The following is a 53,636-nucleotide window of genomic DNA, read 5'->3' on the forward strand; positions in this document are numbered from 1 at the left end:
CCGCCGTTTTATTCAGGCGAAAGCTGAAAGACAGAAGGAGTTCATTCGAAAGAGTGGACTCCTTTTTTTATTCTTCCGGCTTTTTATAATAATGTATCTTTTTTCCCGTTCTAATATACGTTGAGCATGAATTTTAGATTATGAGCAGTATATATGATTCCCGACAACGGTTAAAGTATCTTTTCATTTTAATTGCCACATTGATTGCAATCGTTTCAGTGTTTGTTTCTGATAAACTTGTGAAGAGTTTGGCGCAGGAAGAACGACAGAAAGTCGAGATCTGGGCGGAAGCACAGCGTATGATCGCTTCTGAGACGAACGGATCGAATATGGCTCTTATCCTGAAAATTTTGGAGAGCAATACGACTATCCCTGTTCTGTGGTGTAATGAAAAGGACAGCGTCATCGCTGAGAAGAATATCGAACTTCCGGAAAAAGAGGTCGACCAGTTTCTGAAGAACAAAGTCCGTGAACTAAAGAGTAAGAATCCCCCTATATTGATCGATATGCAGGACGGAACTTTCCAGTACCTGTATTATGATGATTCAATTATTCTGAAAAGGCTTCTCATCTATCCTTATGCCCAGCTGACGGTTGTGTTTATATTTATCCTGATCGCTTTCCTGGCTCTTGCCAGCACGAAGAAAGCCGAACAGAATAAAGTATGGGTCGGATTATCCAAGGAAACGGCCCATCAGCTCGGAACCCCTATCTCTTCACTGATCGCTTGGGTGGAATATCTCCGTACCAAAGAAATAGATCCTTCCCTGCTTAGTGAGATGGAAAAAGACGTAAAGCGTTTGGAGATGATTGCAGAGCGTTTCTCGAAAATCGGATCCAATCCGGACCCGATACCTGTCAATATCAGCGATTCGATCCGTACGGCTTTAAATTATATGGAAACGCGTATCTCTTCCAAGGTAAAGATATATACTCATCTTCCTGAAAATCCGGTACTGGTCTTAATGAACGACTCCTTATTTGCCTGGGTGATTGAAAACCTGACAAAAAATGCTGTGGATGCGATGGAAGGGCAGGGTGAAATTACTTTTCAGGTAGAAGAGAGGGATAAGACAGTCCGTATCGATATTACGGATTCAGGCAAAGGTATTCCTAAGTCAAAATACAAGACGGTTTTCAATCCGGGGTATACAACCAAGAAGCGCGGATGGGGACTCGGTTTGTCTTTGGTAAAGCGTATTATCGAGTCTTATCACGGCGGTAAGATATTCGTAAAGAGCTCAGAAGTCGGAAAAGGCACGACATTTCGCATAGAGCTTCGAAAATATAGAGGCTAAATCATTCAATAATAAAAAATAACTGTAAAGTTATTGCATTTGTGTTTAGTTTTTTCGTACCTTTGCAAGGTTTTTACACTAAAAGGCTTTGGGAAAATTTAAATTATATAATGTAGATTTGAAAAATCTCGCTCCAGGAGTGCACGAATTCGAGTATTTACTGGAGAACAAGTTTTTTGTGGACATTGACGGAGATGAAGTCCAGAAGGGCAAAGTCAAGGTTCACCTGACGGTGAAACGTACGTCAGTGGCTTATGAAATGAACTTTCAGATTGAAGGTGTAGCAATCGTTCCGTGCGACAGATGTTTGGACGACATGGAGATTCCGGTTGATACCCATAATCGCTTGGTAGTGAAATTCGGCAAAGAATATGCCGAAGAGAGCGACGAGGTGGTAGTAATACCCGAAGAGGAAGGTGCCATTAATTTGGCATGGTTCCTTTATGAGTTTATTGCATTGGCAGTACCGATGAAGCATGTACATGCTCCGGGCAAATGCAATAAGACCATGTCGACGAAGCTGAAGAAGCACACTGCTAAAAGTACAGATGACGGAGATGATGATTACGAAGAAGAAGTGGACGATATTTCCATGGATGATGACGTAAGCGGTAATTCTGATCCTCGCTGGGATGCCCTGAAAGGTTTGATGGAGAATGATAACAATTAAATAAATTAAAACATGGCACATCCTAAAAGAAGACAAGGTAAGACAAGAACAGCCAAGAGAAGAACTCATGACAAGGCTGTCACTCCAACAATGGCTATTTGCCCGAACTGCGGCGCATGGCATATTTATCACACTGTATGCGGCGAATGCGGCTATTACAGAGGTAAGTTAGCTATCGTAAAAGAAGCAGCTGTGTAAGTTTGTCATAATCACATAGATTTTGATAAACGAAAGAAATAGCCCTAAAAGTATTTTTAGGGCTAATTTTTTAATTGGGATATAGTCTCATTATTTTTAAAGTTATGGATAAATTGAACGCGGTTATAACAGGTGTAGGCGGATACGTTCCTGAAGATGTATTGACAAACGAGGACATCTCGAAACTGGTCGATACGACAGATGAATGGATCATGACACGTGTTGGTATCAAAGAACGCCGAATTTTGAAAGGAGAGGGCATGGGTACCTCTTACATGGGCATACGTGCTGTGAAGCAACTGCTCGAAAAAACGAATGTGAACCCGGAAGAGATAGAAGTGATCCTGACTGCTACGACGACAGCGGATCATCATTTCCCTACTACCTCTTCGATCATCGCTCACCATACCGGATGTAAGAATGCAATGACTTTCGATTTGCAGGGGGCTTGTGCAGGTTTCCTGTATGGGCTGGAAACAGGTGCAAACTATATTCGTTCGGGACGTTATAAGAAAGTAATTGTTGTTGCCGGTGATAAGATGACAGCCATTACCGATTATCAGGACCGTTCGACTTGTCCTCTGTTTGGCGATGCCTGTGGTGCAGTGTTACTGGAACCGACGACGGAAGATGTTGGTATTATCGATACGATCCTGCGTACGGAAGGTACCGGTTATTCTCACTTGATCATGAAATCTGGTGGTTCAGCCTATCCTCCCAGCCACGAGACTGTTGATAATCGCGAACATTTCGTTTTTCAGGATGGTAAATATGTATTTAAGTATGCTGTTTCTTATATGGCCGATGTGGCTGCAGAAATAGCAGAGAAAAATAATCTGACTCACGACGATATTACATGGATTGTTCCCCACCAGGCCAACCTGCGCATCATCGATGCAACAGCCAAACGTCTGGGTGTGGATATGGACAAAGTCATGATCAATATCCAGAAATACGGTAATACAAGTGCCGGAACAATTCCTATCTGTCTTTGGGAGTGGGAAGACAAGCTGAAGAAAGGGGATAACCTGATTCTGGCTGCATTCGGTGCCGGTTTTACCTGGGGTGCAATTTATCTTAAATGGGGTTATAATGGAAAACAAGCATAAGTCCGGCTTTGTTAATATTGTCGGTAATCCTAATGTAGGGAAGTCTACGCTGATGAACCGTTTGGTGGGAGAGCGCATCTCCATCATCACGTCGAAGGCGCAGACCACCCGTCATCGTATCATGGGGATTGTGAATACCGACGATATGCAGATCGTGTATTCAGACACGCCGGGAGTACTGCATCCGAACTATAAGTTGCAGGAATCTATGCTGAATTTTTCGGAGTCGGCATTAGGCGATGCCGACGTGTTGCTCTATGTGACCGATGTCGTTGAGACAATCGATAAAAATGAAGAATTTCTTCAGCGGGTTAAAACGGTAGAATGTCCCGTCCTGTTGCTGATCAACAAGATCGATACAAGTAACCAGGGGGAACTGGAAAAACTGGTTGCCCACTGGAACGAGATACTGCCGAAAGCGGAAATCATTCCGATCTCGGCGCTTTCGAACTTCAACATTGATTATGTAAAACAACGGGTGGAGACTTTGATGCCCGAATCTCCCCCTTATTTTGAAAAAGACGCGCTTACCGATAAACCGGCCCGCTTCTTTGTGACGGAGATCATTCGCGAGAAGATACTCCTGTACTATCAGAAGGAGATACCGTATGCGGTGGAAGTCGTTGTAGAGCTGTTTAAGGAAGAAGAAGAAATGATTCACATCAAGGCGCTCATCATTGTGGAACGGGATTCCCAGAAAGGGATTATCATCGGGCATAAGGGACAGGCACTGAAAAAAGTAGGAGCCATGGCCCGCAAGGATATTGAACGTTTCTTTGATAAGAAGGTATTTCTGGAAATGTTTGTCAAGGTAGAAAAAGACTGGCGTAACAGGGATAACATTCTGAAGAATTTTGGTTATCAGCTGGATTAATAACAGCGTACAGAAAGGAAATTTATGGGAAATATTGTAGCAATTGTTGGTAGGCCCAACGTAGGAAAGTCCACCCTGTTCAACCGTCTGACCCAATCGCGTCAGGCCATCGTGAACGATGAAGCAGGGACTACCCGCGACCGTCAATACGGTAAAGTGGACTGGACCGGTAAAGAGTTTTCGCTGATCGATACAGGCGGATGGGTAATTAATTCGGATGACGTTTTTGAAGAAGAGATAAACAAACAGGTACAGGTCGCGCTCGACGAGGCGGATGTGATCTTGTTTGTCGTAGATGTTTTGAACGGTATTACTGATTTGGATATCGAAGTGGCTAAGATCCTGCGCCGCAACAAGAAGCCGGTTATCGTAGTCGCCAATAAAGCCGATAACTTTGAAATGCACGCTGCTTCGGCGGAGTTCTATTCGTTCGGTCTGGGCGATCCTTTCTGCGTATCAGCCATCAACGGTTCCAACTCGGGTGACCTGCTGGATAAGATCGTTGAGACGCTTCCGGAGGATCAGTCTGAAACATTGGAAGAAGAGCTGCCCCGTATTGCCATCATCGGCCGTCCGAATGCCGGAAAATCTTCTCTGATCAATGCGTTTATCGGTGAAGAGCGTCATATCGTGACGGATATTGCCGGTACGACCCGCGATTCGATCTACACAAAATACAATAAATTCGGCCTGAATTTCTATCTGGTGGATACAGCCGGTATCCGTAAGAAAGGAAAGGTGAACGAAGACCTGGAATATTATTCCGTGATCCGTTCGATCCGTGCCATTGAAAACTCTGATGTCTGTATCTTGATGGTGGATGCCACCCGTGGTATCGAGAGCCAGGATCTGAATATATTCTCTTTGGTGCAGAAGAATAAAAAGGGTTTGGTGGTTTGTGTAAACAAATGGGACCTGGTGGAAGACAAGAGCCAGCAGGTGATCGACAGTTATACGAATGCCATTCGCGAACGTTTGGCACCGTTTACCGATTTCCCTATCCTGTTTATTTCGGCACTGACCAAGCAGCGTATCCTGAAAGTGCTGGAAACGGCCAAGGAAGTCTACGACAACCGTCAGAAACGTATCCCTACAGCGAAACTGAACGAGATCATGCTGCCGATCATCGAGAACTATCCGCCTCCAGCATGGAAAGGAAAGTATATCAAGATCAAATACATCACTCAGTTGCCGGCCGGACAGGTTCCGTCGTTCGTATTCTTTGCCAACCTGCCGCAATGGATCAAGGATCCCTACAAACGCTTCCTGGAAAACAAGATCCGTGATAACTGGGATTTCACAGGGACACCGATCAATATTTTCATTCGCGAGAAATAAGAAACAAAAAAGAGATGCTGTTACAGTATCTCTTTTTTTATAGGTTTTCTTTTTTATAGATTTTATTCGGAAAAGAATATCTATCTTTATCGCATTCTAATTAATAACAATTACAACTATGACAAAAATTAATCATTTTTCATCAGATTCGGACTTATCAACTCAAAAAGATAAGTCTTGTGCATGTCGGAATTCCGATAAATGGAATCCGAATGTTCCGCTTCAAACTTCCCAAGAAGAATTTTGGGAACATATCCATGAGATAGAACGGGGAAGGTTTACTCCTTTAGACGAAGGTTTCCAAAAATTTGAGCAATGGAAAACGGCGCTCCTAAAAAGCCGGTTGTAGTTAGTGACCGATTTTGGGAAAGTTATAATTCCGTATACGAACAAGGCCTTGACTTATTTGGGTATTTTCAAGCAGAAGCATATGCTGCTTCAAGCATAAATCGAATCAAACAAACGCGGAAAATACAGATAGAATAGTTTCGTTGTAAAAGAAAGAGAGTGTGCCATAGTGTGATTTTTGACACACTCTCTTTGTTCTTTATCCTTTTTACTGTCGGGCTTATCACATGATTGGGCGGTCGTCGTCCTTGTCGGAATCATTGATACATATATGATAAAAGGGAAGGAACTGTTTGGATAAGACGGTTTCTGTCGGGGGAAAGGATAATGCGCCGAAAAGATCTCGGTTTCCGTGTCGGAACGGGAGATATTTTTCGGCGCACTATTTATTTTTTGCGTTATCTTTTTATCAGAACGAATTTAGCACCTTATTCAGTTCATTGACCATCTCGTCAGCCGACTTCTGTGTCTCTGCCAGCCCTTCCGGTGTAAACATGGCAACCGTCTTGTTCAGCTTCGTCAGTTTGCTGCCTTTCAGTTCTTCGCGGAGGATACGGATCTTTTCGGCATCCTGAAGACCTTCCACCAAACGTTCGAAACGGATGGAGCTACGAGGACCCGGATAGATACTATACGTATCGCCGGCAGCCCAGGTACGGAAACGGGAGTCGCGCAACGGGTCTGCCGTCCAGCTGTTGACAGCCCAACGCAGGTAGCCGTCATAGCCACCGGCTACGGCATGAACGATTGTCCACGGAGCTTCTGCCGGATCGGAGAAGGTAAATGTGTTCGGGAAAGCTTCTGTGCAGCAAGTGTAAACGGTGCTGATCTGACCTTTGCGGTCGCGTTCAGCCTTTACATCTTCCGGGAATTTGTTTCCGTACGGGATACTCAGGTAATAAAGGTCGCCTTGTATCTCTTTGTGATAGTTACCTGCCAGCGTGATTTTAAATTCAGGATCGGCAGCTTTGATCACCTTGATGGCTTCCTGCATCGCTTCCATAGGACGTTCGTCCATGGAAATGGCAGTCTTTTCGAACCAGCCTTTTGTACGGAGGTGACGGGAGAAATCTTTCAGGAAAGAACCCCAGTAATCTGCATAGGCAGCATCACCCGGTTTAGCTTCGATAAACTGAACGCGGTTGGTTGCCTGGTCGAAATAGTCGAAGCTGAGTGCCCACGGGATCATTGTGTAGCAACTGATCAGGTCGTTGATGCCCACATCGTTCATCATGAAATCCACCCATTTGTCGAAGACGGTATAATCGAATGCCCATGTGCCGTCGATCTTCTTCATGCGGAATACCATGCTGTCGAAATGATCTTCCGTCTGTCCCGCCCAGGGTTTGTGCATGATACTGGTGGTGATGGCACGTTGTCCGGCATTCGCCAACATCTTCATGATCGGGCGCATAGCGTCGAAATGTTCCTTGCTCCAAAGCGGCACATCGTAATAGCGGGCCACGGAGTACGGGTTCTGCCATAAATCCAAATGGAATTTCCAGTCTTTCGGTTCCGGCAGGGTACGGTTCAGGACATCTATCTCCACCTGCAGGTTCATCGGCTGGAAGTTTTTGCCTGAAACAGTCAGTGTTCCCTTGTATTTTCCGGTACGTGCATCCGACGGTACCCATACATTCATCCAGATAGGCTGGGTGGTACGTGCCTTGACGTCGTGCATCTTTACAATGTCCAATACGTCGGCAACAACGGAAGAATCCCATTCCGCCTTGTTTTCACGATGTCCGCAACCGCCTTTACGGTCTTTGTTCAGTTCGTCTGTCATGACGTAACGAACGAAGTTGGTGGTTATGGCAGAAGAAGGGATCACGGATGAGCCGTTTTTCAAATCGGTCACTGTGATAGTGGCATCCGACAAATCGGCGGTAGTCCATAATACAGCCTGCGCGTTGACACGTTCCCCTTTCCAGGCTTTTGCCTGCCAGCGGGAGTTTTTGGTTATTTTAGGAATACTGAGTTTCGGATAACGAACGTCCGTGCTTGCCCAGCTCAGTTGGGTCGGCGTTGTTATTTTATTCCAAATAGCCTCACTGTCGTGTGGCTTAGTGTCGGTCAGTTCGGTGTAATCGGTACAGATTTTTGAATCCGATTGCTGCGCGTAACAAACCGGGCCTAGCGTTAGCAGGGCACAAAGGATAAGCGAGTTTTTCATGTATAAATGCTTTAGAAGTTTATTCGGGGGATAAAGATAGAAAAAAGATGGAATATATAATTCATTTGATCCTGTTATAATGACAGAACAGCAGATTGCCGTCGTCGTCATACAGGTGCATGCCGTTCCCCTCGCAGTACCGGTACATTTTACAGTCGGCACATTGTCCTTTGCGGGTCCATTCCCGGTTGCGATAGGGTTTGAACTCATTATTCCATACGTCGATGAATTTATCTTTATAGATATTCCCCTGATGGAAGTTGGCACGGATACTCGGACAACCGGAGATGGAGCCGTCGGCTAATACCGAAGCCGTATTGACCCCGGCATTACACTGGAAGATCGAGTCTCGTACTTCGGCTTCGTAGTTACCCAGGAATCCTTCACATCCATAGCTGACATGTATAAGTCCTTCCTTCCGGCAATAACGGATGAAGTTGAGCATCCAGGTGAACTGTTCGTTACTGAGTTGCAGTTCCGGTACTTCGGCAGCGCGTCCGACGGGAAAGATGGTGAACAGACGCCACCGTTTTACCCCCATCTCCACGAGAAAATCCTTGAATAGTTTCAGGTCCTTGAAATTTTGCTGGTTTACACAAGTGACGACATCCCAGACAATCTCTTTCTCTTCGGCCAACATGCAGATGGCATTGACTGCGTTTTCGAAACTCTTCGGATGGCGGCGCAACCAATTGTGTGCTTCCTCGAAGCCGTCGAGACTGATCGTTGCCGAGTGCAGCCCGGAAGCCAATAGGGAGTCCAGCCGTTCGCGGGTAAGTAACAGGCCGTTCGAGACAATCCCCCAGGGATAGCCCCGGTTGTATAATTCCAGTCCGCAGGTTTCAATATCTTTGCGAACGAGGGCTTCTCCTCCGGTAAATATAACCAGTACTTTATTGGGGTCGACATGAGGAGTAATATCGTCTATTACTTTCAGAAAATCTTCCATCGGCATGTCCTTCATGCCGGCCGATACGTGGCAATCGCTGCCGCAATGACGGCAGGAAGCGTTGCAACGAAGCGTACATTCCCAAAAGAGTGTGCGTAGTTCGTGTAGCTTGGCTTTGTTTCTCCTGATACTTCGGGCGAGTTCCAAAGCGATGCGCTTACGAAATCCGGGGCGTTTATCCATCCTTGTCTTTTTTAGTTTTTATTTCCTTTTCAGAGTGAAGTTTACTTCTTTCGATCCTTTTCCGATCAGCATCCCTTTTCCTCCTGATAGTTCTATCTCTGCAAAGTTAATCATTTCTGATTTCATTTCATAGGGATTGGAATTCCAGTATCCTTTTAAAAGTTCAGTTTCGATTGGATATTCTTCTATCGTCTCCAGGTCGCACGTGAAACTGTACATTCCATTCCCGTTCGTAATGGCAAGGTAATCGGATATCTTGTCCGGAACATTCGACAGCAGGGAAGGGCTACTGCTGATGACTATACCCGCTATCGGATAGCCGTCTTCGCCTGTAACTTGTCCGTGAATCGTATAAAGGGCATGGGGAACTTTGTGGGTATCGACGTATGGCGTGAGTGTTATTTTGGTTTCCATCGTGGCTGCTCCTTCATACCAGGTGCCTCCTCCTTTAAAGTCTGCATTCCTGAATGAGACATATGAGTTGTTGGTAGCGAATTTCCCGCCATTTTCTTCTTCATCGATATCCCTGGATATCAACTGGTAAGTCATTCCTGGAAAATCTCCTTTTTTCCACAGAAATTCTCCGTTGGAATCGCTGTAGACCGTATCACTGTGTGCCCAGGCACTTTCCGGAATAGAATCTCTGATCTCTATCTGTATGTCCGGGATCGGGTTGCCCAGGTTATTCACTACCTTTCCTTTGATCGTGTAATCGGCATGGGGGCATCCGTATTCTACTGTTCCTATTTTGTCACAAGCAGCCAGCGAGAAACCCAGGAGGCTCAATAATCCGGCCAACATTTTGTTTGTGAAGGTCAGAAAGAAATGATTTGTTTTATTCATATCCGTATGGTTTTATTTGTATTAACATCCATATCTAATAGATGCAAAGATAACTATAAACGTTGCACCACCTGTTTTTTATGAGTAACTTGCGCGCCAAATCCAATCGACTAAATAAACATGAAAGATTTTCTACTGGTACTGAAACGGTTCGTACCCCCTTACAAGAAATATCTGGTTCTGACAATCCTGTTGAATATCTTGTCAGCGATCCTGAATGTATTTTCTTTTACTTTGCTGATACCTATTCTTCAGATATTGTTCAAGCTGGATAATAAGGTATACGAGTATATCCCCTGGGGAGCGGAAAGTGTAAGTCTGAAAGATATAGCCATCAATAATTTCTATTATTTCGTTACGGACCTGATCTCTTACTACGGGGCGAGCCTGACACTGCTTATACTGGGACTGTTCCTGGCGTTTATGACGATGCTGAAGACCGGCTCTTATTTTCTATCGTCGGCAACGATGATTCCGATCCGTACCGGTGTGGTTCGTGATATCCGGAACCAGCTTTATAAAAAGATATTAGACCTTCCGCTGGGATTCTTTTCGGAAGAGCGTAAAGGGGATATCCTGGCGCGTATAAGCGGCGATGTACAGGAAATCGAAAGTTCGATCATGAGTTCGTTGGATATGTTGTTCAAGAACCCGATCCTGATCCTTATTTATTTCGGAACGTTGATTGCCGTGAGTTGGCAGTTGACACTTTTCACGTTGATCGTCCTGCCGTTGATGGGCTGGGTGATGGGTACGGTCGGTAAAAAGCTGAAACGGAAATCGATGGAAGCCCAGAACCAATGGAGCGACCTAATGTCGCAGGTGGAAGAAACACTGGGCGGTCTGCGCATCATCAAGGCTTTTAATGCAGAGAAGAAGATGGACGAGCGTTTTATCAATGCCGACAATATCTACCGGAATACGATCAGCCGCGTGAACACCCGTCAGCAGCTGGCACACCCGATGAGTGAATTTTTGGGAACGATCCTGATCGTGATCGTCCTTTGGTTCGGCGGAACGTTGATCCTGAATAACAACTCCAGTATCGATGCCCCTTCCTTTATCTTTTATCTGGTGATGCTGTACAGTCTGATCAATCCGCTGAAAGAATTTTCAAAAGCCAGTTATAATATCCCTAAAGGATTGGCATCCATGGAACGTGTGGATAAGATATTGCAGACGGTGAGTACAATACAGAACCCTGCCACTCCGAAACCGATCAGTCTGAATAAATCGATCCGTTATAACGATGTCTGGTTTAAATATCAGAATGAGTGGGTATTGAAAAACGTGAACCTGGAAATCCCCAAAGGGAAGACTGTTGCCCTGGTCGGCCAGTCCGGTTCCGGTAAAAGTACGCTGGTGGACTTGTTACCCCGTTTTTATGATGTGGAGAAAGGCAGCATTACCATTGACGATACGGATGTCCGTGATGCCTCCCTCTACGACTTGCGGGGATTGATGGGAAATGTGAACCAAGAAGCGATCCTCTTCAACGATACTTTCTTCAATAACATCTCTTTCGGTGTGGAAGGTGCGACACTGGAGCAGGTACAGGAAGCTGCCCGTATCGCAAATGCCCATGAGTTTATTATGGCTAGCGAAGAAGGGTATGACACGAATATCGGTGACCGTGGCGGCAAACTGTCAGGCGGACAGCGGCAGCGTATCAGTATTGCCCGTGCAATTCTGAAGAACCCGCCGATCCTGATCCTCGACGAAGCCACTTCTGCATTGGATACGGAGTCGGAACGTCTGGTTCAGGAAGCGTTGGAAAACTTGATGCGTAACCGTACGACCATCGTTATTGCCCATCGTCTTTCCACGATCCGCAATGCGGATGAGATATGCGTAATGCATGAAGGAGAGATCGTGGAACGGGGCCGCCATGAAGAACTGCTCGAACTGAATGGCTATTACAAGCGGTTGTGCGATATGCAGAGTTTCTGATACTGATTATTATTTTTTATTTATAATACTATGAACTCAATTCGATTAAAGGAGATAGGGCGGAAAATCATTCGTCCTTCTGTTGCCGTCTTATTGGTTATTTTGACAGCCTGCGATATGCCGGAAATGAAAACAACTAACAAGATCGCTTATCATTTCGATGAACCTGCCCGTATGTGGGAGGAGACATTACCCTTGGGAAACGGCCGTCTGGGAATGATGCCTGACGGAGGAATCGACCGGGAGAACATTCTGCTGAATGAGATATCCATGTGGTCGGGAAGTAAACAGGATACGGATAACCCGCAGGCTGTTTGGTCGCTGGCGAATATACGCCGTCTGCTTTTCGAAGGAAAGAACGACGAAGCACAGGATCTGATGTACAAAACCTTTGTTTGTAAAGGAGCCGGCAGTGGTCAGGGGCAAGGTGCCAATGTACCGTATGGAAGTTATCAGCTGCTGGGAAATCTCGTGCTGGATTATATCTATGCTGGAAATGCAGATTCTGTGTCAGCTTACCGGCGGGAACTGAATCTGAACGATGCGATCGCCTCAACCTCTTTCCGCAAGGGAAAAGTGAATTACAGCCGTGAATCTTTTACCTCTTTCTCCGGTGACCTGGGCGTAGTTCATCTGGTGGCAGACGCTGATAAAGCGTTAAACTTCAACATAGGTATGAATCGCCCCGAACATTATGCCTTATCCGTCGATGGCAAAGACCTGCTGATGAAAGGTCAGTTGCCTGACGGTGTGGATACTTTGGAGATGAAAGGAACCAGATATGCGGCACGTGTACGCGTTCTCCTGCCGAAAGGGGGCTCTCTGATTCCGGGGGACAGTTCGCTGACCGTCCAAAATGCTTCCGAAGCTATTCTCCTGGTGAGCATGGCTACCAGCTATAAGAATGAAGGATTCGAAGATCAGTTGTTTTCTTTGCTGGCTGAATCGGAACGGAAAGATTATCCTACTCTGAGAAGAGAGCATGTGAATGCTTACCGGTCTCTGTTTGACCGTGTCGATCTGGACCTGGGCCGTACCGAGCGGGATGAACTGCCGATCGACGAACGTTTGGCTGCATTCCAGCAGGATAAGAACGACCCGTCACTGGGAGCTCTCTACTTCCAGTTCGGACGTTATTTGCTGATCTCATCGACCCGTGTCGGTTCATTGCCTCCCAATCTTCAGGGATTGTGGTGTAACACGATCAATACGCCCTGGAATGGTGATTATCATCTGAATATCAATTTTCAGATGAATCATTGGCCGGCTGAAGTGACCAACCTGTCCGAGTTGCATTTGCCGATGACGGAATGGATCAAACAGCAGGTGGAGAGCGGCGAACGTACGGCGAAAGTCTTTTATAATGCCCGTGGCTGGGTGACCCATATCCTGGGAAATGTCTGGGAGTTTACTGCTCCGGGAGAGCATCCTTCGTGGGGAGCTACCAATACTTCTGCCGCGTGGCTTTGCGAACATCTGTTTACTCATTATCAATATACGCAAGATAAGGAATATCTGAAAGAGGTCTATCCGGTGATGAAAGGCGCAGCCCTGTTCTTTACGGATATGCTGGTGCGCGACCCACGGAATAATTACCTGGTAACGGCTCCCACGACTTCTCCTGAGAATGCTTTCCGTATGCCGAATGGCAAGGTGATACATATCTGTGCCGGTTCGACTATGGATAACCAGATCGTCCGTGAACTGTTTACCAATACGATAGCGGCAGCCAATATTCTCGGTGTGGATTCAGCTTTTTGCCGCGAACTGGCTGATAAGCGTTCCCGCCTGATGCCGACAACGATCGGTAAAGACGGACGTATCATGGAATGGCTCGAACAATACGAAGAAGTGGAACCGCATCATCGCCATGTCTCTCATCTGTATGGTCTTTATCCGGGAAATGAGATCTCGATGGAGCATACTCCTGAGCTGGCAGAAGCGGCCCGTAAGACTTTGGAAGCACGTGGCGATAAGAGTACCGGCTGGTCGATGGCATGGAAGATCAATTTTTGGGCACGTCTGCATGATGGCGACCATGCTTATCAATTATTGGCGGACCTGCTTCGTCCTTGTGTGGAGAAAGGAACGAATATGGTGAACGGCGGCGGTTCTTATCCGAACCTGTTCTGTGCGCATCCTCCTTTCCAAATCGATGGCAATTATGGCGGTTGTGCCGGTATTGCAGAAATGCTGGTACAGAGCCAGACCGGAAATATCGAGTTGCTTCCGGCTTTGCCTTCAGCTTGGAAAACCGGTAGTTTTAAAGGTTTGAAAGTGCAGGGTGGAGGTGAGGTCTCAGCCAAATGGACGGAAGGTCAGCTGACTGAAGCCGGACTGAAAGCTACAGTCCCTGGTACGTTCCGAATCAAGCTGCCGGCACAGTCTGCCAATCTGAGTATCAAAATGAATCAGAATCCGGCATCCCTCCCTGTTATCGGTGGAATGCTTACGGTAGATATGAAAGCTGGTGATGTACTACAGTTGACAATTGACAGATGACAGTTGACAGTTAGGAATAGCCTCCCATCTGTCAACTGTCATTTGTCAACTAAAATAGCGGTATCTTATAAACAAACCCTACGGAAAGGCGTCCGGTGTTCTCGACAGAGGCATCGAGCGCCTTTGCTCTTTCCGTCAGGCTGTAAGCCCGTCCGGTGCCGGTAATGAAAAGATGGAGATTGTCGTCCGCCAGCGGATAGAACTCGACACCTCCCTGGTATCCCCAGGATGTACGGTATTTGCCGGACTCATACGGGTTGTTCGTTTTGTAGACAGAGGCTGTTTCGTACATTCCCTTTACAAATAGATTCCATTTCGGATGAATCTGATAGTTCAGGCGAGTCACCAGAGAGAGATAGCTGGTATTTGCAATCGGGCTTCCCGATTCTTCATCCTCCGGTTCAAACTGCTCCGCCAACAACCCCAGCGGATCCATTTTCCCCCTTGTATACATGACATCGAAATAACCGAGGAATTTGCCGGCTTCCACCTGCTGGCCTCCCCAGATCATCCACATCCAGTTGCCTTTTGCCTGTTGTCCGGCGGTGACCGAATAGCGAAGTGACAACAGCTCATCCAGGTAACTGCTATTCCAGCCCAGATTATAGAAAGAAGGGGATTTGCTGCGGTTATCATTACCGTTGGTCACTTGCAGGCAGAGTTCCTGTGTTTCTGCAGGTTCGTAGCTGATCCCGACTCCGGTGAAATAACAATCCATCCAGTCGTTCATATCGCTGTAATCGTATATCTTATAGGTATATTCGTCGTATTCGAAGCCTCCCCGCGCAGCATCCTGTTTACCGGCTGTCACAGAGAATTTATCCGATAACCGAACGTTTACCCAGGCATTTTCGATGTAGGAGCCGAAGCCGTTGGCCCGTACCCATTCATTCCGGTAACAAAGAACCTGCCGGTAGGCATAGGAAAGCCAGGGAGTGACAGTCCCCGTTGCTTCCACCTTCAAATCATTCAGCAGAAAACGATCCCTTTCCGCTTCACCGGAAAGCGCTTCGTTATAAGATCCATGTGTCTCAAGGTATAATTTGAAAACTTCCGTATTGTTCGGGATCAATGGCTTTTGTGAAGAAGCGGTAAAAGTAGTTCCAGCCCAAAAAGCGGCCAGGCAAAGTACCAGTAGTCGTTTCATGAATCTTTTTCTGTTTGTTGATTTGGGGCAAAGATAATTATAAATGGGTAATATGGCAATAAGAACCCTTTTGCTCGTTTGTCTTCAAATTTAGTACAAATCGTTTTTTTTTGCTTTTTCCTGTGTAAAAGGCAAATAGAGACAAAAGGATGCTTATTCGGACAAAAGACCTTCCTCTTATTCCTATACTTTTGGACTAAAAATCATCTAAATTGCAAATCATGAAATTGAAATTTGTTTTTGTCAGTATACTAACAATCCAGCTTTGTTCCTGCTCTTTTTCGGGAGAAAAGAAATCGGCTGAAGAAGATATTTATTCAAAAGCATTTATTAAAGAAAAAATGCTCGATGTTTTCCGATGGCAGGTTAACCATCCGGTAGATATAAATGCAGAACAGGAACAGTGGGCCCGTTCTGTCTTTTATTCCGGTATAATGTACGCGTATCAGACAACTGCTGATCTGGCTTATTTGGAACAGACGAAGAAATGGGCTAATGGTTGGAACTGGAAAAGAGGACGTCGGTACCGCCATGCAGACGATTTGGCCTGTGGGCAGGCTTATTTGGATGTCTATAAAGTAGAGAAGGACCCGAAGATGCTTCATGGGATACAGGAAGCGATAGATAGTCTGATCGCTGACCCTCAACCCGGTCGTGTCGATTGGTGGTGGTGTGATGCCTTATATATGGAACCACCGGTGTTGGCTCGTCTGGCTACTATAACAGGTGATGGTAAATATTACGATTATCTGCAAGAAATGTATTGGGATTCAACTGATTTTCTGTATAGTAAAGACGATAGTCTTTTCTTTAGGGACAAGCGCTATTTTAATGCATTGACAACCAATGGAAAGAAAGTATTCTGGGGACGAGGAAATGCCTGGGTGGTAGGCGGATTGGCTCAACTCCTTTCGCTGATTCCGGAAAAGAGTCTGATTTATAAGGATTATAAGGAACTGTATATGCAAATGATAACAAAAATAGCATCTGTCCAGCAACCGGACGGACTCTGGCGTGCGAGTCTCCTGGATCCGGAAGAAGTACCCGTAAAAGAAACCAGCAGTAGCACTTTTTTTGCTTATGCTATGATTTGGGGAATTAATAACGGATTATTGTGTCCGGATATTTATATGCCTAAAGTATGCCGGGCATGGACTGCCTTGCTGGAGTGTATAGATGAAAACGGGAAATTGGGATATGTACAGGCTATCGGCGCTAGCCCTGAAAATGTACAGGCTGCGGATAACCAGGAATATGGCAGCGGTGCTTTTCTGATGGTCGCATCCGAGATGTATAAATTCGCAGAGAGAGAAAAATAAAACAATAGATGTTTAACCTTTTTAGTTGTATTCGACACATGAAAAAACTAAGTATTTATTTAAGCACGTTTCTGTGCCTTATCTTTATCGGTTTTGGTTGTGGCAGTGAAGATCTTAGTGATTACCCTCCATCCAACATGCGTAGTATTGTTCGCTTTACATTGAACCCTGCCCAGAACGGAGGCAATGTATTTATACAGCACATTGCTACTATAGACCAGAGTAAAAAAACAATTACGTTGAAACTACCTTCACATTTGGACCTGAAAGAGATCCGTCCGGAGATTGTGGCGGCTCCCTGGACGAGTGTTACTCCAAAAAGCTTGGAGGCTGTTGATTTTTCTACTGGTCTCATAGAATATACAGTTATAGCGGAAAGCGGAAAAAAAGCCGTTTATGAAGTGATACTGGATATGACATATAAGTATGCGGCCTGTCAACTGTATTCTGTTGCTATCCCTGCTGTTATTGACCCGGAGACGGGAGAACCAGTGAAAGCGGTTTGTAATGAGAATAACAAAACTGTGACTCTTGTAGTGCCCGCAAACACAGATCTGACAAAGTTGGTTCCGAAATTTGAACTTTCTCCAGAGTCCTTTAATGCTTCGTTTGATAAACCGGATGGAAAGGCCTATGATTTTACGGAGCCTATTCAATTCACAGTCACTTCGGAAGATGGCAAGAAGACTGCCACTTATATGGTCTCTGTAACAACGAAACAAGAATAATCACTTTAAATTCAGTATACAATGAACCACATTAATAAATACAGACAGTTTTTGTTCCTTCTGCTCTTTGTTAGCATTGGGACTGTCCTTTCTGCTCAGAATATACAAGTTACCGGTACAGTGAACGACAAACTAGGTCCGATGGCCGGCGTCAATATCGTATTGAAAGGAACACAAACCGGTACTATGACTGATATGGATGGAAAGTATTCGATTCAGGTGCCGGCTACCGGTGTTTTAGAGTTTACATTTCTAGGATATAATACACAAACGGTCAATGTTAATAGCCGGAAGATCATTCATGTAAGTATGGAAGAATCTTCCCAGGCTTTGGATGAAGTAATCGTTGTCGGTTACGGCTCGATGAAGAAAAGGGATATTACCGGTTCTATCGTTTCTGTAAGTGATAAGGATATACAGTCCAATGAGCCTGTAAACATTGCGTCTGCCCTGCAAGGGAAAGTCTCAGGTCTGGATATTATGAGTACTTCCGAACCGGGTACTGCCGCAACATTCCGTATTCGGGGTACCTCTACATTGAGTGACGGCGGCTCCAATCCGTTGTTTATTGTTGACGGAATGGAAGTTTCGAATATCGATAATATCAACCCGCGTGACATAGCATCCGTGGAGGTTTTGAAGGATGCCGCTTCTGCTGCAATCTACGGTTCCCGCTCTGCCAATGGTGTTGTCATTATTTCTACCAAACAGGGACAGGAAGGAAAAGCAAAAGTTTCTGCCAATTATTCATTGAAACAGTCACGGATAGGTAAAAAACTGGCCCAGATGAGCCGCTTGCAAGGTATCCAATATGAAACTTTACGTAATTTCCTGAACGGCAATTATACGACGATCGCCAACCGCGACTCTTTGAACCCGTCCATGACTGCTGACAATTTCTATCAGGATTTGTTATTCAGACATGCGTGGACAAACCAGGTGGATGTCAGTGTTTCCGGTGCGGAAAAGAAATTGAAATATTTTGTCAGTGCTGGTTATTTGGGAGAGCAGGGTATTCAGATCAACACCTTTAATAAGCGTTTGACAACTCGTATCAATGCCGATTACAACGCGACTCCCCGTCTGACTATCGGTAATCGTTTGGCACTGACTATTTCCAACCAGCGCAGGTCGACTAGTGAATCCCGGTCACGTATCCTTCAGCGTCCCGCTAACTATAATGTGATAGAGCCCGACGGCAGTTATACCCCGATTCTGGCAAGTCGTAGTAATCCTTTGGCTGAAAGTATGGTAGGAAAAAACAATTATAAGATATATAATCTGGACCTATATGAATTTCTAGAGTATAAGATACTGGACGAACTGAAGTTTAAAGCCAGCATTGCCGGTAGTTTCAATTTACAGAAGTATCAGAGTTTCCGTCCGGCTATCCTAGATGTGAACGGACGTCGTAAATCGACCAACCAAGACGATACGAAAACCAGCTGGACACATGAAGATGTGCTGACTTATAATAAAACCTTCAATAAAGACCATGCATTAACGGTATTGGGCGGTTTCAGTCTCCAGGAGTTTAAAACAGAAATGACGAAACTAGCTGTTGTCGATAATATCAGTGATGCCATTGAAATTTCAAATGCTTATGGTGGTGTGGATATGACCAATACGAAAGCGACCTGGACTGCGAACCGGCTGGCTTCTTTCTTCGGACGTATCTCTTACAGTTATAAAGGTAAGTACCTGTTTAATTCTAACTTGCGTTACGACGGTTCTTCCCGTTTCGGAACAGATAAACGCTGGGGTTTTTTCCCGTCAGCCTCATTGGGATGGAGATTTTCGGATGAAGTTTTTATGAAATGGATGAAACCGGTAGTTAATGATTCCAAATTACGACTGAGTTATGGTGTGACTGGTAACCAAGTTGCCGGAAACTTCTCTTCTTTGGGATTGTATACTACAAACTTTTATGCGGATATGCCGGGTATTTACCCGAATCAGTTAGAGAACAGGAATTTGGGATGGGAACAGACGCAGCAGTATAATATCGGTCTAGATGTCTCTGTCTTGGACGGAAGAATCGGATTGATAGTGGATTATTATAACAAAAAGACTTCAGATGTTCTTTATCAGGTTAAATTACCGCAAACATCCGGTTTCAGTAGTTCTTATCAGAATATTGGCGATGTAAAAAATACAGGATGGGAAATAACGGTGAATTCAACCAATATTAAAACGAAAGATTTCCAGTGGAATACCTCATTGAACCTTTCGTTCAATAAGAATACGATCGTTTCCATTCCGGAGGGCGGACAACAGTTTATCAATACGGTATATATCCTGGATAAGGGATATGCGGTAGGAACTATGTATGGATGGAAAGCTAATGCTATTTTCCCGTACGATGAATCGAATGCCTTTACCCCCGACTGGAAACAGCTTACTCCGATATTTGATGAAAAAGACCGCTTTACCGGCTATGAACTGGATGGCAAGGCTTATGACGGCGAGATCAAACAGTATCGTTATAATACGGCAACCGGTGATGTTTTCAAAGGCGGTGATGTTATGTGGGACGATGTCAATAAGGACGGTATCATCGATGCCAAAGACCGTCAGGTACTGGGTTGCGGACAGCCGGACGTGATCGGAGGTTTCAATAACGACTTTACGTATAAAGGATTCACACTTTCTTTGTTCTTCTCCTTTGCCATAGGCGGAGATGTATTCAATGCTTACGAGCAGAGCCGTTCGGAACATAAATGGTCGGCTATCACCCGCGGTAACCCAGCTAATATCGCTAATTCATGGAAAGCTCCCGGCGATATAGCCAAGTTCCCGAAACCAAATGGTGCGGCAGTCATGGATAATACCCGCTTTGCCAGCAGTCTCTGGATCGAGGATGGTTCGTATATCCGTTTGAAGAATATCCGTCTGGCTTATGAATTGCCTAAAAATATCGTGAAAAAGATCGGTGTTGAATCATTGAGCGTATCAGCTATGATGCAAAACTTCTTTACCTGGTCGAACTATTCCGGTTTCGACCCTGAATTACCAAGCAGCGGATTTGCCGTAGGTTATGATAATAACTCCTATCCGAAGGCAAAAGATATTCTGTTCGGAGTAAATGTTAACTTTTAAATGTATATGAAGATGAAAAAGATATATGCAGTTTTCTTGTCGACTCTTTTGTTCACCTCTTGCCTGAATGATTTTCTGGATGTGGACCCCGTGAGTGATATTGCAACTTCCACTTTCTGGCAGACTGATAATGATGTCCGTGCCGCATTGAATTCTGTTTATGCGGATTTCCAGACAAACTATAATAAGAACAGTGCCGGTAATTATATGACCTGGTTTGAGATGCGCTCCGATAACTTTGTGGGAACAACGGTTTCCAGCAGTATGCCTACCTATGCCGCCAATACCAATAAACTGAATTCATCGCATGTCTCTGCTGATTGGAATGTGTGGTATAAATCTATCTCTACTGTTAATTATGCTTTGCATTATATACCTGATGTGCAGGGACTGACTGCGATTAAGAAAGATAATTATCTGGCTGAGGCTTATTTCTTACGTGCTTTCTGTTATTTCAATCTGGCGAGAATATGGGGAAATGTCCCGTTGGTAGAAAAACCGACTTTATCTTTGGCTGATGTTGAAAAACCGACTCAGTCTCCTCAGTCGCAGGTGTTGGACCTGGTGGGAAAAGACCTGGAAGAAGCTGTGAAATTAGTGGACGAAGGCCAGAATGATGTGTTCCGTTTCAATCCCGGTGCCTTGTATGCCCTTTATACCGATTACGCCATGTGGATGCGTGACTATGACAAAGCAATTCTTTACTCCGGGAAACTGATGGATTTGAAACGCTATTCGCTTCTCAAAGGGACTGAATTTGCCCAGGTTTGTGTAGACGGTACTACCAGCGAAAACATCTGGACAATGAAATGGTCTTACCAGAATAATAAACAGAACTGGATTATCTATATGATGTGCCGGACAGCTGCTCCGCAGATGATACCTTCGGAAGGAGTGAAGAACTTGTGGAATACGGAGGAATATCGTATGGACCTTCGCCGTTATCAGACGATCGATACTACGATTGTCTATGCATCCAACCACATATCCAGCCCGAATGGCGATGCATCCATCTGGAAATGGCAACCGGGTGAACGTGTGATTGAAGCAAATGAAAAGTATGTTCCTTTTTACCGTTATGCTGATATTCTATTGCTGAGAGCGGAAGCGCTGAATAAGCAGCAGAGACAGGAAGAAGCACTGGAATTACTGAATATGATCCGCGAGCGGGCGGGACTGTCACTGAAGACGATGGACGATTTTACAAATGCTTCGGACCGGACTCTGGCTATGGAGGATGCTATCCTTCAGGAAAGGCAGCTGGAACTGTTGGGTGAGGGACGCCGTTGGTTTGACCTGATCCGTACAGGCCGGGCGATGAAAGTGATGAACGATTATTTTGAAAATTACATTGAAGCGCAAACAGGTGACGTATGCCCCCGCTTTACAGATGAATGGCAGCTTTACTGGCCGGTATATTATAATAATATTCTGGAAAATGCGAATTTGGTTCAAAATGGTAATTATTAAAAAGATACAGATATGAAAAAAATACTATTCCAACTAATTGCAGGTTGTTTCATGGCTTCAATATTCAGTTCATGCAACCTGTTCGGACTTGATCTGCAAAAGGATTTTGAATATGAATACAGTCCGGTTGAACTGACAATGGATATGTCGGCCTATGCTTTTATTGAAAGCCGTAAAAATATGGATATGTCTTTGCTGTATGACGCAATTACACTGGCCGGTTACCAGCAGGAATATGAGATCGACGACCGTACTTTTATTATTCTGAATGACGTAGCGTTCACCAGTTATCTAAAGGATAATCGTTATTCCGGTTTGCAGGCAATGAAAGTAGAAGATATTAAGACGTTACTGAATTCATATATTGTAAAGGGACGTTATCATTCTTTAGATCTGACGACTACGCCGGTGAAAGTTGAAACTATGAATCCGGATGCAATCATGTATCTGAGTTTGAGACCTCAGAATAATGATGCACAAAATAAGTTTGAAGTCCGGATCAATGACGTGGTAAATTCGGGAAAGGTTGTTTCGGTAGTGACTTCCAATTTGCAGCCGACCAATGGCATTATGCATGTGGTTGACGCTTATCCGGAGTATAAGTTGAAATAATAAATTTATGGAAAGTGTACCGACTATCCTACGAGCCCGGTACACTTTCTTTTTATTCAGTTACCCAAATAGAGAAAAAATGAAACAGTATATCTTATTGATTGCCTTGCTTTTGCCGATAGTCTTGCATGCACAGTCATTATCCGGGATCTCTTCACATGAGGTTGTCCCGGAGCACCCTCGTCTTCTTTTAACTAAAGGAGAAGAAACGCTGTTGAAGGATAAGATATCTTCTGAGCCTCTGTTGCAAACCTTGCACAACGAGATTATAGAGGAATGCGACCGGATGCTTTCGCTACCGGTCCTTGCCCGTAACCAGAAAGGGCGCAGAATCTTGCATACTTCGCGTGAAGCTATCCGGAGGATTTTTTACTTGTCGTATGCTTTTCGTTTGACGCAGGAGGATACCTATTTTCTGCGGGCGGAAAAAGAGTTGCTGGCAATGGCTGATTTGTCGGACTGGAATCCTAGTCATTTTTTGGATGTGGCGGAGATGACTTCTGCTGTGTCGATCGGATATGACTGGCTATATCCCCGGTTGTCTGAAAAATCGAGAAAACAGATTGCCGCAGCAATCAAGGAGAAAGGGTTGAAGCCATCGTTAGAAAAACAATATAACGGCTGGCTGGGTGGTAATAACAATTGGAACCAGGTTTGTAACGGAGGCATTACTTTTGGAGCACTGGCTTTGTATGAACAACAACCGGAGGAATCTGCCGCTTTGATAAATCGTGCTTTGGAGTCGATACGCCAACCGATGACCGTCTATGTAAATAATGGGGCTTATCCTGAAGGATATGGTTATTGGATTTATGGGACGACTTATAATGTGTTGTTCATTGATCTGCTGGAAACTATTTGGAAAAAGGATTTTGGCCTTTGCGAGGCTCCCGGATTTTTGAATACAGCCTCTTTTATGCAACATATGGAAGGTACAGCCAGGGCAGTGAATGGACTCGCTGTCACAAAATCGCTAGAACGTGTTACAGAATCCAGGCATGCCAGCCTACAATGTTTTAACTTTGCCGATAACGGGAGTTCCACTGTAGTGAATCCGGTTATGTATTGGTTTGCCGGAAAGACGAATACTCCTTCACTTATCTGGAGAGAACTGGATAAATTAAAAGCGCTTGAAGTCAGAAAAGATCCCAGTCTAACTAAAGACCGTTATCTCCCCATGTTACTTATATGGAGTAAGGATATTTTGTTTAAAGACATTACGACTCCTGTTGAACGGATGTATACGGGGCAAGGAAAAAGTGCTCTTGCCATTATGCGGACTTCCTGGGAATCGGATAACGCTATTTACCTGGGGGTGAAAGGGGGAACTCCGAAGGAAAGTCACGGACATATGGATATAGGTTCTTTTGTGATGGAATCGGATGGTATTCGATGGGCTATGGATTTCGGGGCACAAGATTATCATTCGCTGGAATCGAAAGGTATTGACCTGTGGAATATGACGCAGGAATCTCCCCGCTGGGATGTGTTTCGTTATAACAATATGGCTCATAATACATTGACTGTAAATGGAAAGAAACAGATCATAGCAGGGTATGCTCCGGTAGAAAATATTACAGAAAAGGACGGGCAGATGTCTGTTTCAATGGATCTTACGTCTTTATATCGAACAGAAGTCAGTAGCTTGAAAAGAGGTGTCGGAATTATTAATAACGAATATGTCCTGATCCGTGATGAAATCCGGACGGATGACAAGGCGGCTTCGATCCGGTGGAATCTGCTGACTGCAGCTACCCCGCAGATCATAGATGACCATACCATTGTGCTTGTCATGGATGGAAAGAAGTTGACAATAAAAGCTGAAGGGACGGTTGCGATAAAGGGCAGAACCTGGAGTACGGAATCTCGTCATGAGTATGATGCTTCCAATAAAGGAACTATCTTTGTTGGATTCGAATTTGAAGTTCCGGCAAATACCCGGCAGTGGGTAGATGTTTGCCTGATACCCGGAGAAAATATACCGAACGTGAAAAACTCTGGAATACAGTTGTTTTGAAATCTTTAAATACAGTATACCATGGAAAAATACCTTTTAACCTTTTGTCTGTTGCCTTTTGCTTTGCTAGCACAAGTACCGAAAAGTATTCCTTTTGAAGAGAATAACCGGTTTCGAATCAATGAAATTGCCGGTTACCTAGAGGAGGAGCCGGCTGGTTTTGGCGTATCCTATCACAACCGTGCGGAGTGGGAAAAGATCAAAGATAAAATTGACTATCCTTCTGTCTTGAAAAAGGCAGAGGAGGTCTTGAATACGGAAATGCCAGCTTGGGATGATGAGCTCTACCTGGAATTTTCAAAGAATGGTGTCAGGCCTCCCGGCGAGAAAATGCTGAATGCCCGAAAATCACGTCTGGCACCATTGGTTTGGGCTGAATGTATGGAGAATGAAGGACGTTTTGTCCCTAAAATAGAATCGACCTTGAAAGAGCTGATCTCCCATCGTTCCTGGGTACTTCCGGCACACGATACGTATCTGAACGTATTTTATGGAAAGAAACATGAAGTGGATCTGGCAGCGGCAGCTTTTGTCCATGAGTTGGCAGAGACTCTTTATTTCCTGGATGATAAGATCAGTGAACCGGTCAGGGTGGCTGTGATAGACTCCATGTATGCCCGTGCTTTTAATCCGGTTAAAGATGCTTTACAAACGGGGAAAGGATATACTTTTAACTGGTTCAATAATACGAATAACTGGAATGCCGTTTGTCTGGCAGGTGTTACCAGTGCTGCTGTCGGGGTTATAAAAGACAGAAAGGAACGAGCCTTGTTTGTTGCCGCTGCCGAATATTATTCACAGAACAGTGTGCTGGGATATACGGATGACGGATATTGTACGGAAGGGCTGGGATATTTTAATTATGGATTCCAACATTACATCATTTTACGGGAACAGTTGTATCAGCGCACCAAAGGCGCTATAGACTTATTCAAGAGTGAGAAGATGAAAAAGATAGCGATGTATGGCATCAATTTCGAAATTATCAACGGGGTTTATCCGGCTTTTGCCGACTGCCGGATCGGAACGGCTGTTTCTCCACAGATTTTATGGTATTGTAACCATAATCTGGGATTAGGGTTGTCTGCTTATGATCAGATCGACACTCGAGAACTCCAGCCTTCGGTCTTTACTGCGATGTTATTTTTTCAGAATACGGCCTTGCAGACATCCTGCCATGCTGAAAGTGTAGCAAAGACAGAGGGAAAACAACCGGTCAGAATGTTCTTTGACAAAGCCGGAGTGTTGATTTGTCGTCCTGAAAATCCAACGACACATTCCATGGGAGTTGCCTTGAAGGGCGGAAATAATGCCGAACATCACAATCATAATGATGTGGGAAGTTATTCTCTTGTCATAGGGAATGAAACACTGGCGGGCGATCCGGGAGGTCCTTATCACTATGCCGGTGCAATGTGGACGGATAAACGGTATACATTCAAGTCGATTTCCTCTTTCGGTCATCCTGTCGCTGTGATAGACCAGGCGTTACAGGGAGTCGGAAAAGAATACCGGGCAAAAATCATAGGAACGGATTTTACAGCTGCCCGTGATGAATATGTTTTGGACTTAACGAGTGCTTACGATTGTTCGAATCTGAAATCATATACTCGTAAATTTGTGTTTGACCGTAGCGGAAAAGGTAGTTTGCTGATAGAAGATCGTTTCGAACTGGATCAGGCCGGCTCTTTTGAGTCTGCTGTTACGACATTGGCCGACTGGAAGGAAAAGGGAGACAATACAATAAAACTGTCAGGCAAGCAACATACAGCCAATGTAAAAATAGAAGTATCATCTCCGAAGGGATATACTATTATCCCAGAAAAAATACAAGAAAACGGTCCTGAGTTTTCCCGTATCGGAATCCGTCTGAATGAAAAGTCAAAAAAGGGCTACATCCGTATATTTTTCGAAGTTGAATAAAGAACTCTCCCCTGAATATCCTATATTTGGGGGAGTTTTATTTCTATACAAAATGAGGAATTACGATGTTTAGACTCAGAAAAAATCATATTTTATACAAGCTGATATTATTTATTTGCCTATCTTTCAGTTTACCAGTTTTGGCGGGGAATATAAAAAATTACAAATTCCACACCTTGTCGCCTGAGGGTGGCTTTTATTATGATGGGGTAAAGTCTATTCAGCAGGACAACGACGGCTTTATCTGGATCGTCATGGAGAACGATCTTTTCCGTTTTGACGGTTACCAGTTTAGAAGGTATTATTCTTATTTCAGAATGCTGGATACTTCGGATAAATGGTACTTTCGGAATGTGGAACTGGATGCCCGCGGACATTTGTTCGTTTCAACTAATAAAGGGCTTTTCGTTTACGATAAGATTACCGACTCTTTTAAAAGAATGTTCAAGCCGAATACGATGAACATTAAAACGGATTCTCGGGGGAATCTCTGGCTGATAAGTGCCAGTTTAGGCATTTTCGATGTGGAGAAAAAGACCTTTTTCGGAATGGAGTCAGAAAAAGGTTTGTTGTATGATGCCGTGACTCTGTGTGCTGATGAGGATGAACTTATAACCGGAACTTCCCAAGGTGAGATATATCGGTTTGACTATGACAAAATGTTTTTTGAACAAATTTGTGTGCTTTCGGATAACCAGGCAATTATCGAGATAAAAAAACATGGGAATGAGTTATGGGTGTTGACCGAAAGCTATGGACTGTATAAGTTGAATTATCAGACTTTGTCCATTATTAACCACTACAGTTTTTTTTGTACGCAAAATAACGAATATGTTCCGTCGAAAACTTTATATGTCGATAAAAACGGTTATGTCTGGGTTGGTACTCAGAGAGGATTATATATCATGAATCCGGAAACGGAGGAATATTCCCATTTCACAAATTCAAAATCAGATATTTTTTCTTTGCCCAGTAACTCGGTATGGACGATAGAAGAAGATGCCCAGAAAAATGTCTGGATAGGTACTTACTCGGGGGGGGTGTGTTATCTTAATTTTCAGGAGACATCCCGGTTCCGCACGTTTACTCCCCGTGAAAACGGTTTGAACCATAAAGTGGTAAGTGGTTTTGCAGAAGATGATGAATTTCTGTGGATCGCCACGGAAGGTGGTGGTGTCAACCGGATGAATAAGAAAACGGGGGAGTTCAGGTATTATACCCATAATCCGTTACAAAACAGTTTAACCTACGATAATGTTAAATCGCTGGTTATCGACCAGTCTCAGAATCTATGGGTTGCCATGTATCGGGGAGGATTAGATTGTTTTTCTTACAAAACATCGGCCTTTAAGCGATTCAATAAAGATTATCGTTCAGACAACAGAATGCTAACCAACGATTTGAGAAAGGTGATACTGGAAGCGGATTCCGGTTTATGGATCAGCTATCAGTCGGCAGGTATTTCTTTCTATTCGTTTGCAACAGATCGTTTTACTCATTATCTGTCGAAAAGAGATAACAACAATAGTTCCATCTCGGATCTTTGCCGGGGAAGAGAAGATGATTTATGGGTGGTCAATAACGAGGAACTCTATTATATGAATGTTAGGTCTAAGGAGTACAGGAAGATTGCTTCGGATTCGACTTACAGTCTCAGGGCACAGGCGTTATGTCTGGATGAAACGGGGAATGTGTGGATTGGAACGGTTGGGAGTGGGTTGGTTAAATACGATGTGAAGAATAACCGGTTTTATTCCGTCAATGATATTTTGCGCTATGACGTATCCACAATTTATAGTCTTTGTGCGGATGATGATAACGATCTCTGGATGGGCACGGATAACGGTCTGTTTAAATATAATATAGAAAAAAATACCTTTTTCCGTTTTGATAAGAAAGACGGGATACAGGGAATCGTATTTTATCCGAAAGCCTGTATGAAAGGGAAAAATGGTGAATTGTATTTTGGAGGGACCAACGGTTTTACAATTATCAATCCGAAGGAAGTGTTGCTCAGTGAATTTAAACCGACTGCTATTATTACAGATTTCTATATAGATAATGAGATTGTAAAACCCGATTCGACTGGTTCTCCGTTGCACCAGTCGATTTCTACTACCAAAGAGATCATTTTGGATTATAACCAGATAAATTTTGGTTTTAAGTTGTCTTCTGATAATTACCTGATACCGGAGAAGAACCGGTTTAAATACAGGTTGGTGGGATACGATCAGCGTTGGATAGAGATCGATGCCACAAGCCGGATCGTGTCTTATGCCAAAGTTCCTTCGGGTACTTATACATTTGAAGTGATGGCATCCAATAATGATGGCGTATGGAATGATGTTCTAACAACGATCCGGATCAGAAGGTTACCGGCTCCCTGGTTTAGCTGGTGGGCGTATATGATTTATGGTTTCCTGTTTTTTACTTTAGGAGGAACTGTTTTGTATTATTACAACCATCAGAAAAAACTGAAACTAGAGCTTTATATGGATTCTTTGGAAATGGAGAAGAAGGAAGAGAACCATCAGGCTCAACTGCGCTTCTTTACAAATATTTCCCATGATTTCCGAACTCCGCTGTCTCTTATCATGGCTTCTGTCGAGCATATGCAGCAACAGTATGGGAACAATCATTATATCCGATTGTTGAATAGTAATGCCCGCCGCCTGCTGAATCTGGTTAATGAGCTGATGGATTTTAGGACAGTGGAGAATGGGAAAATGAAGCTGAAGGTACATTCATCTAATATTAACCGTTTTGTTCAGGAGGTCGCTTCTGATTTTCAGGAGTATGCTTTACAAAAGGAGATCGACTACACGATTCAGTGTGATCCGGCTTTATCAGTGCCTATTTACTTCGATGAACAGGTCATGGAGAAAGTAATTATGAACTTATTGAACAATGCATTCAAATACACAGGCAATAGAGGGCATATTGTAGTCGAGACCCGGTTGGATAAGGAACCTTTTCGGTCCGGTTTTAAAAACAGCTATAAAATACAATCTAATCCGGAGTTGGTCCGGACTTTCAGTATTTTGGTCAAGGATACAGGTGTCGGTATCTCAGCCGAATCTATAGCCCAAGTGTTTGAACGTTTCTATAAAGTTGATTCGGATGATACGGAGGCTCACATCGGTTCCGGAATCGGGCTTGCGTTGGTAAAAAGTCTGGTATTGCTTCATAAAGGAGCTATTTCGATTTATAGTGAACGCAACAAAGGTACGGAAATGCTTGTGCAGTTTCCTCTGGATAAAGAAATGTATGATGCTGTGGAATTGTTGGAAAATGAAGCATCAGCGAAAAATATGACAATGTCATATTTTATCGAACCGGAACTCCTGTTTGATAAACAGGAATCAGATAAACAGGAATTCTTCTTGTTGAGAGACAGGAAACGAATCCTTTTGGTGGAAGATAATGAGGATTTGCGTGGTTTGATGGCGATGCATCTTCGCTCTTCTTTTGAGATTGTCGAGGCCGGGAATGGGGTGGAAGCATCCGATATAGTGGAAGAAATGGAAATCGACCTTATCGTCAGTGATATTATGATGCCGGTAAAAAGCGGAATAACTTTATGCAGGGAGATAAAGGAAAACATGAACTTTTCCCATATACCATTTATTATGCTGACAGCCAGAGGTGGATTGGAGAATCAGATGGAAGGGGTGGACTCCGGTGCGGATGCTTATTTTGAAAAGCCGGTTGATTTCGGACTTCTGAAATTGACTGTGCAGAATATATTCAGGCAACAGCAAAACCTGAAAGAACACTATGTTCGGAACTATTTCGTTGACAGTCGGGAACTGGCAGCAAACCAGCAGGATAATAAATTTATCAGTCGTCTGATCGAAATTATTGAGAGTCGTATCGACCAGCCGGACATGGATGTCAGCTACATTGCCTCCGAGTTGTCGATGAGCCGGAGTAAACTCTATGCGAAAGTCAAATCGCTGACGGATAAATCAATTGTCGAGTTCATCAGAAGTTACCGTCTGCGAAAGGCTGCTAGATTGTTGATAGAGGAAAATCTGTCTATCCGTGAAACGATGGAGCGGATTGGTATCGAGAGCCAGTCATATTTCACTCGTATCTTCAAGAATGAGTTCGGAATGATCCCTACTGCATTTATTCAGAAGAACAAGGCCGTAAAGTAAAATAATTGGGGGGATCTAGCGGGTTGTTTGGGGCATACAGTGATTTTGTTCCGGAATAGAGTCATTTTCTCTTGATCTTCTATTCATATCACAGTTGTGATACAAAAGAAATCCATCTGTAAAACAAACGGAATCTGACTGTGATATGAAAAGAAGACAGTAGTGATATACAATATTAGCAGTCTGCCTTTTATTTAAAGTAGAATGACGTCACTACGCTTCCATGATCGGAGGGCCACCCTACAGGATGATGGCTCAGGGCTTCCGAACGATAGGGTATTAGTTTCTCCCCTTTGTAATAGATATAGTCGATCCGCTGGGGAAGGCAACTCAGTTTTTTAGCTCCCAGATTGATGAGCGGCGACCAGGTTGCTCCCTGGTTTAACAGGACATCCGGATAAAGATGACGAAAGCTATCGGTGAAACCTTTATCGATGACCTGTTTCGATACTTCCAGTTTGGCAAACGCACCCTGATGGGCCGGCCGGGTCTGCTCGTTCCAATCCAGATGAGAGTCACAGTTGAAATCTCCGACCAGTATGACCGGTGTTTCTGCCGACTGTGCGGTATGAGGTGCCATTTGTTTCAGTATCTCTCTGATTTCCGGCAGGCGGGTCTGCGCTTCATCCTCTTCGTATTTCTTTATCGCCTCTTTTCCTTTATTCAGATCGGCAACGTCGGGTAGGTAATGAAGCCAGATGTCGTAGAAGGCGATTTGCTGTTCCTCATTCAAGCGGATAAATGCTCCTCCCGAATTGAATGAACGGAACAGTTGAATCGTTTCGTCTATCGGGTAACGGCTCATAATGCTGAGATTGGAACTGATCAAGTAGAAATAATACCCGAGGGAGTCTGCAATGATAGCACCGGAACCGTACGTTTCGATCAATCCGATCACATCCGCATTCTCTTTTTTCAGGACGTCTATGACACGGTTTACGCCGACCTGCTTGCCGAAGCGCCTTCCGCCATGCCATATATTCCATACCTGTACTTTTAGTTTGTCGGGCTTGTAAGACGGATACAAGGGAGATAATGGGAAGAACTGTCCGTAACTTTCCCGTACCTCCTGGCTGCTGATCGGACGATCCCACATCTTCACTTCGTCTATTTTTCCGTTGAAGGCCATCCATTCGCCCCGGCACTCCCAATCCTGTTCCTCATCACTCCCTCCTACGATCGTGCGGAATTTACTTTCGAGCGACTGGAGTCCTTCTGTCTGATAAATAGCAACATTGCGTCCATCCAGATACATCCATACTTCTCCCTTTTTCTTATCTACGGATACTGTCAATTGATGCCATTTCCCGTCGTTTATGGCCTGCCGTCCGGCTGTCGGCTGATAGCTGTAACTGTTCTTTCCGTCGTTCAGGCTCAGATACCAAGCTCCGTTTTCCTGCGTTCCGATACACCAGCCCGTCGGGTCGGCAGTCGTTGCATTCGTCATGATTGGCGTACCTAATGGGGCGCCGGGTTTCGTTTTTACCCAGACTTGCAGGGTGAACGAACGGTCTGCTGCAAAAGACGGACGTTCTTTAGCGGTCAGGGAAAGGGGAATACGATAAGCTATCTCATCTGTCAGGTCGAGGGCTTTCCCTTTTAATCCTTCACTATAGGAAGAGGTATGCACCAGGAAAAGGGAGGATGAATCGCGGGTTGCAATTTCTGCCATCCGGATGGCTTCCGGCTGCGGATCATCGAAAGACTGATAGTAGACCAGCCCCTGTTCGGGGCTTTGGGCTACTATGTTTGAGCAAAAGGCTATCAGCGATATGCCTGTGATCAGTTTCTTGAACATAAAATATTGGGGTTAATAACCTTCATTCTGGGGAAGAAGGTTGCTGTTTAGTGTTATTTCATTTGTAGGAACACCGAACAGTTCGTGATAATCCTTTACATTTTTCGCTGCTTCTTTCGGATAGTAAGATTCAGAGAAAAGATATTCGATGTCATTCAGATGAGTAACTCCCTGTATTGCTTTGACCAGGTTATGGGTACGGAATAAGTCAAATTTCCGGTGTCCTTCATAACAAAGCTCCAGGGCCCGTTCCTTGAGGATAGCTTCACGTAATTGTGCTTGCGACAGGCCTTGTAGTTTCCAACCGGGGTTGATGGTCCCGTCTTCGTTGGTGTAAGCTCTTTCGCGGACTTCATTAATATAGGTAAAAGCTTCATTCGTTTTGTTTTGTTCATTCAAAGCCTCAGCAAATATTAATAAGACGTCTGCCCATCGTAAGAGAGGAAAATTCAGGGAAGTTCCTTCGCGGTCGGCACGGCGGTTCTCCACATCACAGAATTTCACAATATAAGGAGTTCGTACAATTTCTCCTTTGTATTTGATACCTGCTCCCAGATGTTGGGCGGTAGTACCTGTTCCTGCAATAAGTTCCTTGTATTTACTTTCCGAAGCCAGGCGGAAATTGAACTTCCAGCGGCTGTCGTTTTCTGTATCATACCACTTGTCTTCATCCGGTACATAATAAGAAGCGAACGGAAGAAGAGGGGCTATTGCTGCACTGTTTTTATACGGACTGTCTGATTCTTCCGTATAATCACCGTAGCAGGTAGTCTGACTGGGTAATTCTGTCTTTTCGATTAATGCCTGGGCTGCAAAAAGACTTTCTTTGCTGTTGTTGTACTTAGAATTGAATACATCGCTGTAATGTGGCAGTAATCCTCGTTTACCTTCAGTATAGAGTTGGCGACAGAGTTCTTCGCATTTGGCATACTCTTTTTCGAAAAGGTATATTTTAGCCATTAATCCGATGGCGCTGCTACGGCTTACCCTTCCTGCATCAGAGGTGCTATACTCGTCGAACTCAGGTAAGTTTTCGGCTGCATATTGCAGATCGGGAAGAGCAACCTCCTTCCGGACCTGAGATGCAGGAGTGCGGCTTAATGTCAGATAGGCATCTATATCTGTTACCGGTTCGAGTATTACTGGCAGATCCCCGAAGAAGTTGGTCAGGTGGAAGTACAGGAAACCACGAACGAAACGGGCTTCTGCCAACAGACGTTCCTTTGGTATCTGTTTAAACAAGCTCTCGTCCATTGCTTCGATATTGGCGATTGCCAGGTTGGCGTTGCGGATATATTTGAATCCGTCGCGCCATGTCCATCCGATACGCTCTGCCGATGCATTATGAGTATAAGTTGCTATCGGGTCGAGAGTTGGCCAGTTGTCTGTCGGGGAACGGGTCCCGATGTCTGTCCCGAATTCCATAACCATCATGGCCTGGCGAGTATATACATTCGCATCGGCAAATGCATTGTATAGGTCGTTAACACAGGAAAGAGCATTGTTTTCGTCGATGAAGAAATTGCTTCCGGCAACATCCCCTTTAGGATTTTCATCCAATAAACCTGAACATGAGCTCAGCAGGAGAAAAACAAACGGTAATATTTTGAAAATTTTCATATGCTATCAGTATTATAAGGTAAATTTAACGCCTAATGTGAAAGAACGGTTCATTGGGTATTGTCCCCAATCGTAACCTCTTAAAATAGGACTACTTGAATATAAGCTGACTTCCGGATCATATCCCCGGTAGTTACAGATGTTGAACAGGTTATTTCCTGTTGCATAGACGCGTGCAGCGGAAAATCCGATGGGGCTCAACCATTTCATCGGCAGGTCGTAAGCCAGTGTCAGGGACGACAACCGGAGGAAACTGCCGTTTTCCACAAATCTTGTGTCGACCGCATAGATGTATTCGTTACTCGGGCGAGCTACCGATGTGTTCGGATTTTCAGGAGTCCAGATCTGTTCTGCCAGATCGCGGTAGCAGTTTACAGCCGAATTACCCGGCAGAAAGTAAGCACTGTTCAGGTTTAAGACATCGTTGCCTACGGAGTATTGGAAGAATGCATTTAAAGAGAGTCCCTTCCAGCTGACCGTCGTGCCGAAGCCTCCGAAGAAATCAGGGTTGGCATTTCCTATGACCGTTGAGTTGTTGGGATCGTCTTTGATATCTTTGAATTTAGCATCTCCCGGACGGGCATTCAATCCTTTGGCATCGATTTCTTCTTGCGTCAGGACACCTTCGTATACTTGTCCGTAAAAAAGTCCGATAGGTTCGCCTACTTTCAGTATACTGCTGTAATAACCACCCCAATGTTCTCCTACGTATTTATATTTATCCGGTCCTAGACTCAGTACTTTACTGCGATTGGTTGAAATATTGAAGTTTGCATCCCATTTCCAATCCTTATTGTCGATCAATGAAGCATTCAGTGAAAGTTCAAATCCTGTATTCTTTAATGATCCCAGGTTTTGTAGCTGTGTGGACTGTCCGATGTATGAAGGGACGGAAATTTTCCAAAGCAAATCGCGTGTCTTCTTATGATAGAAATCCAAAGATCCGCTTAGACGGGAGTTGAAAAGCGAGAAGTCGACACCCAGGTCGAACTGATCGGTCTTTTCCCATGTCAGGTTGGGATTGGGAACTTCGCTCGGGGTATAGGTGACGATTTGGGAACCACCTAGAATCGTACTTCCGGATGAAAAGAGATATTGTGTGGAGTAAATGTCGATAGCCTGGTTACCTACACGACCGTAACTGGTACGCAGTTTCAAATCGTTTATGACGGATTGCTTTTTCATGAAAGCTTCTTCCGTAATGCGCCATCCTACTGATACGGAAGGGAAGAAAGCCCATTTATTTCCTTCTGAGAAACGGGATGAACCGTCATAACGGGCAACGACTGTCAATAAGTAACGATTATCGTACGCATAGTTAATACGTGAAAGATAGGACATGTATCCCCAGTTGTGATAACCGGATTCTACCTTGTCTTTTACCTGTGCGGCATTCAGGTCGTGAAAGCCTGTGATGTCATTGGCAAAATTAGAGACTTCGGTATTCAAGCCTTTGTCATGCCCTTTCTGGGCGGTAAAACCTGCCAGGACGGAAAGTGAATGTACCTCTTTTTTCAGATTATATGTCAACGTATGTTCCGTCAATAGGTCCTGGCTCTCGGATGTGAGGGCCTTTGCACTATTCGTCTTTTCCAGGTACGAACCTTTTCTGGGTGAGAAATAATCTTCACGCTGGTAATTCCACTTTACACCTAATGTCGATTTCCATACCCAGTGAGGGTCGAGTTTGAATTGTAGATAAGAATTGTTCAGCAGATAATATCCGTTTTTTTCGTCGGTCGGCAACAATGCTTCGGCTAACGGGTTACGTCCGGTCGGACGGCTGGGCTCCGTATAGTTGTATGAACCATCTTCATTCACGGCACTCCCTATAGGAGACATACCGACGCCATATACAGCCATTTCGAAATGGTTGTCGGGATCGGAAGGCATGGTCGACAGATCATGGAACTCATGAGAAAGGCTGACGGTCGTTCCCATACTGAACCACGGCTTGATCTCCGCATCCACGTTTGTGCGGAATGTTGTGCGGTTGAATCCGGATCCGATCATAATACCTTCCTGGTCAAAATGATTGACGGAAACAAGATATTTGATCTTTTCAGTACCGCCTCTGCTGGAAAAGTTGAGATTGTAAACCGGAGCAGTACGGAAAAGCTCATCCTGCCAGTCAACACCTGTGACCTTGGATGGATCGGCATAAGGAATTGTCGTCCCGTTGATCTTGGCTACTTTGTTTAAATAGGATGCATATTCGGTTGCTGAAAGTAAGTCGATTTTGTGGGGTAGTTTTTGCCAACCGTAGGAAGCTTCAACATCGAATGTCGCTTTGCCGGCTTTACCGCGTTTGGTTGTTACCAGAATGACACCGTTGGAGCCACGAGCACCGTATATGGCCGTGGATGTTGCGTCTTTCAACACTTCGATGGACTCTATATCGTTCGGGTTTAATGAATTAAGGTCACCGGCATCGACAAATCCGTCGATCACATACAGAGGTTCGTTACTGGCAGAAAGGGAGTTACCTCCTCGGATACGAATGGATGAAGATGTTCCGGGCGTACCGTTTGACTGAACGACCTGCATACCGGCAACACGTCCGCGAAGCAACTGGTCGACACGTGGTACAGGTTGTTCGATCAGGTCTTGTCCGCGAACGGAACTTATGGCGCTGATCAGGTCCGATTTCTTTTGTGTACCGTATCCTACGACAACAACTTCTTCCAGATTTTGTGTGTCTTCCGTCATTTTAATGGATAGGGTCGTTTGTGTACCTGCCTTTATCTGTAAGGGGTTATAGCCGATATAACTGATCTCCAGGATATCGCCGGGAGTAGCCTGAAGGGTGAACTTGCCGTCCAGGTCTGTGACAGTCCCGTTCGTAGTCCCCTTGACCATGATATTGGCACCAATGATCGGTTCCCCTTTTTCGTCGGTGACGGTACCGCTTATCGTTCCCGACTGGCGGGATGATTGAGCCGGTTGAGGTGTTTTCTCCGGTTTGATGATAATGTGCTTGTTCTTGATCTCGTATTTCAGGCCTTTCCCTTTCAGTACCTGGTTTAATACATCGTTGATAGATTCGCTGCTTATTTGCAGACTGACTTTTTGCCGGGTATCGACATCTCCGGTCTCAAAAAAGAAAATGTAATCGCTCTGTTTCCTGATCGTCTCGAAAGCTTCTTTCAGAGTTACATTCTGCAGATTCAACGTGATCTTTTGATTTTGTGGTAATGCTGCAAATGTTTGCTGGATACTGGCTGTAAAGAGTATCAAACATAACAGGGCTACCTGGAGCCTGGAGCAAACAATTAGCGTGATTTTTCTTTCTTTATAAAGAATGTTTTCCATACTTTTGTAATGTGATTAGAATTTAACTATTAAGTTTTAATGAACTCGTGAGTCGGGAAATGGTGCGAACATTTTCCGGCTCTTTTTTTGTGCTTTTCTCTTTCCTTTTCTGGTTCTCCTTTCTTTATGGGGTTATCAACTGTTTTAATATATCTCAATGATATTGTTATTGCGCCTGTAAGTGAATTTTTCACTGGATGACATGATTGTCAGGATATCGTCGAGCGTATCCGTATTGCGGAATTCTCCGAAGAAACGAAGTTGCCGGCGTTCGGGATTACGGAAGATAAATGTTACGTCGAAAGCTTTTTCCAGTTGTCCGGCAATTTCGTCGAAACTGATCTCGTTGAAGAAGTGTGCTCCTGTGGTCCATTGACAGACAGCCTCCGTAGAAACTTTCCGTACTTCTGTTTTTCCCGTCAGTTTGTTATATATAGCTTGCTGTTGGGGTACCATGATAACGGAATTGGAGGGAGCAGCTTTATCGATCATATTCACGGAACCTTCTGCCAGGGTTACGGCGATCTCTTGTTCGTCGGAATAGGCTTTGACATTGAATTTTGTTCCCAATACCTTTACATCGATCTCTTTGGCATTGACGATGAAGGGGAGCTTTTCGTTACGGGCAACTTCAAAATAGCCTTCGCCTTCCAAAGCTACCTGTCGGTTCTTTTGGGAAAATCCGGGCTGACAACTGAATTTACTGCCAGCATTTAACCATACGATAGTTCCGTCTTCCAACTGGAGACGGCTGCGTGAACCGAGCGGTACTTCGATGGTACGTACCATCGCCTGGTCGTCCTGCCGGTCGGATCGGTCGAACAGGTATAATCCGGCACTGCCCAGGAAAACTCCGATTAACAGGGAGGCTGCGATATGGGTATATTTCCGTAAGAACAGCTGCTTAGGCTTCTGTAATCCGGCCTGTTCGGCGAAACGGCGGAATACGGCTTCGTTCTTTCTTTTTTTCTTATGATGTATGTCGTATGAGGATAACCATAACTCGGTCATCTCATAATAGTATTTTTTATGAGACTCGTCAGCGGCTACCCAACGACCGAGTTCTTTCTCCTGTTCACGGGAAAGCGATCGGTTCAGATAGCCGGTAATCAGTTCGTCGTAGTATTCTTGTTGTCTTTTCTGATCCATTTTTATTGCTTCTTACCCTAAAGACAACATTCCAATAGTGCGAGGGTAGTGGAAAATGAAATATTTTTTCAAAAAATAATCCGGCAGTAAATAATCAGAAAAGTAGGGAGGATAAATATCCCTTCATACGACTGCGGAGAGTGGCAAGAGCCTGCTTGATATGATATTTGACAGTATTGACGGATATACCTACTTTATCGGCTATTTCATCATAACCTAGTTCTTCGATCCGGCTACAGATAAAAACCTGCCGGGTTTCGCGAGGCAGTTTATCTATCTCTCGGAGTATTTGTTCACTGAGTTCTTTTTCCAGCAAATGTCCCAATGGATATTCATCAGACAGGAACAGACCCTGAAGGATCGCTTCCGGATATTCTTCATAGTCGTCGAGGCTGATCTCCCGGTCTGCGAATATTTTCTTCTGGTAGTTGAGTGCATAGTTACGTATGCAACAGACTAGATAGGCTTGCAGGGAAGAGGTAATACGGAGAGATGTGCGTGTTTCCCATATATGGGATAATACGTCTCCGACAATGGTATCGGCCACCGTATCATCCCTTACATATTGACAGGCAATACGAAATAGAAGATGATAATAGTTGTCAAATAAAGTACGGTAAGCTTTACTTTCCCCACTTCTTAACCCGTCTATTAATTCTGTTTCATGAATCTCCACGATAGTATTGTAGATGTTGGTCCCTTTTCGGGATACAATATTACGAGATAGAAACGTAAAACACAAATCTTATTTATGCCTATTTTAATTTTCTGTTTTTCCGATATGCTTCATTACTTTAGCATCCAGATAGAAGATCAACTCTTCGGCGATATTCGTACAATGGTCGCCGAAACGTTCCATCTTACGGATCACACCTGCCATATAAAGTCCGACCAGGGCGCTTCCCGGATGTTTCTCGATGTAGTCGGCAATGATCCGGGTGGAGTTATGGTTAATCTCGTCGATCAGGTTGTCTTTGAGGAAAATACGGGAGGCTATTTCCGAACTTTCTTTTTCGAAGGCTTCCTGGCTGAGGGTAAGCATATTGAGCAGTTCTTTCAGCATCTCTTCTACCCGTGTCTCTTTGATCAGTTGCGGATCGACGGGGGCACCTTCCGGCAGGTTTCCTGCAAAACGGGCGATGCTTTCGGCAAAATCACCCAGGCGTTCCAGGTTCGTATTGATTTTGTACATGGCAAGAACGAAACGCAGGTCGACGGCGACAGGAGCGTAAAGGGCGATGATATCTTCGCAATCGCTGTCTATCTTCAACTCGAAAGCATTCACACGACGTTCGCGGCTGATCACTTTATAAGCCAGTTCCTTATCTCCGGTAAGCATCGCTTCGCCGGCATTATATAATTGTTGGTGGACCAAAGCCCACATTTCGCTGATACTGTTTTTTAAGGAGGCAATCTCCTGATCTATAACTTTCATATATATATAATCTTTTAATTTTCAATTCTCGATTTTCAATTACCCGAACCTTCCCGTAATGTAATTCTGAGTCGACTCCTTCTCCGGATTGGTAAATATCTTTCGTGTATTATCGAACTCGATCAGTTCACCCAGATAAAAATACCCCGTTTTGTCGCTCACACGAGCTGCTTGCTGCATATTATGAGTAACGATCACGATCGTATATTCGCTTTTGAGCTCGTGTATCAGATCTTCGATCTTGCTGGTGGAAATCGGGTCGAGGGCTGAAGTCGGCTCATCCATCAAAAGAATAGAGGGGGAGATCGCCAATGCACGGGCAATACACAGGCGTTGCTGCTGACCGCCGGATAATGCGAAGGCTGACTCTTTCAGTTTGTCTTTTACCTCATCCCAGAGAACTACCTGTTTAAGAGTTTTGACAACTGTCTCTTCGATATAATCGTTATCGTTTATTCCGTTTACACGTAGTCCGTAGGCAACGTTTTCGAAGATCGTTTTAGGAAAAGGGTTCGGTTTCTGGAATACCATACCTACGTTCTTACGAAGCTGGTCCACTTTCTCTCCCTTATCATAAATATTACGGTTGTCGATCAGGATATTGCCGGTCATACGGGTATCGGGGATCAGGTCGTTCATACGGTTGAACAATCGCAGGAAGGTGGACTTACCGCAGCCCGACGGCCCGATAAAGGCAACGGAGGTGTTTGCTTCAATTTGCATCGAGATATTCTTTAAGGCATGGAAGTCGCCATAATAGAAATCTACGTTACGGGCATCAATCTTTATCATATTCTTTTTGTTGTTTTTTATTGTTGTAGTTGTAATATATCGGTTAGTTCATTTTTACTTTCTTTGCGAAATACTTTCTCAGTGCATTGGCAAGTAAGTTGACAACTAACACGATTGCAATCAGGACCAATGCTGTTCCGTAGGCCATTCCACGGGATGCTTCGATGTCCGTACCGCTGGTTGAAATTACGTACAGATGGTAAGGCAATGCCATACATTGGTCAAAGATACTTTCCGGCAGCTGAGGCAGGAAGTAGGCGGCTACAGTGAACAGGATAGGAGCCGTCTCTCCCGATACACGTCCCACCGACAGGATCAGCCCGGTAATGATATTCGGAAAAGCCATCGGGAGTACCACTCGCCGGATAGTCTGTAACTTGGTAGCTCCCAGTGCCAGACTCCCGTGACGGAACGAGTCGTCGATACTTTTCAAGGCCTCTTCCGTGGTACGGATAATCAGCGGCAACGACATCAATGCCAGTGTGAATGAACCGGCAATGATCGAGTCTCCCCACCCCAATGTAACAACAAACAGGGACATACCGAACAAACCGAACACCACTGAAGGGACACCGCTCAGATTGTTTGTCATGATACGGATGAAACGGATCAGTTTTCCGTTTGTCGCATATTCATTCATATAAATACCGCTCATGATCCCGATCGGAAAGCTGATCAGACTATTGCCCAGTACCAGGTAAAGCGTACCGACGATGGCGGGATAAATCCCTCCGGCAGTCATTCCTTCTGCGGGAGCTTCCGTAAGGAAATCCCAACTGATTACTTTACCTCCTTTTATAATGATAAATCCGAGGATGAGAAAAAGAATAACGACGACCAGATAGCTAAGAAGCGTAAATATGCCGAATGCCAGTTTCTGTGAAGTCCGTTTCTTTATATCGATATTGCCTAGTTTCAGAATAGGTGCCATAACTTATTTAGATTTTTCTTTTGGATGAAATATATTCTACCGTGATACTTAATATCAGTGTGATAATGAACAGAACGGCTCCCAGCAGGAACAAAGCCTGATAATGAGCGCCTCCGGCCGGTGCTTCTCCCAGTTCGGCTGCGATCGTGGCAGGGATGGTTCGTACCGGTTCAAAGAACGAGGTCGGTATGACTGCGGCATTCCCTGTTACCATCAGTACGGCCATTGTTTCGCCGATAGCCCGGCCGATACCGAGAACCACTGCTGAGGTGATACCCGAAATGGAGTAGGGAATGATTACCTTATAAATTGTTTGCCATTGGGTGGCTCCTAATGCGAGGCTAGCCTCTTTCATTGCCCGCGGTGTGGTGCGCATAGCATCTTCTGCAACGGTGATAATGGTCGGTAATGCCATGATAGCCAGAACGACACTGCCGGCAAAAGCTGTTTCTCCGACTGGAAGGTTCAGTCCTTTTTGTATCAACGGGACAATTACCACTAGTCCGAAAAAGCCATATACAACGGAAGGAATACCTGCCAGAAGTTCGATAACCGGTTTGAGTATTTCCCGGGTGCGTTTGTTGGCTATTTCAGCCAGGTAGATGGCAACTGCTATACCGAAAGGTAAAGAAAGAACGATTGCCCCGATGCTGACCAACAAGGTTCCCAATAATAACGGGATCAATCCGAAGATAGGAGCTGGTGCTGAGGTCGGGTACCATTTTGTTCCGGCAAAGAAATCGGAGAGTGAGATCTTTTCTTCCGGGAGGACTGTCCCGTCAAAAGGCTCAGCCAGATATTGTTGAGGGAAGAAAGCAATTATTCCCGGTTCTTTGCTGACCAGTTCACTGATCTTTTCGGGGACATACTGGAATTCGTCGCCCAGTTCTTCTTCACTGTAATACTGTGTCAGATCGGAAAAACGGAAAACAAGGATTTCTTCATCTTTGCCGTTCACCTCTTTCCAGTTGGTTATCTTGGCATCGAAAATATCCATGATCGTTTCCGGTGAAAGATGACTTACGTCATTCCCCTTATTCACGGCAAGTACATATCCTTCTTCAACTACCGGACTGCTGAAAAGACCGGATGCTTCTTTAAAAAGAAAAAAGACAATCAATAGAATCGTGAAACTGGTTACACTTCCACTGATCAGGAGTCCTCCTTCTACAATTTTTTCAAAAAACTTTCTCACGTCATTTACCTGTTTGTTCTGAGTGCAAAGTAAGGTAACATGTATTAAGAACAGGTTAAGGCGCTTTGAAGTAAATGTTACATTGGTGTTGCAAAAATATTACAGGCAGAGAATGAGGTTAAGCTTTAGCTCTTTTTTTATCATAAATTCAAGGTTATTGCCTTTTTTGAGCGGTTATGTAGAATTTTAGAATTTAAACCTGTATATTTGCCACAAACTTAAAAACTTAATAATCTATTTTTATCATGAACAAATTTCTTTCGTACGGAGTGTTTGCGTTCACAGCCTTGTTGGCTTCTTGTGATTCGCAACCCAAGCAGGAACCTATCGCAGATGTAATCGACCGTGGTCTGAAGGCCTCGACTGAACAAGCTCTTTTAATGGCAAAAGACCTGGAGAACCAGGAAGGCCGTCTGCCGAAAGCGATCAATAAAGAGGGTACACTCGAAACCAGTGACTATAGCTGGTGGTGCAGCGGTTTCTTCCCGGGTGAGTTATGGTATCTGTACGAAAACAATCCGACACCGGAATTAAAAAAATATGCTGAAATGTATACCGATCGTGTAGAGGAAGTGAAAAATATCACTTACAGCCATGATGTCGGTTTTATGTTGTATTGTAGCTATGGTAACGGATACCGCCTGACCGGAAAGCCGGAATATAAAGATGTAATGCTGACCGGAGCGAATTCGCTGGCAACTCGCTATGACGAACGCGTAGGAGCCATCCGTTCCTGGGACTTCAATAAAAAGATATGGCAATTCCCGGTCATTATTGATAATATGATGAACCTGGAATTTTTCAGCTGGGCTTCGAAAGCATCCGGTGACGACCGTTTCCGTAAGATGGCTATCTCCCATGCCGATAAAACAATGAACAATCATTTCCGTGATGATTATAGCTGTTATCATGTGGTGTCTTATGATACGATAACCGGTGTTCCTCATAAGAAACAGACGCATCAGGGAGCCGCAGACGAGTCTGCATGGGCTCGCGGACAGGCGTGGGCTTTGTATGGCTTTACCATGATGTACCGTGAAACAGGAAAACCGGAATATCTGGATCAGGCAAAACATGTCGCTGCATTCATCATGAACAATCCGAATATGCCGGCTGATAAAGTGCCGTATTGGGACTTTGATGCTCCGGGGATTCCGAATGTACCGAGAGATGCCTCTGCCGCAGCTATTATGGCATCGGCTTTGATCGAACTGAGCCAGCTGGATAAGAGTGCGGAAGCTAAGAGCTATCTTGATTTTGCAGAACAGCAGGTCCGCTCGCTGACAAGTCCGGAATACCTGGCTGCAAAAGGTACCAATTGTAATTTTGCTTTGATGCATTCTACCGGTCATTTCCCTGGTAACAGCGAAGTAGACGTGCCTTTGAGTTATGCCGACTATTATTATGTGGAAGCATTGATGCGTTTAAAAAAACTAACAGATAAATAAGACCCTATGACTAATCTGATAAAAACAACCACTTTTTTAGTATGTTTCCTGTGCCTATCTTTCCATGGTAAAGCACAGCAGAGCGGAGTGGAAGACCGTGCTTTTTGGGTAGAAACATTGACCCGTATTGCGGATCCGGTATTGACGAACCTGAGCAACAATACGCTTAAAAAGAATATGCCTTACGAATCTCTGTCGAAAGACAGGAGTGATTTTGCTCACTTGGAAGCTGTAGGCCGTCTGATCTGCGGTATTTCCCCATGGTTGGAATTGGGGCCGGATAATACACCCGAAGGTCAGTTGCGTGATAAATATATCAAACTGGCTGTAAAAGGTCTGAAGAATGCTGTGAATCCGGAATCTCCCGACTATCTGGTGTTTGGAAAACCTTATCAGCCTTTGGTGGATGCCGCTTTTCTGGCACAGGGTCTCTTGCGTGCAAGAACGCAATTGTGGGATAATTTGGATCCACAGGCAAAAGAATGGATGATCACAGAGTTTAAACGCAGTCGTTCTATTAAGCCTTGGGAGAATAATTGGCTGTTGTTCGCATCTATGGTTGAGGCTGCCCTGTTGGAGTTTACAGGTGAATGTGATATGGATCGTCTGACATATGGTGTTAAAAAATTCCGTGACGATTGGTATAAAGGAGATGCACTGTATGGTGACGGGCCGGCTTTTCATATGGACTACTACAATAGTTTTGTGATCCACCCGATGTTGACAGATGTATTGCTGATCATGAAAAAACATAATCTGGAAGGTGCGGATTTTGCTGAAAAACAGTTACCTCGCCTGACTCGTTATGCTGAACAGCTGGAGCGTTTTATCTCTCCGGAAGGAACTTTCCCGGTAGTGGGCCGTTCCATTGTTTACCGCTTTGGAGCATTCCATGCATTGGCACAGGCTAGTTTGATGCAGGTATTGCCGGAACGGGTGAAACCGGCGCAGGTGCGTTGTGCGATGACTGCTGTGATCCGCAACCAGATGAAGTCGCCGAAGAACTTTGATTCAAACGGTTGGTTGCGTGTCGGTTTTACCGGTGAACAAATCGATATGTCAGAGTCTTATATAAATACGGGGAGTGTCTATTTATGTTCTGTAGGTTTGTTGGCGCTGGGATTGCCTGCTTCCAACGAATTTTGGTCGGCTCCTTATACGGAGTGGACGAACCTGCGTGCCTGGAAAGGTGAGAGTGATGTAAAAGCCGATCATGCGCTTAAGTAATTGAAAATGGAGAATTGAAAATTGAAAATTAAAGATAGAATAAGAAGATGAAAACAAATTATGAATTGCGTTATGCTGCGCATCCGGAAGATGCAAAGCAATATGATACGAAACGTATTCGTCGGGATTTCCTGATCGAAACGGTTTTCGCACCGAATGAAGTGAATATGGTTTATTCCATGTACGACCGAATGATCGTAGGTGGCGCTATGCCTGTCGGCGAAGTATTGAAACTGGAAGCGATCGATCCGTTGAAAGCTCCTTATTTCCTGACCCGTCGTGAAATGGGTATTTTCAGTGTTGGCGGTCCCGGTATTGTGAAAGCCGGTGATGCTACATTCGAGCTGGATTTTAAAGAAGCGCTTTACCTGGGTTCGGGCGACCGTGAAGTAACTTTCGAAAGCAAGGATCCGAAGAATCCGGCTAAGTTCTACTTCAATTCTACCACGGCTCATCGTAACTATCCGGATAAGAAAGTGACGAAGGCGGATGCCGTTGTGGCCGCTATGGGTTCGCTGGAAATGTCGAACGACCGTAATATCAACAAGATGATCGTGAATCAGGTCTTGCCGACCTGCCAGTTGCAGATGGGTATGACCGAACTGAAACCGGGCAGTGTATGGAACACGATGCCGGCACACGTTCACAGCCGTCGTATGGAAGCTTATTTCTATTTCGATATCCCTGAAGATCAGGCTATCTGTCACTTTATGGGTGAAGTAGACGAAACCCGTCATATCTGGATGAAAGGCGACCAGGCTGTTTTATCTCCTGAATGGTCTATCCACAGTGCGGCTGCTACTCACAACTATACTTTTATCTGGGGTATGGGTGGTGAGAACCTCGATTATGGCGATCAGGATTTTTCTAAAATTACAGACTTAAAATAAATCGAATACTAAAATGGTAAATTTCTCATTAGAAGGAAAAGTGGCACTTGTAACAGGTGCTTCTTACGGAATTGGTTTCGCACTGGCCACTGCCTTTGCCCAGGCAGGTGCAAAGATCGTTTTCAACGATATCAAACAGGAGTTGGTAGATAAAGGTCTGGCAGCTTATAAAGCGGAAGGCATTGATGCAAAAGGATATGTTTGTGATGTAACCAGTGAAGAGCAGGTAAATGCAATGGTTGCCCAGATCGAGAAAGAAGTAGGTGTGATCGATATTTTGGTAAACAATGCCGGTATTATCAAACGTATTCCGATGCATGAAATGTCGGCTGCCGAATTCCGACAGGTGATCGATGTGGATTTGAATGCTCCGTTCATCGTTTCAAAAGCAGTTATTCCTTCCATGATCAAAAAAGGTCACGGAAAGATCATCAATATCTGTTCCATGATGAGTGAACTGGGACGTGAAACCGTTTCTGCCTATGCGGCTGCTAAGGGCGGTTTGAAGATGCTGACTCGTAATATCGCTTCCGAATACGGTCAATATAACATCCAGTGTAACGGTATCGGCCCGGGTTATATTGCTACTCCGCAGACGGCTCCGCTTCGCGAAACTCAACCGGATGGCTCACGTCATCCGTTCGATTCTTTCATTATCGCAAAGACACCGGCTGCCCGTTGGGGAACTCCGGAAGATTTGATGGGACCGGCTGTATTCCTCGCTTCCGATGCATCCGACTTCGTAAACGGTCATGTGTTGTATGTTGACGGCGGTATCCTGGCTTATATCGGAAAACAACCCTGATAATTTAGTATATAGTAAAGACAGTTGTCTTTATAGATAAAAAAGATTCCTTCCGGGAGAAATTCAAATTTCTTTCGGAAGGAATTTTATTTTCTACCGGATGGAACTAAAATCGGATTCCGATTACACTATGATGATTATTATAAGATAATAATTATCTTTGCATAAAAAGGAAATTGTATGACACTGATAAATAATCCATTCGTAACCAGTGGTTACATCGCTCCCGAATATTTTTGTGATCGCGAAAGGGAAACGGAAGAGTTGTCTCGTTGGCTGATCAACGAAAATAATGTGGCTATCATCTCTACCCGGCGTATGGGAAAGACCGGATTGATTCGACATTGTTTTCAATTGAATGAAATAAAGGAGAATTATTATACCTTCCTGATTGATATTTATGCGACTAAAACGCTCCGTGAGTTCGTTTTCCAGTTAGGAAAAGCGATTCTGACTACTTTAAAACCGAAAGGGCGGAAGGCATGGGAAGTGTTTGTTAATAGTTTGGTTTCTTTAAAGGCTGGCTTCTCATTGGATATGTCGGGAATGCCACAATGGAATTTGGAACTGGGAGATATCAAATCACCGGAAACTACTTTGGATGAAATCTTTCATTATCTGGCTGTATCCGATAAGCCTTGTGTTGTTGCAATCGACGAATTTCAACAGGTCGCTCAATATCCGGAAAAGAATACGGAGGCATTGCTACGTACTTATGTCCAGCATTGTAACAATGCTCATTTTATATTTGCCGGCTCACAACGTCATTTAATGGGAGAAATGTTCATTAGTCCTGCCCGTCCTTTTTATCAAAGTGTATCTATTTTACATTTGTCGGCAATCGATAAACAGAAATACATAGAGTTTGCACAACATCATTTCAGAATGGCACAAAAGAATATTGATGTTGCAGTCATTGATTCTTTGTATGATCGTTTTGAAGGAATCACCTGGTATCTGCAAAAAATATTGAATATTCTTTTTGCAATGACTCCGAAAGGAGAGGTTTGTAATAGCGAGATGATTGAACAGGCCGTGGACTTTATTTTGGATTCTTATTCCTTTACTTATTCCGAATTGCTTTATCAATTACCGGAAAAACAAAAAGAATTGATGATTGCCATTTGCAAGGAAGGAAAAGCAACGGCGCTGACTTCCGGGAAGTTTATCCATAAATATAGTTTGCCGTCGAGTAGTTCGGTTCAATCGGCACTAAAAGGATTGCTGGAGAAAGATTTCGTTACGAAAGAAGGAGCCTTTTATATGGTTTATGATCGCTTTTTCTCTTTGTGGCTAAAACGGAATTAAAAAAGCCGGGACTTATATCACTACAAATCCCGGCTGTCAAAATTAATGTGTGTCTTGTAAATAATAGGTTTTTAATTAAGGCTTTATTGATTTATTGAAAAACGGAATATCCTTTTCGTTATAATGGATTCTGTTCCATCAACGGATTGGCGTCCATTTCTTGTTTTGGGATCAGGAACAGAAGTTCTTTTGCTCCTGCTTCAAAGTAACCGGCTTTGTCCCAGAATGTTTCGTTATGTCCTTTGTTGCGTCTGTCCATAGCGATATTCAAACGTTTGATATCGAACAGGCGGAAACCGTCTCCCCACAGATCGCAACGGCGTTCCATCAAAATGTGCTGGATTAAAGCTTCACCTGTTACAGTCGGTTTCTGAGCTTCCGGATCACGATTTTTAGTCAGTTCAAAAATAACATCCTGTGCCTCTGTATCTTTATTCTGGCGCGCGAGAGCTTCTGCCTCGATCAGATACATTTCTCCGGATTTCATGTAGATGTAATCGTTAGTCCAGTCTCCGAAACCAGTGAATTTGTAGCCTACGCGGTCCTCATCAAACAATTGTTTACGCTGATCGGTATCCGCCATATAACCAATGATCTCCGTGCTTCCTAATTTGAAACTGCCCATCGAGGCATATCCTCCGAAATTAGGGTCTACATGTGAGAAGAAAGATGCATAACTAGTCTGTTGCTCATCGATCAAAAGGGCTCCCCAAATCCATTCGCTGTCATTCGAATCATTCCATCCATTTTTATAGTTGCTGGTCAACTCGTAGCCTTGACGTGCCTTGTTTGCCATATCGGCAGCAGTAGCCCAATCACCGGTAGTCAAAGCAAAACGGGCTTTGAAACCTTGTGCCACATTCAGGTTGATATGTGATTTGTTCGGACGGGATTCGTCTGATTCGGTCAGTAATGTTATTGCCTGATCGATGTCACTGAAGATTTGTTCATAAACCTCCTGAACTGTGGAACGGGGCTTGGATTCTCCGCTGTTATCCAATACCAATGGAACTCCCAGTTGGGTATTATTTCCATTATAATCATAGCGATAAGCGAACATTTGCACTAATTGCCAATAGGAGTAAGCCCTGTAAGCATATGCCTGTCCTTTAATATTTTTGACAAGACTTTCGTTTAATGCCGCATCGGAAGCATTGTCTACGTTTGCCAGGAGCAAATTGACATTATCGATAATATCGTAATAGTAGGACCAGGCAAATTCCAAATCAGCAGAGTTGATATTCCGGTTATTCAGATATTGATACCAGGAAACGAACCAGCCATATCCACGTTCCAATTGCAGATAATCATCCGCCATGAAATCAATAATGATATCGATAGATTTTTGACCGAACCGTCCGTGATTGTCATAATAAGCATACGTGGAACGGTGAATGCCATTCAGTGCAGTTTCCGCACCATTTACCGTAGAGAACAGGTCTTCGTCTGTAACACTGTTAGTCGGAACTCTTTCCAGATAGTCCTCGCCGCATCCCGAAGCCATCAGCAGGGATGAACAGATTATAATATAGGAAAATATTTTTTTCATTGCTTGATACATGTTTTAGAATGTGACATTAATACCTAAACTTACTACGCGATTCGGCACGTATGTATAATCGGCTGTTCCGTTGAAACTCTGTTGCGGATCCATACCTTTGCGTTTACTCAACAAGAACAGGTTATCGCCGGTCAGGAAAATCTTACAGTTCTTCATATCCAGTTTTTTCTGGATAGTTTTCGGTAACGTATAAGAAAGCGTTACGTTCTTCAGAGCCAGATAACTGGCATTTGTCAACCAACGTGAAGATGCTGCATTGGCAGCCGTATAGTTATTCTGCAAGCGGGGAACATCTGTTATGTCACCCGGTTTTTGCCAGCGGTCCAGAATATCCGTAGACCAGTGTGTACCAAATGATCCCGGATGCATCAAGCCCAGGTAATTGGAGTCGTACATCTGACCTCCGATCTGATAGCTGAAGAAAATGGATAAATCGAAGCCTTTATAACTAAAGCTGTTTGTGAAGCCACCATACAGGTCAGGTATAGCATCACCCATATAATAATAGCTGGCTGCATTCTGGTCTTTAGTTGTTTCACGGCCTGTTACATTGCCGTTGGCATCTTCAATATCTTTGTAATATAGAGCGCTACCATCTTCGGGGTCTACACCTGCATATTCACGTAACCAGAATTCATAAATAGAATGTCCTTCAGAAAGTTTTTTGGTTCCGTTAATGATCTCCTGTGCTTTGCCGTCAGAGTCTTTTGGCATCTTTGTGATTTTGTTTTTAAAGAATGTGGCGTTTAAGTCAAGGGCCCAGTGGAAATTGTCTTTTTTGAAAATATCGAATCCCAATGAAACTTCCAATCCGGTATTTCGCATGGTTCCGATGTTCTGCCACATATATTCGATACCGGTAGACTGTGGTCTCGGAGCTTTAAACAACAAGTTGCTGGATACACGGTTGAATACGTCTATTTCACCGCGAAGGAAGTCGAACATGGCAAACTCAGCACCAACATTCAAATTGGAGTTCTTCTCCCATTCCAGTTTTTTATTCAAAAGCTGGTTATGAACGGCACCGTTCAGAGTTCCGTTGTTTTTATCATCAAACGAATACAGGCTCTGCCATCCGAAATAGATCGGATCTCCCCATTCGTCCAGGATATTGTCGTTACCTTGCTGTCCGTAAGAAGCTTTCAGTTTTAGGTTGTCGATCCAATGGATATCTTTGATGAAATCTTCTTCACTCAAGCGCCAGGAAGCTCCCAATGACCAGAATGTACCCCAACGGGCATCTTTGTAAAAACGGGAGGTTCCGTCGTAACGGAATGAACCGGACAAATAGTACTTATTGGCATAATCATAATTTGCCTGGAACAGATAACCTTCCAAACTGTATTCGTTCGTGTAGGAAGTAGAACCTTCCGCTACGGAACCGGCAACGATTTCTGTTGTCGGAACAGTAAAACCTGTACGGGTAGCTTCCAGATAACGATATGTATACATATAGTTTTCATGTCCTCCCAGCAATGCCAAATTATGGTCTCCGAATGATTTGTTCCAGGTCAGGATCTGGTTGAATGTATATGAATTCTTTTTGATATAGTTCTTGGTAGAACGTCCGGATACGCCTTCAGCATCACCATACATATTATTTTGGTAAGTCGTTTTGTAGTCATTGCTGATATCTGTATTACCGGAAATTTTCAAGGTGAAATCTTTCAGGAATTTAATTTCAGCAGATACACGAGCGGAAATCATGTTACGTTCTGTAGAGCGGTCATCGAGCGGTAAGGTAACCATCAGGTTTGAATTGGGCGCATATTGGCGTGTATGGCCGGCCCAGGCATAAGGAGAATTACCTCCACCCATATCATACATAATATCACCGTTCGCATTTCTGACAATTTGTCCATTGCCGTCATATTGATAGATCGGATAGATCGGAGCCATCATACGTCCATAATAGAACGGATTGGTTGTATAAGAACCTTCTGCCAGGAAGCCGTTTTGCTTGGAAGTCGCACCGGATAAACCAGCATCGACTTTCAGCCATGAATTGATTTGGCTCGTTAATCCGACGCGTCCGGTGAAGCGTTCGAAATCAGACCATTTAACCATTCCTTCTTCATTTGTATAGGACGCAGAAGCAAAAAATGTAGAGTTCTGTCCACCTCCATTTACGGAGACATTATATTCTTGACGTAAAGCTGTACGTGATAACTCTTTATTCCAGTCGTCATTATATAACAGACGGGCGTTAGGATTCAGCTTTCCATCTGCTCCGATCAACTGGTCGTTTGCTACGTTATAGCTATTATATCCTCCTAATTTACCAACGATACCATTTTTATCGCCTCCGCTAGCCGTTGCAGCAGCTTGTTCGGGTGTATATCCATTGTTGTTTACCAATGCATTACGCCAGCCTTCCCACATTAATTCATAGTATTCTCCTGTGCTTACACGGTTGTATTCTGGAATTGCACGTGAAACGACACCTAAATTTACTTTTGCATTCAATTGAACCTTTCCGGAGGTTCCTTTCTTGGTCGTGATCATAACTACGCCATTTGCGCCGCGGGCTCCATACAAAGCTGCTGAAGTGGCATCTTTCAATACTGTGATACTGGAAATATCTTCTGTATTGATCGTGCTGATATCACCGTCGAACGGTGCACCGTCTACAACATATAACGGATCGTTCGATGCATTTACTGAGCCAACGCCACGGATTTGGATTTTTGCATTATCTCCCGGCATACCGGTACTTCCCGTTACCTGAATACCCGGAGCTGCACCTTCTAAAGCTTTTGTCAATGAAGCAGCCTGAAGATTTTCCAGTTTTTCAGTTTTGATATTTGCAGCGGAACCTGTAAATGAAGATTTTTTGGCTGTTCCGTAAGCAACGATCATAACTTCATCCAACTCGGTTGAAGCTGTGTTCAACACGACATGCATAATGTTTTGAACCGGAACTTCTTTTCCAACCATTCCAACATAAGAAAACATCAGAGTCTTTGTGGTGTTGGGAACTTCCAATGAAAAGGCACCGTTATGATCCGATACTGTGCCGATAGTTGTACCTTTCACTATTACAGAAGCACCAATAATGGGTTCATTGTCTTCTGCGGAAATAATGGTACCTGTTACTTGCCTCGTCTGAGCAATCACCATACTGATTCCTATAAATAGGAATAGCATTGCTAAAGTTAACTTTTTCATCATAGACATCTTATTAGGTTAATAAAAATATATTTTGCCAGAGTCTTTGAAGAACTATGTCTATAAATCAATGTTATAATACCAATT

37 protein-coding genes are annotated in these 53,636 nt (G+C 44.2%); 22 read left to right on the top strand and 15 right to left on the bottom strand.

Annotated elements, in window-relative coordinates:
* Nucleotides 1-140 precede the first annotated feature (140 nt).
* From DXD68_RS23490 to DXD68_RS23520, 7 genes are all read left to right on the top strand, one after another.
* Entirely contained in the window at nucleotides 141-1,298 is a 1,158-nt protein-coding gene (locus DXD68_RS23490; protein ID WP_122363869.1) for a sensor histidine kinase, read from the top strand.
* A gap of 88 nt (nucleotides 1,299-1,386) precedes the next feature.
* A complete protein-coding gene (locus DXD68_RS23495) occupies nucleotides 1,387-1,968 on the top strand; it encodes a YceD family protein (protein WP_122363870.1) in 582 nt (193 codons plus the stop codon).
* Between the two features lie 12 nt (nucleotides 1,969-1,980).
* Nucleotides 1,981-2,166, top strand: coding sequence for a 50S ribosomal protein L32 (gene rpmF / locus DXD68_RS23500; protein WP_081693462.1), 186 nt, complete (start codon nucleotides 1,981-1,983; stop codon nucleotides 2,164-2,166).
* A gap of 104 nt (nucleotides 2,167-2,270) precedes the next feature.
* Entirely contained in the window at nucleotides 2,271-3,275 is a 1,005-nt protein-coding gene (locus DXD68_RS23505; RefSeq protein ID WP_122363871.1) for a beta-ketoacyl-ACP synthase III, read from the top strand.
* The gene (era, locus tag DXD68_RS23510; RefSeq protein ID WP_122363872.1) at nucleotides 3,259-4,149 is read left to right on the top strand and encodes a GTPase Era; all 891 of its coding nucleotides are present in this window, start codon (nucleotides 3,259-3,261) and stop codon (nucleotides 4,147-4,149) included. The genes DXD68_RS23505 and era overlap by 17 nt, the downstream gene beginning before the upstream one ends.
* Nucleotides 4,150-4,173: 24 nt before the next feature.
* Nucleotides 4,174-5,487, top strand: coding sequence for a ribosome biogenesis GTPase Der (gene der / locus DXD68_RS23515; RefSeq protein ID WP_122363873.1), 1,314 nt, complete (start codon nucleotides 4,174-4,176; stop codon nucleotides 5,485-5,487).
* A 118-nt stretch (nucleotides 5,488-5,605) separates the two neighbouring features.
* On the top strand, nucleotides 5,606-5,836 hold the full coding sequence (locus DXD68_RS23520; protein ID WP_075558921.1) for a hypothetical protein: 231 nt from the start codon (nucleotides 5,606-5,608) through the stop codon (nucleotides 5,834-5,836).
* 408 nt (nucleotides 5,837-6,244) lie between these two features.
* On the opposite strand, the gene DXD68_RS23525 is transcribed toward DXD68_RS23520, so the two are convergent.
* The 3 genes from DXD68_RS23525 to DXD68_RS23535 form a co-directional block, all read right to left on the bottom strand.
* Nucleotides 6,245-8,008 carry a DUF4091 domain-containing protein gene (locus DXD68_RS23525; protein ID WP_122363874.1) on the bottom strand — a complete coding sequence of 588 codons (1,764 nt, stop codon included), beginning with the start codon at nucleotides 8,006-8,008 and terminating at the stop codon, nucleotides 6,245-6,247.
* Nucleotides 8,009-8,069: 61 nt separating this feature from the next.
* Nucleotides 8,070-9,140, bottom strand: a complete 1,071-nt coding sequence (locus DXD68_RS23530) for a TIGR04133 family radical SAM/SPASM protein (RefSeq protein WP_122363875.1) — start codon at nucleotides 9,138-9,140, stop codon at nucleotides 8,070-8,072.
* 18 nt (nucleotides 9,141-9,158) lie between these two features.
* On the bottom strand, nucleotides 9,159-9,983 hold the full coding sequence (locus DXD68_RS23535; RefSeq protein WP_122363876.1) for a radical SAM-associated putative lipoprotein: 825 nt from the start codon (nucleotides 9,981-9,983) through the stop codon (nucleotides 9,159-9,161).
* Nucleotides 9,984-10,103: 120 nt separating this feature from the next.
* On the opposite strand from DXD68_RS23535, the gene DXD68_RS23540 reads away from it, so the two are divergent.
* Nucleotides 10,104-11,933 carry an ABC transporter ATP-binding protein gene (locus tag DXD68_RS23540; RefSeq protein ID WP_122363877.1) on the top strand — a complete coding sequence of 610 codons (1,830 nt, stop codon included), beginning with the start codon at nucleotides 10,104-10,106 and terminating at the stop codon, nucleotides 11,931-11,933.
* Nucleotides 11,934-12,050: 117 nt separating this feature from the next.
* Nucleotides 12,051-14,435 (top strand): glycosyl hydrolase family 95 catalytic domain-containing protein, encoded by a 2,385-nt coding sequence (locus DXD68_RS23545; protein WP_410510744.1) that lies wholly within the window; start codon nucleotides 12,051-12,053, stop codon nucleotides 14,433-14,435.
* A 49-nt stretch (nucleotides 14,436-14,484) separates the two neighbouring features.
* Here the strand turns inward: DXD68_RS23545 and DXD68_RS23550 are convergent, their stop codons facing one another.
* Nucleotides 14,485-15,582 carry a porin gene (locus DXD68_RS23550; protein ID WP_122363879.1) on the bottom strand — a complete coding sequence of 366 codons (1,098 nt, stop codon included), beginning with the start codon at nucleotides 15,580-15,582 and terminating at the stop codon, nucleotides 14,485-14,487.
* Between the two features lie 221 nt (nucleotides 15,583-15,803).
* On the opposite strand from DXD68_RS23550, the gene DXD68_RS23555 reads away from it, so the two are divergent.
* From DXD68_RS23555 to DXD68_RS23585, 8 genes are all read left to right on the top strand, one after another.
* On the top strand, nucleotides 15,804-16,901 hold the full coding sequence (locus DXD68_RS23555) for a glycoside hydrolase family 105 protein (RefSeq protein WP_122363880.1): 1,098 nt from the start codon (nucleotides 15,804-15,806) through the stop codon (nucleotides 16,899-16,901).
* Nucleotides 16,902-16,939: 38 nt separating this feature from the next.
* On the top strand, nucleotides 16,940-17,629 hold the full coding sequence (locus DXD68_RS23560; protein WP_233577297.1) for a DUF5018 domain-containing protein: 690 nt from the start codon (nucleotides 16,940-16,942) through the stop codon (nucleotides 17,627-17,629).
* A 21-nt stretch (nucleotides 17,630-17,650) separates the two neighbouring features.
* Nucleotides 17,651-20,728, top strand: coding sequence for a SusC/RagA family TonB-linked outer membrane protein (locus tag DXD68_RS23565; RefSeq protein ID WP_122363882.1), 3,078 nt, complete (start codon nucleotides 17,651-17,653; stop codon nucleotides 20,726-20,728).
* Nucleotides 20,729-20,740: 12 nt separating this feature from the next.
* Nucleotides 20,741-22,198, top strand: a complete 1,458-nt coding sequence (locus DXD68_RS23570; protein WP_122363895.1) for a RagB/SusD family nutrient uptake outer membrane protein — start codon at nucleotides 20,741-20,743, stop codon at nucleotides 22,196-22,198.
* Between the two features lie 12 nt (nucleotides 22,199-22,210).
* Nucleotides 22,211-22,810, top strand: a complete 600-nt coding sequence (locus tag DXD68_RS23575) for a fasciclin domain-containing protein (protein ID WP_009859660.1) — start codon at nucleotides 22,211-22,213, stop codon at nucleotides 22,808-22,810.
* A 79-nt stretch (nucleotides 22,811-22,889) separates the two neighbouring features.
* The gene (locus DXD68_RS24625) at nucleotides 22,890-24,827 is read left to right on the top strand and encodes a heparinase II/III family protein (RefSeq protein ID WP_233577299.1); all 1,938 of its coding nucleotides are present in this window, start codon (nucleotides 22,890-22,892) and stop codon (nucleotides 24,825-24,827) included.
* A gap of 21 nt (nucleotides 24,828-24,848) precedes the next feature.
* Nucleotides 24,849-26,750 (top strand): heparinase II/III family protein, encoded by a 1,902-nt coding sequence (locus DXD68_RS24630; RefSeq protein WP_233577301.1) that lies wholly within the window; start codon nucleotides 24,849-24,851, stop codon nucleotides 26,748-26,750.
* A gap of 176 nt (nucleotides 26,751-26,926) precedes the next feature.
* A complete protein-coding gene (locus DXD68_RS23585; protein WP_158585929.1) occupies nucleotides 26,927-30,910 on the top strand; it encodes a hybrid sensor histidine kinase/response regulator transcription factor in 3,984 nt (1,327 codons plus the stop codon).
* Nucleotides 30,911-31,100: 190 nt separating this feature from the next.
* Here the strand turns inward: DXD68_RS23585 and DXD68_RS23590 are convergent, their stop codons facing one another.
* The 9 genes from DXD68_RS23590 to pstC all read right to left on the bottom strand — a co-directional run bounded on the left by DXD68_RS23590 (nucleotide 31,101) and on the right by pstC (nucleotide 43,142).
* Nucleotides 31,101-32,708 carry a LamG-like jellyroll fold domain-containing protein gene (locus tag DXD68_RS23590; protein WP_122363884.1) on the bottom strand — a complete coding sequence of 536 codons (1,608 nt, stop codon included), beginning with the start codon at nucleotides 32,706-32,708 and terminating at the stop codon, nucleotides 31,101-31,103.
* 12 nt (nucleotides 32,709-32,720) lie between these two features.
* The gene (locus tag DXD68_RS23595; protein WP_122363885.1) at nucleotides 32,721-34,328 is read right to left on the bottom strand and encodes a RagB/SusD family nutrient uptake outer membrane protein; all 1,608 of its coding nucleotides are present in this window, start codon (nucleotides 34,326-34,328) and stop codon (nucleotides 32,721-32,723) included.
* Nucleotides 34,329-34,340: 12 nt separating this feature from the next.
* A complete protein-coding gene (locus DXD68_RS23600) occupies nucleotides 34,341-37,640 on the bottom strand; it encodes a TonB-dependent receptor (protein ID WP_122363886.1) in 3,300 nt (1,099 codons plus the stop codon).
* Between the two features lie 144 nt (nucleotides 37,641-37,784).
* Nucleotides 37,785-38,789 (bottom strand): FecR family protein, encoded by a 1,005-nt coding sequence (locus tag DXD68_RS23605; protein ID WP_122363887.1) that lies wholly within the window; start codon nucleotides 38,787-38,789, stop codon nucleotides 37,785-37,787.
* Between the two features lie 94 nt (nucleotides 38,790-38,883).
* On the bottom strand, nucleotides 38,884-39,465 hold the full coding sequence (locus tag DXD68_RS23610; RefSeq protein ID WP_233577303.1) for an RNA polymerase sigma-70 factor: 582 nt from the start codon (nucleotides 39,463-39,465) through the stop codon (nucleotides 38,884-38,886).
* 84 nt (nucleotides 39,466-39,549) lie between these two features.
* A complete protein-coding gene (phoU, locus tag DXD68_RS23615; RefSeq protein ID WP_075558906.1) occupies nucleotides 39,550-40,224 on the bottom strand; it encodes a phosphate signaling complex protein PhoU in 675 nt (224 codons plus the stop codon).
* Between the two features lie 39 nt (nucleotides 40,225-40,263).
* Nucleotides 40,264-41,016 carry a phosphate ABC transporter ATP-binding protein PstB gene (gene pstB / locus DXD68_RS23620; RefSeq protein WP_075558905.1) on the bottom strand — a complete coding sequence of 251 codons (753 nt, stop codon included), beginning with the start codon at nucleotides 41,014-41,016 and terminating at the stop codon, nucleotides 40,264-40,266.
* 43 nt (nucleotides 41,017-41,059) lie between these two features.
* The gene (gene pstA, locus DXD68_RS23625; RefSeq protein ID WP_122363889.1) at nucleotides 41,060-41,947 is read right to left on the bottom strand and encodes a phosphate ABC transporter permease PstA; all 888 of its coding nucleotides are present in this window, start codon (nucleotides 41,945-41,947) and stop codon (nucleotides 41,060-41,062) included.
* 7 nt (nucleotides 41,948-41,954) lie between these two features.
* Nucleotides 41,955-43,142 carry a phosphate ABC transporter permease subunit PstC gene (pstC, locus tag DXD68_RS23630; RefSeq protein ID WP_122363890.1) on the bottom strand — a complete coding sequence of 396 codons (1,188 nt, stop codon included), beginning with the start codon at nucleotides 43,140-43,142 and terminating at the stop codon, nucleotides 41,955-41,957.
* A gap of 245 nt (nucleotides 43,143-43,387) precedes the next feature.
* On the opposite strand from pstC, the gene DXD68_RS23635 reads away from it, so the two are divergent.
* The 5 genes from DXD68_RS23635 to DXD68_RS23655 all read left to right on the top strand — a co-directional run bounded on the left by DXD68_RS23635 (nucleotide 43,388) and on the right by DXD68_RS23655 (nucleotide 48,820).
* A complete protein-coding gene (locus tag DXD68_RS23635) occupies nucleotides 43,388-44,590 on the top strand; it encodes a glycoside hydrolase family 88 protein (RefSeq protein ID WP_122363891.1) in 1,203 nt (400 codons plus the stop codon).
* Between the two features lie 6 nt (nucleotides 44,591-44,596).
* Nucleotides 44,597-45,817: a DUF2264 domain-containing protein gene (locus tag DXD68_RS23640; RefSeq protein WP_122363892.1), complete on the top strand. Its 1,221-nt coding sequence runs from the start codon at nucleotides 44,597-44,599 to the stop codon at nucleotides 45,815-45,817.
* A 47-nt stretch (nucleotides 45,818-45,864) separates the two neighbouring features.
* Nucleotides 45,865-46,707 (top strand): 5-dehydro-4-deoxy-D-glucuronate isomerase, encoded by an 843-nt coding sequence (kduI, locus tag DXD68_RS23645; RefSeq protein WP_075558897.1) that lies wholly within the window; start codon nucleotides 45,865-45,867, stop codon nucleotides 46,705-46,707.
* A 13-nt stretch (nucleotides 46,708-46,720) separates the two neighbouring features.
* Nucleotides 46,721-47,512, top strand: a complete 792-nt coding sequence (locus tag DXD68_RS23650; RefSeq protein ID WP_075558896.1) for a gluconate 5-dehydrogenase — start codon at nucleotides 46,721-46,723, stop codon at nucleotides 47,510-47,512.
* 180 nt (nucleotides 47,513-47,692) lie between these two features.
* A complete protein-coding gene (locus DXD68_RS23655) occupies nucleotides 47,693-48,820 on the top strand; it encodes an AAA family ATPase (RefSeq protein WP_075558895.1) in 1,128 nt (375 codons plus the stop codon).
* Nucleotides 48,821-48,938: 118 nt separating this feature from the next.
* On the opposite strand, the gene DXD68_RS23660 is transcribed toward DXD68_RS23655, so the two are convergent.
* Together DXD68_RS23660 and DXD68_RS23665 are read right to left on the bottom strand one after the other, a co-directional pair.
* The gene (locus DXD68_RS23660; protein WP_158585930.1) at nucleotides 48,939-50,369 is read right to left on the bottom strand and encodes a RagB/SusD family nutrient uptake outer membrane protein; all 1,431 of its coding nucleotides are present in this window, start codon (nucleotides 50,367-50,369) and stop codon (nucleotides 48,939-48,941) included.
* Nucleotides 50,370-50,384: 15 nt separating this feature from the next.
* The gene (locus DXD68_RS23665) at nucleotides 50,385-53,549 is read right to left on the bottom strand and encodes a SusC/RagA family TonB-linked outer membrane protein (protein ID WP_158585931.1); all 3,165 of its coding nucleotides are present in this window, start codon (nucleotides 53,547-53,549) and stop codon (nucleotides 50,385-50,387) included.
* Nucleotides 53,550-53,636 lie beyond the last annotated feature (87 nt).

Origin of the sequence: Parabacteroides sp. TM07-1AC, assembly GCF_003480915.1 — a bacterium.
GTDB lineage: Bacteria > Bacteroidota > Bacteroidia > Bacteroidales > Tannerellaceae > Parabacteroides > Parabacteroides chongii.

Bases quoted from the DNA above. Each gene is read 5' to 3' on its own strand.
- DXD68_RS23525 (WP_122363874.1), bottom strand. From the start codon at position 8,008: ATGAAAAACTCGCTTATCCTTTGTGCCCTGCTAACGCTAGGCCCGGTT.
- DXD68_RS23490 (WP_122363869.1), top strand. From the start codon at position 141: ATGAGCAGTATATATGATTCCCGACAACGGTTAAAGTATCTTTTCATT.
- kduI (WP_075558897.1), top strand. From the start codon at position 45,865: ATGAAAACAAATTATGAATTGCGTTATGCTGCGCATCCGGAAGATGCA.
- DXD68_RS23545 (WP_410510744.1), top strand. From the start codon at position 12,051: ATGCCGGAAATGAAAACAACTAACAAGATCGCTTATCATTTCGATGAA.
- DXD68_RS23655 (WP_075558895.1), top strand. From the start codon at position 47,693: ATGACACTGATAAATAATCCATTCGTAACCAGTGGTTACATCGCTCCC.
- DXD68_RS23575 (WP_009859660.1), top strand. From the start codon at position 22,211: ATGAAAAAAATACTATTCCAACTAATTGCAGGTTGTTTCATGGCTTCA.
- DXD68_RS24630 (WP_233577301.1), top strand. From the start codon at position 24,849: ATGGAAAAATACCTTTTAACCTTTTGTCTGTTGCCTTTTGCTTTGCTA.
- DXD68_RS23520 (WP_075558921.1), top strand. From the start codon at position 5,606: ATGACAAAAATTAATCATTTTTCATCAGATTCGGACTTATCAACTCAA.
- DXD68_RS23650 (WP_075558896.1), top strand. From the start codon at position 46,721: ATGGTAAATTTCTCATTAGAAGGAAAAGTGGCACTTGTAACAGGTGCT.
- DXD68_RS23590 (WP_122363884.1), bottom strand. From the start codon at position 32,708: ATGTTCAAGAAACTGATCACAGGCATATCGCTGATAGCCTTTTGCTCA.
- DXD68_RS23555 (WP_122363880.1), top strand. From the start codon at position 15,804: ATGAAATTGAAATTTGTTTTTGTCAGTATACTAACAATCCAGCTTTGT.
- rpmF (WP_081693462.1), top strand. From the start codon at position 1,981: ATGGCACATCCTAAAAGAAGACAAGGTAAGACAAGAACAGCCAAGAGA.
- DXD68_RS23540 (WP_122363877.1), top strand. From the start codon at position 10,104: ATGAAAGATTTTCTACTGGTACTGAAACGGTTCGTACCCCCTTACAAG.
- phoU (WP_075558906.1), bottom strand. From the start codon at position 40,224: ATGAAAGTTATAGATCAGGAGATTGCCTCCTTAAAAAACAGTATCAGC.
- era (WP_122363872.1), top strand. From the start codon at position 3,259: ATGGAAAACAAGCATAAGTCCGGCTTTGTTAATATTGTCGGTAATCCT.
- pstA (WP_122363889.1), bottom strand. From the start codon at position 41,947: ATGGCACCTATTCTGAAACTAGGCAATATCGATATAAAGAAACGGACT.
- DXD68_RS23665 (WP_158585931.1), bottom strand. From the start codon at position 53,549: ATGAAAAAGTTAACTTTAGCAATGCTATTCCTATTTATAGGAATCAGT.
- DXD68_RS23570 (WP_122363895.1), top strand. From the start codon at position 20,741: ATGAAAAAGATATATGCAGTTTTCTTGTCGACTCTTTTGTTCACCTCT.
- DXD68_RS23535 (WP_122363876.1), bottom strand. From the start codon at position 9,983: ATGAATAAAACAAATCATTTCTTTCTGACCTTCACAAACAAAATGTTG.
- DXD68_RS23595 (WP_122363885.1), bottom strand. From the start codon at position 34,328: ATGAAAATTTTCAAAATATTACCGTTTGTTTTTCTCCTGCTGAGCTCA.
- DXD68_RS23530 (WP_122363875.1), bottom strand. From the start codon at position 9,140: ATGGATAAACGCCCCGGATTTCGTAAGCGCATCGCTTTGGAACTCGCC.
- DXD68_RS23550 (WP_122363879.1), bottom strand. From the start codon at position 15,582: ATGAAACGACTACTGGTACTTTGCCTGGCCGCTTTTTGGGCTGGAACT.
- DXD68_RS24625 (WP_233577299.1), top strand. From the start codon at position 22,890: ATGAAACAGTATATCTTATTGATTGCCTTGCTTTTGCCGATAGTCTTG.
- DXD68_RS23560 (WP_233577297.1), top strand. From the start codon at position 16,940: ATGAAAAAACTAAGTATTTATTTAAGCACGTTTCTGTGCCTTATCTTT.
- DXD68_RS23505 (WP_122363871.1), top strand. From the start codon at position 2,271: ATGGATAAATTGAACGCGGTTATAACAGGTGTAGGCGGATACGTTCCT.
- pstB (WP_075558905.1), bottom strand. From the start codon at position 41,016: ATGATAAAGATTGATGCCCGTAACGTAGATTTCTATTATGGCGACTTC.
- DXD68_RS23600 (WP_122363886.1), bottom strand. From the start codon at position 37,640: ATGGAAAACATTCTTTATAAAGAAAGAAAAATCACGCTAATTGTTTGC.
- der (WP_122363873.1), top strand. From the start codon at position 4,174: ATGGGAAATATTGTAGCAATTGTTGGTAGGCCCAACGTAGGAAAGTCC.
- DXD68_RS23605 (WP_122363887.1), bottom strand. From the start codon at position 38,789: ATGGATCAGAAAAGACAACAAGAATACTACGACGAACTGATTACCGGC.
- DXD68_RS23660 (WP_158585930.1), bottom strand. From the start codon at position 50,369: ATGAAAAAAATATTTTCCTATATTATAATCTGTTCATCCCTGCTGATG.
- DXD68_RS23640 (WP_122363892.1), top strand. From the start codon at position 44,597: ATGACTAATCTGATAAAAACAACCACTTTTTTAGTATGTTTCCTGTGC.
- DXD68_RS23565 (WP_122363882.1), top strand. From the start codon at position 17,651: ATGAACCACATTAATAAATACAGACAGTTTTTGTTCCTTCTGCTCTTT.
- DXD68_RS23635 (WP_122363891.1), top strand. From the start codon at position 43,388: ATGAACAAATTTCTTTCGTACGGAGTGTTTGCGTTCACAGCCTTGTTG.